This is a genomic window from Nocardiopsis endophytica (assembly GCF_027706725.1).
GTDB classification, from domain to species: domain Bacteria; phylum Actinomycetota; class Actinomycetes; order Streptosporangiales; family Streptosporangiaceae; genus Nocardiopsis_A; species Nocardiopsis_A endophytica.
Map to the genome: position 1 here is coordinate 1 of NZ_JAQFWQ010000004.1, position 56,790 is coordinate 56,790.

Annotated in this window: 49 protein-coding genes (1 of these 49 only partly in view); 26 read left to right on the forward strand and 23 right to left on the reverse strand. The window is 71.5% G+C overall.

The window, feature by feature from the left end; translation table 11 throughout:
- Positions 1-535 precede the first annotated feature (535 nt).
- Entirely contained in the window at positions 536-1,720 is a 1,185-nt protein-coding gene (locus O4J56_RS02095; RefSeq protein WP_270683327.1) for a LacI family DNA-binding transcriptional regulator, read from the reverse strand.
- Positions 1,721-1,877: 157 nt separating this feature from the next.
- Here O4J56_RS02095 and O4J56_RS02100 point away from each other — a divergent pair, with 157 nt between their 5' ends.
- A complete protein-coding gene (locus O4J56_RS02100; RefSeq protein WP_270683328.1) occupies positions 1,878-3,212 on the forward strand; it encodes an MFS transporter in 1,335 nt (444 codons plus the stop codon).
- Between the two features lie 75 nt (positions 3,213-3,287).
- Positions 3,288-3,983, forward strand: a complete 696-nt coding sequence (locus tag O4J56_RS02105; RefSeq protein ID WP_270683329.1) for an alpha/beta fold hydrolase — start codon at positions 3,288-3,290, stop codon at positions 3,981-3,983.
- Positions 3,984-4,048: 65 nt separating this feature from the next.
- On the opposite strand, the gene O4J56_RS02110 is transcribed toward O4J56_RS02105, so the two are convergent.
- A complete protein-coding gene (locus O4J56_RS02110; protein WP_270683330.1) occupies positions 4,049-4,993 on the reverse strand; it encodes an FkbM family methyltransferase in 945 nt (314 codons plus the stop codon).
- Between the two features lie 274 nt (positions 4,994-5,267).
- Here O4J56_RS02110 and ychF point away from each other — a divergent pair, with 274 nt between their 5' ends.
- Complete coding sequence (gene ychF / locus O4J56_RS02115) at positions 5,268-6,362, forward strand: redox-regulated ATPase YchF (protein WP_270683331.1); 1,095 nt, start codon at positions 5,268-5,270, stop codon at positions 6,360-6,362.
- 100 nt (positions 6,363-6,462) lie between these two features.
- On the opposite strand, the gene O4J56_RS02120 is transcribed toward ychF, so the two are convergent.
- Positions 6,463-7,068 (reverse strand): TetR/AcrR family transcriptional regulator, encoded by a 606-nt coding sequence (locus O4J56_RS02120; RefSeq protein ID WP_270683332.1) that lies wholly within the window; start codon positions 7,066-7,068, stop codon positions 6,463-6,465.
- Between the two features lie 91 nt (positions 7,069-7,159).
- On the opposite strand from O4J56_RS02120, the gene O4J56_RS02125 reads away from it, so the two are divergent.
- Both O4J56_RS02125 and O4J56_RS02130 read left to right on the forward strand, forming a co-directional pair.
- The gene (locus tag O4J56_RS02125; RefSeq protein WP_270683333.1) at positions 7,160-8,113 is read left to right on the forward strand and encodes a quinone oxidoreductase family protein; all 954 of its coding nucleotides are present in this window, start codon (positions 7,160-7,162) and stop codon (positions 8,111-8,113) included.
- Between the two features lie 89 nt (positions 8,114-8,202).
- Positions 8,203-8,403 carry a hypothetical protein gene (locus O4J56_RS02130; RefSeq protein WP_270683334.1) on the forward strand — a complete coding sequence of 67 codons (201 nt, stop codon included), beginning with the start codon at positions 8,203-8,205 and terminating at the stop codon, positions 8,401-8,403.
- A gap of 18 nt (positions 8,404-8,421) precedes the next feature.
- Here O4J56_RS02130 and O4J56_RS02135 read toward each other — a convergent pair whose 3' ends face one another.
- Positions 8,422-9,087, reverse strand: a complete 666-nt coding sequence (locus O4J56_RS02135) for a hypothetical protein (RefSeq protein ID WP_270683335.1) — start codon at positions 9,085-9,087, stop codon at positions 8,422-8,424.
- Positions 9,088-9,320: 233 nt separating this feature from the next.
- On the opposite strand from O4J56_RS02135, the gene O4J56_RS02140 reads away from it, so the two are divergent.
- Positions 9,321-9,554 (forward strand): FitA-like ribbon-helix-helix domain-containing protein, encoded by a 234-nt coding sequence (locus O4J56_RS02140; protein ID WP_270675438.1) that lies wholly within the window; start codon positions 9,321-9,323, stop codon positions 9,552-9,554.
- Entirely contained in the window at positions 9,551-9,976 is a 426-nt protein-coding gene (locus O4J56_RS02145; protein WP_270683336.1) for a type II toxin-antitoxin system VapC family toxin, read from the forward strand. The genes O4J56_RS02140 and O4J56_RS02145 overlap by 4 nt, the downstream gene beginning before the upstream one ends.
- A 74-nt stretch (positions 9,977-10,050) precedes the next feature.
- Here O4J56_RS02145 and O4J56_RS02150 read toward each other — a convergent pair whose 3' ends face one another.
- The 11 genes from O4J56_RS02150 to O4J56_RS02200 form a co-directional block, all read right to left on the reverse strand.
- The gene (locus tag O4J56_RS02150) at positions 10,051-10,839 is read right to left on the reverse strand and encodes an ABC transporter ATP-binding protein (RefSeq protein WP_270683337.1); all 789 of its coding nucleotides are present in this window, start codon (positions 10,837-10,839) and stop codon (positions 10,051-10,053) included.
- 31 nt (positions 10,840-10,870) lie between these two features.
- The gene (locus O4J56_RS02155) at positions 10,871-11,971 is read right to left on the reverse strand and encodes a FecCD family ABC transporter permease (protein ID WP_270683338.1); all 1,101 of its coding nucleotides are present in this window, start codon (positions 11,969-11,971) and stop codon (positions 10,871-10,873) included.
- Entirely contained in the window at positions 11,968-13,008 is a 1,041-nt protein-coding gene (locus O4J56_RS02160; protein WP_270683339.1) for an ABC transporter substrate-binding protein, read from the reverse strand. The genes O4J56_RS02155 and O4J56_RS02160 overlap by 4 nt, the downstream gene beginning before the upstream one ends.
- 275 nt (positions 13,009-13,283) lie before the next feature.
- Entirely contained in the window at positions 13,284-13,559 is a 276-nt protein-coding gene (locus O4J56_RS02165) for a Rieske (2Fe-2S) protein (protein ID WP_270683340.1), read from the reverse strand.
- Positions 13,556-14,512: an iron-containing redox enzyme family protein gene (locus O4J56_RS02170; protein ID WP_270683341.1), complete on the reverse strand. Its 957-nt coding sequence runs from the start codon at positions 14,510-14,512 to the stop codon at positions 13,556-13,558. The genes O4J56_RS02165 and O4J56_RS02170 overlap by 4 nt, the downstream gene beginning before the upstream one ends.
- Entirely contained in the window at positions 14,509-15,294 is a 786-nt protein-coding gene (locus tag O4J56_RS02175) for a dihydrodipicolinate synthase family protein (protein ID WP_270683342.1), read from the reverse strand. The genes O4J56_RS02170 and O4J56_RS02175 overlap by 4 nt, the downstream gene beginning before the upstream one ends.
- A gap of 29 nt (positions 15,295-15,323) precedes the next feature.
- The gene (locus O4J56_RS02180) at positions 15,324-15,827 is read right to left on the reverse strand and encodes a DUF6190 family protein (RefSeq protein WP_270683343.1); all 504 of its coding nucleotides are present in this window, start codon (positions 15,825-15,827) and stop codon (positions 15,324-15,326) included.
- Positions 15,817-17,043, reverse strand: a complete 1,227-nt coding sequence (locus O4J56_RS02185) for an aminotransferase class I/II-fold pyridoxal phosphate-dependent enzyme (protein WP_270683344.1) — start codon at positions 17,041-17,043, stop codon at positions 15,817-15,819. The genes O4J56_RS02180 and O4J56_RS02185 overlap by 11 nt, the downstream gene beginning before the upstream one ends.
- A gap of 636 nt (positions 17,044-17,679) precedes the next feature.
- A complete protein-coding gene (locus O4J56_RS02190) occupies positions 17,680-18,372 on the reverse strand; it encodes a DsbA family oxidoreductase (RefSeq protein WP_270683345.1) in 693 nt (230 codons plus the stop codon).
- A 114-nt stretch (positions 18,373-18,486) separates the two neighbouring features.
- Entirely contained in the window at positions 18,487-19,269 is a 783-nt protein-coding gene (locus O4J56_RS02195; RefSeq protein ID WP_270683346.1) for an oxygen-binding di-iron domain-containing protein, read from the reverse strand.
- Between the two features lie 14 nt (positions 19,270-19,283).
- Positions 19,284-20,261: a DMT family transporter gene (locus tag O4J56_RS02200; RefSeq protein WP_270683347.1), complete on the reverse strand. Its 978-nt coding sequence runs from the start codon at positions 20,259-20,261 to the stop codon at positions 19,284-19,286.
- Positions 20,262-20,366: 105 nt separating this feature from the next.
- On the opposite strand from O4J56_RS02200, the gene O4J56_RS02205 reads away from it, so the two are divergent.
- The 4 genes from O4J56_RS02205 to O4J56_RS02220 all read left to right on the forward strand — a co-directional run bounded on the left by O4J56_RS02205 (position 20,367) and on the right by O4J56_RS02220 (position 28,367).
- Entirely contained in the window at positions 20,367-21,002 is a 636-nt protein-coding gene (locus O4J56_RS02205; protein WP_270683348.1) for a TetR/AcrR family transcriptional regulator, read from the forward strand.
- Positions 21,003-21,306: 304 nt separating this feature from the next.
- The gene (locus tag O4J56_RS02210) at positions 21,307-22,278 is read left to right on the forward strand and encodes a conjugal transfer protein (protein ID WP_270683349.1); all 972 of its coding nucleotides are present in this window, start codon (positions 21,307-21,309) and stop codon (positions 22,276-22,278) included.
- An 80-nt stretch (positions 22,279-22,358) separates the two neighbouring features.
- On the forward strand, positions 22,359-22,676 hold the full coding sequence (locus O4J56_RS02215) for a hypothetical protein (protein WP_270683350.1): 318 nt from the start codon (positions 22,359-22,361) through the stop codon (positions 22,674-22,676).
- Positions 22,677-22,688: 12 nt separating this feature from the next.
- On the forward strand, positions 22,689-28,367 hold the full coding sequence (locus O4J56_RS02220) for a TcpE family conjugal transfer membrane protein (protein ID WP_270683351.1): 5,679 nt from the start codon (positions 22,689-22,691) through the stop codon (positions 28,365-28,367).
- A gap of 98 nt (positions 28,368-28,465) precedes the next feature.
- Here O4J56_RS02220 and O4J56_RS02225 read toward each other — a convergent pair whose 3' ends face one another.
- Positions 28,466-29,467, reverse strand: a complete 1,002-nt coding sequence (locus O4J56_RS02225; RefSeq protein WP_270683352.1) for a hypothetical protein — start codon at positions 29,465-29,467, stop codon at positions 28,466-28,468.
- 290 nt (positions 29,468-29,757) lie between these two features.
- Between O4J56_RS02225 and O4J56_RS02230 the strand changes: the two genes are divergently transcribed.
- The 5 genes from O4J56_RS02230 (at position 29,758) to O4J56_RS02250 (ending at position 37,478) form a co-directional block, all read left to right on the forward strand.
- Complete coding sequence (locus O4J56_RS02230; RefSeq protein ID WP_270683353.1) at positions 29,758-32,316, forward strand: ATP-binding protein; 2,559 nt, start codon at positions 29,758-29,760, stop codon at positions 32,314-32,316.
- Between the two features lie 134 nt (positions 32,317-32,450).
- Positions 32,451-34,751: a type IV secretion system protein gene (locus O4J56_RS02235; RefSeq protein ID WP_270683354.1), complete on the forward strand. Its 2,301-nt coding sequence runs from the start codon at positions 32,451-32,453 to the stop codon at positions 34,749-34,751.
- 61 nt (positions 34,752-34,812) lie between these two features.
- Positions 34,813-35,472, forward strand: a complete 660-nt coding sequence (locus tag O4J56_RS02240) for a hypothetical protein (RefSeq protein ID WP_270683355.1) — start codon at positions 34,813-34,815, stop codon at positions 35,470-35,472.
- Between the two features lie 54 nt (positions 35,473-35,526).
- Positions 35,527-36,696, forward strand: coding sequence for a C40 family peptidase (locus tag O4J56_RS02245; protein ID WP_270683356.1), 1,170 nt, complete (start codon positions 35,527-35,529; stop codon positions 36,694-36,696).
- A 14-nt stretch (positions 36,697-36,710) separates the two neighbouring features.
- Entirely contained in the window at positions 36,711-37,478 is a 768-nt protein-coding gene (locus tag O4J56_RS02250; RefSeq protein WP_270683357.1) for a hypothetical protein, read from the forward strand.
- On the opposite strand, the gene O4J56_RS02255 is transcribed toward O4J56_RS02250, so the two are convergent.
- The gene (locus O4J56_RS02255; RefSeq protein WP_270683358.1) at positions 37,461-37,679 is read right to left on the reverse strand and encodes a DUF397 domain-containing protein; all 219 of its coding nucleotides are present in this window, start codon (positions 37,677-37,679) and stop codon (positions 37,461-37,463) included. The genes O4J56_RS02250 and O4J56_RS02255 overlap by 18 nt on opposite strands.
- Positions 37,676-38,554 (reverse strand): helix-turn-helix domain-containing protein, encoded by an 879-nt coding sequence (locus tag O4J56_RS02260; RefSeq protein WP_270683359.1) that lies wholly within the window; start codon positions 38,552-38,554, stop codon positions 37,676-37,678. The genes O4J56_RS02255 and O4J56_RS02260 overlap by 4 nt, the downstream gene beginning before the upstream one ends.
- Positions 38,555-38,725: 171 nt before the next feature.
- Here O4J56_RS02260 and O4J56_RS02265 point away from each other — a divergent pair, with 171 nt between their 5' ends.
- The 4 genes from O4J56_RS02265 to O4J56_RS02280 all read left to right on the forward strand — a co-directional run bounded on the left by O4J56_RS02265 (position 38,726) and on the right by O4J56_RS02280 (position 42,966).
- Positions 38,726-39,100, forward strand: a complete 375-nt coding sequence (locus O4J56_RS02265; RefSeq protein WP_270683360.1) for a hypothetical protein — start codon at positions 38,726-38,728, stop codon at positions 39,098-39,100.
- A gap of 1,015 nt (positions 39,101-40,115) precedes the next feature.
- Positions 40,116-41,435 (forward strand): AAA family ATPase, encoded by a 1,320-nt coding sequence (locus O4J56_RS02270; protein WP_270683361.1) that lies wholly within the window; start codon positions 40,116-40,118, stop codon positions 41,433-41,435.
- Positions 41,432-42,235, forward strand: coding sequence for an RloB family protein (locus O4J56_RS02275; RefSeq protein WP_270683362.1), 804 nt, complete (start codon positions 41,432-41,434; stop codon positions 42,233-42,235). The genes O4J56_RS02270 and O4J56_RS02275 overlap by 4 nt, the downstream gene beginning before the upstream one ends.
- 164 nt (positions 42,236-42,399) lie before the next feature.
- A complete protein-coding gene (locus O4J56_RS02280) occupies positions 42,400-42,966 on the forward strand; it encodes a cupin domain-containing protein (RefSeq protein WP_270683363.1) in 567 nt (188 codons plus the stop codon).
- Positions 42,967-43,101: 135 nt separating this feature from the next.
- On the opposite strand, the gene O4J56_RS02285 is transcribed toward O4J56_RS02280, so the two are convergent.
- On the reverse strand, positions 43,102-43,485 hold the full coding sequence (locus tag O4J56_RS02285; protein WP_270683364.1) for a hypothetical protein: 384 nt from the start codon (positions 43,483-43,485) through the stop codon (positions 43,102-43,104).
- An 825-nt stretch (positions 43,486-44,310) separates the two neighbouring features.
- Between O4J56_RS02285 and O4J56_RS02290 the strand changes: the two genes are divergently transcribed.
- Positions 44,311-44,505, forward strand: coding sequence for a hypothetical protein (locus tag O4J56_RS02290; protein ID WP_051061699.1), 195 nt, complete (start codon positions 44,311-44,313; stop codon positions 44,503-44,505).
- A gap of 267 nt (positions 44,506-44,772) precedes the next feature.
- Here the strand turns inward: O4J56_RS02290 and O4J56_RS02295 are convergent, their stop codons facing one another.
- On the reverse strand, positions 44,773-45,429 hold the full coding sequence (locus O4J56_RS02295; RefSeq protein ID WP_270683365.1) for an ArsR/SmtB family transcription factor: 657 nt from the start codon (positions 45,427-45,429) through the stop codon (positions 44,773-44,775).
- A gap of 157 nt (positions 45,430-45,586) precedes the next feature.
- Here O4J56_RS02295 and O4J56_RS02300 point away from each other — a divergent pair, with 157 nt between their 5' ends.
- Both O4J56_RS02300 and O4J56_RS02305 read left to right on the forward strand, forming a co-directional pair.
- Positions 45,587-47,077 carry an alpha/beta hydrolase family protein gene (locus tag O4J56_RS02300; protein WP_270683366.1) on the forward strand — a complete coding sequence of 497 codons (1,491 nt, stop codon included), beginning with the start codon at positions 45,587-45,589 and terminating at the stop codon, positions 47,075-47,077.
- Positions 47,078-47,149: 72 nt separating this feature from the next.
- Positions 47,150-48,412, forward strand: coding sequence for an ankyrin repeat domain-containing protein (locus O4J56_RS02305; protein WP_270683367.1), 1,263 nt, complete (start codon positions 47,150-47,152; stop codon positions 48,410-48,412).
- A gap of 75 nt (positions 48,413-48,487) precedes the next feature.
- Here the strand turns inward: O4J56_RS02305 and O4J56_RS02310 are convergent, their stop codons facing one another.
- On the reverse strand, positions 48,488-49,147 hold the full coding sequence (locus O4J56_RS02310) for a formylglycine-generating enzyme family protein (RefSeq protein WP_270683435.1): 660 nt from the start codon (positions 49,145-49,147) through the stop codon (positions 48,488-48,490).
- Positions 49,148-49,392: 245 nt separating this feature from the next.
- On the opposite strand from O4J56_RS02310, the gene O4J56_RS02315 reads away from it, so the two are divergent.
- The gene (locus tag O4J56_RS02315) at positions 49,393-52,530 is read left to right on the forward strand and encodes a DEAD/DEAH box helicase (RefSeq protein WP_270683368.1); all 3,138 of its coding nucleotides are present in this window, start codon (positions 49,393-49,395) and stop codon (positions 52,528-52,530) included.
- Positions 52,527-53,330, forward strand: a complete 804-nt coding sequence (locus O4J56_RS02320) for an SWIM zinc finger family protein (RefSeq protein WP_270683369.1) — start codon at positions 52,527-52,529, stop codon at positions 53,328-53,330. Before O4J56_RS02315 ends, O4J56_RS02320 begins: the two co-directional genes overlap by 4 nt.
- A gap of 57 nt (positions 53,331-53,387) precedes the next feature.
- On the opposite strand, the gene O4J56_RS02325 is transcribed toward O4J56_RS02320, so the two are convergent.
- Positions 53,388-54,758 carry a hypothetical protein gene (locus O4J56_RS02325; RefSeq protein WP_270683370.1) on the reverse strand — a complete coding sequence of 457 codons (1,371 nt, stop codon included), beginning with the start codon at positions 54,756-54,758 and terminating at the stop codon, positions 53,388-53,390.
- An 82-nt stretch (positions 54,759-54,840) separates the two neighbouring features.
- Between O4J56_RS02325 and O4J56_RS02330 the strand changes: the two genes are divergently transcribed.
- Positions 54,841-55,416: a TetR/AcrR family transcriptional regulator gene (locus O4J56_RS02330; RefSeq protein WP_270683371.1), complete on the forward strand. Its 576-nt coding sequence runs from the start codon at positions 54,841-54,843 to the stop codon at positions 55,414-55,416.
- 98 nt (positions 55,417-55,514) lie between these two features.
- Here O4J56_RS02330 and O4J56_RS02335 read toward each other — a convergent pair whose 3' ends face one another.
- Positions 55,515-56,790, reverse strand: the 3' portion of a protein-coding gene (locus tag O4J56_RS02335; RefSeq protein ID WP_270683436.1) for a PQQ-binding-like beta-propeller repeat protein. It continues 635 nt past the right edge of the window; 1,276 of the gene's 1,911 nt are visible here — the last part of the coding sequence; the start codon falls outside the window, past its right edge; it ends in the stop codon at positions 55,515-55,517.

The following is a 56,790-nucleotide window of genomic DNA, read 5'->3' on the forward strand; positions in this document are numbered from 1 at the left end:
ACGAAGGTGCTGTCATTCCGGCGGTTTTGACAGCACTCCTGTCGAGATCATCGCCAGAAAGGGGGCGCTGGCGCGGCGGCCGCCACGAACACGGGCGACCGCGCACCCTGCCCGCCGCGCCGCCCACCCGGACCGCGTAGGGCCTTGCGCCCGGCAGGCGGGGCCGGGGAACCGCCCGGCTTCTGCCGTCGCTGCCAACCACGCCGACCATGCACACGCGCTGTGGCCGACAGCGCTGCCTTGAGGGCCGCGGACCTGTCCTCGTTGCCGCCCTCAACGTTGCACTCTGTTGGCCCTGCGTCCGGCCGGGGCCCGTGAGCGGGGTACCTGCCCAGCCGCCCACCCGGACCGCGTAGGGCCTTGCGCCCGGGAGGCGGGGCCGGGGGACCGCCCGGCTTCTGCCGTCGCCGCCATCCACGCCCACTGACCACATGCCCGCCGTTAGACAGCTTCGACTGCGCTGCAGTAGGGGCGTCTGCCCTCGTCATCATCCGGCAGGGGTGCCGTGACCCGAGTGCGCGAGGTGGACGTGACGCTACGACGACTCCCGGACGTGCAGCTCCGGGGTCCACAGGCGGAGGGGCTCCTTTGCTCCCTCCGCGCCCGCGATGAGGGAGACCAGCCGGTCCGCCGCCTCGGCGGGCGCGTACTCGGCCCGCAGCGCCACCGACGACAGCCGGGGCCGCAGCATCCCGCACAGCGGAAGGTCGTCGGCGCCCACCAGCCGCACCCGCCCGGGTACATCCACCCCGGCGTCGGTCAGGGCCGACAGCAGCAGTCCCGCGTGCTCGTCGTTGTAGCCGAACACCCCGTCGGGCAGCCCGTCGCGGACCCACTCGCGTACGATTCGCCCGGCGTCCTCGGGGGTCTCTTCCATCGGCGTGAGCCGCACGGTCGCAGCGCCTGTGCCCGCGCCGTTCGGCCCGTCTCCGCCGTCGTCCCGGCCCTCGCCGTCCCTCCGGGTCCCGGCGGCCTCGCGGCTCCCGTCGTCCTCGCGGTCCCTGGCGGCCTCGCGGCTCCCGCTGCCCTTCCGGCCCCCGGCGTCCCCCCGGCCCCCGCCGTCCTCCCGGCTCCCGGCCGCCTCGCGGAGGCCGTCTTCTACGCCCTGCGCGCGTGCTTCGCCTATGTCCCTCAGGGCCGGCTCGGTCGGCACCACTGCCACCACGTCCCGGCACCCGCGCGCGCCCAGGTGGCGCCCGGCCGTCGCGCCCATGGCCCGGTGGTCCATGACCAGCGTCGGCAGGTCGGGGTCGGGCACGCCGCCGGTGGCCACCAGCACCGTCCCCGACCGCCGCATCAGGTCCTTGGCTGCGTCGGTGATCCGATGCCCCTCGGCGATCACGGCGGCCGGGCGCAGCCGTGCCCACCGCCGGGCCGCCCGCACCCCGCGCGAGGCGCCGTCGCCGTGCAGGACCAGGGTGAAGCCCCGGTTCTGCAGCTCGTCGGCGAACCCCGCCAGGAACCGCGCCGCCAGCGGGCCGAGCGTGACCGCGGGCATCGCGTACACCACCAGGTCGCTGCGGCCCGTGCGCAGCGAGCGCGCGCTGGCGTGCGGGACATAGCCCAGTTCGTCGGCGGCGTCGGTGACCTTGCGCCGCGTCGCCTCGGGGATGCGCGTCCCCGGGGTGTCGTTCAGGACATAGGACACGGTCGCCGTGGACACCCCGGCCTGCCGGGCGATGTCGGTGATGGTCGGGGGACGGGATCGGGTCGCGCTCATCGCCCCTATTGTGCCGCGCCCTCCCCGCCGGCGTCGGCCGCGCTCGTTACCCCCGTTGACGCGGCGGACCCGGTCGCTTAGGTTAAACGTCTAATCAGCGCACGACCTGGAGGAATGCACCGACCGTTCACGCCGTTGCCGCGCGAAGGAGCCCCCCGTGTCCGACACCTCCCCCCTGCCCCCGCCCCCACCCTCCGCCGGACCCTCCGGAATGCCCGGTTCCCCCGGCACCCCCGGCGCCGCCTCCCCGGCGGCCGACCGCTGGGGGCGCCGCGGCCTGTCCCGGTTCCTCGCCGTCTACGGCGTCGGGAACCTCGCCCTGTACGCCATGTACCTCGGCGTGGTCAGCATCCTGCTGCCCGTCCAGGTCGAGGCCTTCGACCCGGCCTCCAAAGAGATCAACCTCGCCGTGGTCACCGGCGTCAGCGCCGTCTTCGCCACCCTGTTCAACCCCATCGGCGGCATGCTCTCCGACCGCTCCCGCACGCGGTGGGGGCGGCGCAACCCGTGGATGCTCGGCGGCGCGCTCGGCGCCGTGGTCTTCCTCGCCGTCATGGGGATGTCCCCGGCCCTGTGGCTGCTGGCGGTGGGCTGGTGCATCGCCCAGGCGATGGGCAACGTCTACCAGGCCGCCATCACCGCCACCGTGCCCGACCGCGTCCCGGCCGAGCGGCGCGGCAGCGCCTCGGCCGTCATGGGCATCGCCCAGTCGCTCGGCATGGTCGCCGGGAGCCTGGTCGCCGCCCGCTTCGTCGGCCGGCTCGAACTCGGGTACATCCTCCTCGGCGCCGCCCTCGTCGTGGTCGCCGTGCTCTTCACCGCGCTGACCCACGACCCGCGCGGGGACGAGCTCCCGCCCCGCACCACCGGCGGCCCCAACCCGCTGGTGCAGCAGCTCAAGGGGTTCGGCTCCGCTCTGCGCAGCCCCGACTTCACCTGGGCGTTCACCAGCCGGGCCCTGATGATGATGGGCTTCTTCGCGATCCTGGGCTACCAGGTCTACATCCTGTCCGACTACATCGCCCTGCCCGAGGGCCTGTCCCCGACCGACGCGGTCCCCGTCCTCACCATCGCCAACACCGTGCTCACCGTGGCCTGCACCGCCGTGATCGGGCCGGTGTCGGACCGGATCGGACGGCGCCGCCCGTTCGTGCTCATCGCGGGGCTGATCGCGGCCTCGGCCACCGTGGTGCCCGTCCTCGTGCCCACCTTCACCGGAATCCTCGTCTGGGCGACCATCGCGGGGGCGGCGTTCGGGGTGTTCATGGCGGCCGACCACGCCATCGTCACCCTCGTGCTGCCCGCGGGCGGGGACGCCGCCCGCGACCTGGGCGTGCTCAACATCGCCAACGCCGGTCCGCAGATCATCGCCCCGTTCGTGGCGGGCGGCATCGTCGTGCTGTTCGGGGGCTACCAGTACCTGTTCATCGTCGGCGCGGTCCTGTCCCTGCTCGGGGCGCTGGCCATCACCCGTGTCAAGGGCGTCGCCTGACCGGCGACACCGGTCTTCGGTGCCGGCCCGGCACCGCCCCCCGGCACCGACCATCGACGGAAAGGGTCCACCACCATGCGACTCAACGTGCACACCGGCGGCGACGGCGAACGGACCGCGCTGCTCGTCCACGGCGCCATGTCCGACCACCGGACCTGGCACGCGGTCGAGGCCGCGCTCATCGAACGCGGCTACCGGGTCGTCGCCCCGGACATGCGCGGCCACGGCTTGAGCCCGCGCGGCGCGTACACCCCCGAGCTGCTCGCCGACGACCTGGCCGAGAGCCTGCCCGAGGGGGCCGACCTGGCCGTCGGCCACTCCATGGGCGGGCTGGCGCTGTCCCTGGCCGTCGAGTGCCTGCGCCCGCGGCGGGCGGTCTACTACGACCCGGCGTGGCAGTTCTCCGCCGTGCGCCCGGGCGACTTGGCGGCCATGCGCGCGATGGTCGCCGCCGCCTCCCCGGCCGCCATCGCCGAGGCCAACCCGCGCTGGAGCGAGGCCGACGTGCAAGCCGAGGCGGCGGGGTTCTCCCTGTTCGACCCGGAGTTCTTCGGCATGGTCGAGGCCTGTGCCGGGAGCGAGTACATCCCCGAGCGGCCGGTGGTCCCGTCCCTTGTGCAACTGGCGGACCCGAGCTTCACCATCTCCCCTGAGGGGGTCGACCGGCTGAAGGAGCGCGGGTTCGAGGTGCGCGTGGTCGCCGGGACAGGGCACTGCAGCCACCGGGACGACTTCGCGGCCTATATGGAGAGCCTCCAAGGCTGGATCTAGAGAGAGTGGCCCGGGCCGTCATCGGCAGCTGTCAATCGTCATCGCCAGGCGTCAGCCGTGAGGCGTCATCGGCAGTCGTCGATGGCGGTCCGCCATGCCTCGGCGCTCGCCCACAGGCCTTCGGGGGCGGGCGTCGGGGAGAAGAGCCACATGCCGCCGCGCCGGGAGGCCCCTTCGGAGATCGACGGCTGCGGCGAGTACGGGGGTCTGCCGGAGACCCGGTACCAGTGGTAGTCCAAGGGCTCCAGCAGGGCGGTGAGCCGCTGGCCGATGCCGTACCCGGGGCCCACATCGCACAGCACCCAAGGGCGGAAGCGCCGCAGCACCTCCAGGCTGCCCGAGACCACGTCCGGCTCCGAGGCGCACGTGGAGATCTTCACCACCGACGGCAGCACCCCGGCCTCCTCGCGCCAGTGCGACAGCGGCCGCACGGGCACGGTCACCCGGCCCGCCGCGGGGCCCGCGCCGGGCAGCAGGGAGTTGGAGGCGTCGTCGGGGGAGAGGCGCAGCAGGCCGCTCCCGCTGTGGTTGCTCAGCGCCAGCTCCACGACGTCCATGTTCAGCCCGTTGTCGGCCGCGATGGCCCGTGCCGCGCGCGCGGCACGCGGGGCGGGCTCGAACGCGAACACCCTGCGCCGGGTGCGTGCGGCGGCCAGGGCGGCGTACACGCCCACGTTGGCGCCCACGTCGAGGACGGCGCCGGGGCGGGCGTGCTCCAGGACCGCCAGGAAGCAGGCCAGCGCGTCGGGCCGGTAGCCGGGCAGCCCGCGTGCGTGCAGGCGGCCGGGGGTCCACAGGTCGCCCGGGGCGCGCACGCTCAGCGTGTCGGGGCCGGTGCGCGGGGCGCCGGCGCGCCGGGGGAGCGGCAGGTCGAAGCGGCGCACCCGGGGCGGGACCCGCTGGGGGTCGATGCCGCCGAGGCTGAGGGGGAGCCGGATGCGGATCCTGCGGGTGGCGTGGCGCACCGCCGGGTGGCGTTGGACGAACGCTCGGACCTGCCCGGCAACCATGCTCGATCCCCCCAGTCGATACGGTCGGTGCACGCGCACCCGTGACCCGGGGGCATACGTGCGGCAGGACACGAACGTACTGCGCGCTGTCCCGGCGTGCAGGGCATTTCATCCGAAGATCGACGATCTGTAACCGAAAAGTCCACGATCGCCTCCGCAGGGCGCCGCTGGGCCGCGACGGCGCGCGCGAGGGGGCGCCCGAGTCGCACGTTCGGAGCGGTCCGGATGTGCGGACGGCGAGGCCACGGCCCGGGCGCAACTAGACTCGGGGGCTGTGAGTCTGTCTATCGGGATCGTCGGGCTGCCCAACGTCGGCAAGTCCACCCTCTTCAACGCGCTGACCAAGAACGACGCTCTGGCCGCGAACTACCCGTTCGCGACCATCGAGCCCAACGTCGGTGTCGTGGGTGTGCCCGACCCACGCCTCGACAAGCTCGCCGAGATCTTCGAATCCGCGAAGACGATCCCGGCCACGGTCGACTTCGTCGACATCGCCGGCATCGTGCGCGGCGCCTCGGAGGGGGAGGGGCTGGGCAACCAGTTCCTCGCCAACATCCGCGAGAGCGACGCCATCTGCCAGGTGATCCGCGTCTTCAACGACCCGGACGTCACCCACGTCGACGGCGGAATCGAGCCCTCGCGCGACATCGACACGATCAACACCGAGCTGATCCTGGCCGACATGCAGACGCTGGAGAAGGCGCTGCCGCGGCTGGAGAAGGACGCCAAGCGCAACGCCAAGGACAAGGGCGCCCAGGCCGCCCTGGAGTCGGCGCGCGCGGCGCTGGCGGTGCTGGAGTCCGGCAAGGGCCTGTCGGTGGGCGCCGCCGAGGGGGGCGTGGACCTGGCGGCCGTCCGCGAGCTGAACCTGCTGACGGTCAAGCCGTTCCTGTACGTGTTCAACCTGGACAGCGACGAGCTGGCCGACGAGGCCCTGCGCGCGAAGCTGTCGGAGCTGGTGGCGCCGTCCGAGGCCATCTTCCTCGACGCCAAGATCGAGGCGGAGCTGGCCGAGCTCGACGACGACGAGGCCGCCGAGCTGCTGGAGTCCATGGGCCAGTCCGAGGCGGGCCTGTCGCAGCTGGCCCGGGTCGGCTTCTCGACCCTGGGGCTGCAGACCTACCTGACCGCGGGCCCGAAGGAGTCCCGCGCCTGGACCATCAAGAAGGGCGCGACGGCCCCGGAGGCGGCGGGCGTCATCCACACCGACTTCCAGCGCGGGTTCATCAAGGCCGAGGTGGTCTCCTTCGACGACCTGGTCGAGGCCGGCACCATGCAGGCCGCAAGGTCGGCCGGCAAGGTCCGCATGGAGGGCAAGGACTACGTAATGTCCGACGGCGACGTGGTGGAGTTCCGCTTCAACGTGTGAGCAGGCGGGGCCGTGTCCCGGCGGGGCGGACGAGCGCCGGTTCTCGCCGGGCACGGGCCCGCTCCGCTCCTCGGCGGGGCGAGGGTGGGCAGACGCCCGGTCAGCGTCGTAGGAGCGGGAGCCAGATCTCGTCGATGATCTCGGCGAGGGCGTGGTCGGGGACTGCTCCGCCCTTCAACAGCATGTCCTGGCGCAGCAGGTCGAGCGGGAGTTCGAGGACGCGGTCGTTCCGGGGCGCCGCTGCGATCTCCCCCCGTTCGACCGCGCGCTCGACCAGCGCGTGGAACGGGCGTTCGCGGTGCGCCGCCCCGATGATCTCCCTGAGGTCCTCCAGTGTGTTGCCGGACTCGCGGTAGTAGTCGGCGAGGTCCTGGATGAGAACGGTCATCAGCGTCCCGCGCGCGGCGGCGATGGACCGGAGCAGCTCGATCGCGTCCTCGCGGAGGCTGCCGGTGTCCGGGAGGGGCACCGGGACCCAGGCCTTCCGCAGAGCCTCCTCGACGAGCAGGTGCCGCTGCGGCCACCGGCGGTAGAGCACCGCACGGCTGGTCTGCGCGCGTGCGGCGATCGCGTCGTAGGTGAACCCGGAGTACCCCTTCTCGACGAGAATGTCCCACGCGGCGCTCAGCAGCGCGGCGTGGAGCTCGGCGCCCCGTCGTCTCGTCGCCTTCGTGCCCAGCCGCCCGCCGTCCGGTCCCGTGGCCATTCCCGCCCCTTCAAGAGTCACTTGTGTATCTTACGCGAAGGGGCTAGTGTCGGCGATATTAGATACACGCTTGTATCTTCGGGGGGAGATCATGTCCACTGTCCATGCCGCGGTCGTCGAAGCGTTCGGCGAACCGCCCCGGTACACCACCGTCCCGGCCCCTGTCGCCGACGAGGGGAGGGAGATCGTCGACGTGCTGGCCGTAGGAATCCACCCGGCCACACGCGGGTTCGCCTCCGGCAAGCACTACACCAACACGACCAGGCCCCCGATCATCGCCGGGATCGACGCGGTCGTGCGGCGCCGTGACGGGCGCCTCGCCATGGTGATGGCGCCGGCCACGGGAACGCTCGCCGAGCGGATCGCGGTCGATCCTGCCACGCTCATCCCCGTCCCCGACGACGCCGATCCGGCGGTCGTCGCGGCCACGATGAACCCCGCGATGTCCTCATGGACCGCGCTCCACGCACGCGTCGGTTTCCGCCCGGGTCAGTCCCTGCTGGTCATCGGTGCGACCGGCAACGCCGGGTCGATGGCGGTGAGGATCGGCAAGGCCGTGGGCGCCGCCAGGGTCGTCGCCGCGGGGCGCAACCGCGACCGGCTGGAGCAGCTGCTCACCGAGGGGGCGGACGACATCGTCGCCATCACCCCGGACGAGGAGGAGACGGCCGCCGCCTTCGCCGCCGCCGCTGCGGACGTGGACACCGTCCTCGACTACGTGTGGGGGCCGGGGACCGAACGCGCGATGGAGGCCATCAGCCGAGCGCGGACCGACCACGTCAGGGTCCTCGACTGGGTCCAGGTCGGCGGGATGGGCGGGCTCGAGATCACGCTCGGCGGGCACCTCTTCCGCCAGAACGCGCTGCGGATCAGCGGCAGCGGATTCGGGTCGGTCGATCTCGAACGCGCCGACTTGGCCGGTCTGGCGGCCCTCATCGCGAAGGGGGAGGTGGCCGTGAGCCCGCGCGTCGTCCCGTTGAGCGACGTCACTTCGGCGTGGGCCCACGAGGACGCCAGGGGCGAGCGGACCGTGATCGTTCCCTGAGGGGGCAGGACGATCGGCCGGGGGCCGCCACCTCCGGCCGATCCACCGTACGGGCGCGGTGGTTTCTGTGGATCGGCACAATGTGCGTCATGGATGAGCGCCCAGTGGTGCCGACCGATCCCGATGCGGAGGCCGCCCAGGGGCGTGTCGCGCTGTGGCTGGACCCGGATGACCTGCGGTGGCTCAGGCATCGGTGCGACTGCGACGATGACACCCCTGAAGACGAACGCGACCGGTGTGCGCGGGTGAGGTTCCGGGCGAGCGCTGCGCTGCACAAGGCGGGCCTGTGACCCAGGAGGCCCCACCGGCTACGTCACCTTGAGGACGGGGCGCGGGGCATCGGGGGTGAGGCCGCCCTCAGCGGCGACGCGCAGTGCCGGGGCCGGGTCCTCCACACCGCACGCCCGCATGAAGGCCTCCAGCGCCGACGGTGCGAGCGCTCCGGCGGCTGCGGCCTCCAGGATTTCGGTCACCGACTCCAGGGAGGGGTCCCCGACGCACCCGTACCTCTGCAGGCGTTCCGGGGTGCCCATGCCGTCCACCGTGCACAGTCCGTCGTCGCGGATGCCTTCCGGATACTCCGTGCGGCCCCAGGCGCCGTCGATCCACCAGTAGAGGAAACTGGGCTCCCACTCTTCTGCCGTGGTGACGCGGAGCATGTCGCCGAGCCATCCGATCGGCAGGCGGTCAGGGGCCCCGGCCAGCTTGTCGACGAGGCCCCGGTCCTCCGTGCATTCGTAGCCCAGCGGCTCGTTTCCGGTGAGGACCGCGGTGTCTTCGGCGAACCAGGTCAGACGCCACCAGGTGCCGTCTTCATGGTCCGACAGCAGTCCTTCGTCGTCCAGTGAGTAGAGGTGCAGCGCCTCCCTCGGAGCAGCCGCGGCACTCGCCGCCCCCAGGACCCCGTGCGCCCACAGCATCGGTGCCGGAGACAGATCCTCGGGGCGGCCGGGGTGGTGGATCTCGAAGGCCATGCTGCGCTCCCTCGCTTCGTTGGCATGCCTTCGATGCGAGGGAGAGGGGAACGGTTGCGTCCGGCCCGGGATATGGAGGACCGACCGCGGGGTGTCGGGGGTGAGGCCGTGCTCGATGGCCACCCGCAGGACGGGGGCCGTGTCCTCCACGCCGTACATTCTCAGGAAGAACTCAAGCGCCGCCTCCGCTGGAGTGCTATCGTTGTTGATAGCAACTGAGGGGGTGGTCTCTGATGGGTTCCATCATCGTTCGCGGCCTCGATGAGTCGGTCAAGCGGCAGCTCGCCGCGCAGGCGAAGGAGCACGGGCGCTCCATGGAGGCAGAGGTCCGAGACATCCTCACGAAGGCTGCACGCAGGCCGCACATCGGCTTGGCGCTCTTGCAGGCTGCGCAGGATGTGGGAGGTGTCGAGGACCTTCCGGTTCCGGAGCGGAGCGACGTTGCGCGAGCGGTGGACTTCGAGTGATCGTCCTCGACACCAACGTCATTTCAGAGATCTTCCGGCCGCAGCCCGACGCGGGCGTCGTCGCGTGGCTCGAGTCGCTTACTGGTGACGTCGCCATCACCGCCGTGACACTCGGGGAGCTGCTGGCCGGGGCGCGCCGCCTCCCTGATGGCAGGCGCAAGAAGGCGCTGACTACGCGAATCGAGGTCGCGCTCGAGCCTTACCGGGACAGTCGTTCCGTGCTGTCGTTCGATGACGCGGCCGCCGAGCGCTACGCGGACATCCTCGTCGCGCGGAAGGCGGCCGGATCGCCGATCAGCACACCCGATGCGCAGATCGCGGCGATCTGCCTGGTGCACAACGCCACGTGCGCGACTCGGAATACCAAGGACTTCGCACACACCGGTGTCGAACTGCTCGATCCGTGGGAACAGCGGCTGTGACCAGGCCGAAGATCGAGGGCGTCAGCGCGACGCGCTGATCCGCCGCGCGGGCCGCCCCCGGCGGCCCGGAGTGCTTACCTCGCCGCCTTGCTCGGTACTCGTCCCGGGGTGAAGCCGATCTCCGGGCGGCCCGTCTCGGGGTTGGTCCTGACCGTGGCGTTGACCTCGTAGACCTCCGCGATCAGCTCCGGCGTCAGGACGTCGGCCGGTGCGCCTCCGGCGACGGCTCGGCCCTCCTTGAGGACGAGGACGGAGTCGCAGAACATCGCCGCCAGGTTCAGGTCGTGGAGGGCCACCACCGTCGTGACCGGCAGTTCGGCCACGAGCTGGAGCAGGTCCAACTGGTAGCGGATGTCCAGGTGGTTCGTCGGCTCGTCCAGAAGGAGCTCCCTGGGCTCCTGTGCCAGCGCGCGGGCGATGTGGACGCGCTGGCGTTCTCCTCCCGACAGGCGGTGCCACAGCTCGTCGGCCTTGTCGGTGAGACCGGTCCTCGCGAGCGCGTCGGAGACGGCCCGGGCATCGGCCCGCCTGTCGCCGCCGAACGTGCCGCGGTGGGGGATGCGGCCGAGGGCCACGATGTCGCGGACCGTGATGTCCACGACGGTGTCGGCGTGCTGCGTCACGGTGGCGATCGCTCGCGCCGCGTCCTTCCGGGACAGCTCCGCCAGCGACGCGTCGTCCAGCGTGACCGCCCCGGACGTGGGCCGCACCGACCCCGACAGCAGCCTGATGAGGGAGGACTTGCCCGAACCGTTGGGGCCGAGCAGCCCGACCGTCTCCCCGGCCCGCGGCTCCAGGGTCACCCCGTCGACGACGAGCCGGCCGCCGCGGTTCCAGCCGACCTCCCGGGTCCGCAGAGTCACACCGGCCTCCTCTTCAGTCGGAACCCAGGGGTCACAGCGGCCTCCTCCGGCGGAACATGATGGCGATGAACACCGGGACGCCGACCAGCGCGGTCCCCACCCCGACGGGCAGCGGCGAGGGGGAGAAGGCGACGCGCGCCGCCGCGTCCACCCACACCATGAAGACGGCCCCGACCAGCGCCGTCACCGGGACCAGGCGGGAGTGCACCGGCCCGGTCAGGAACCGTGCGGCGTGCGGCAGCACCAGGCCGACGAACCCGATCGCCCCGGCCACGCTCACCATCGTCGCCGTGAGCAGCGCGGTCACGGTCATCAGGCCGATCCTGGCCCGCCGCACCGACACCCCCAGCGAGGAGGCGACCTCGTCACCGAACGCGAACGCGTCCAGCACCGGCGCCCGCAGCAGGCAGAAGACCACACCGGCGAGCACGACGGCACCGCACAGGGCCACATCGTCCCACCGCACCCCTTCGAGGGAGCCCAGCAGCCAGAACATCACCCCGCGCGCCTCGTCCGAATCGGCGAAGGCGAAGATGACGAACGAGGTCAGCGCGGAGAACAGCTGCGTCACCGCGATCCCCGCCAGGATGACCTTGTCATTGGTGCCGCCCGCCAGGCGTGAGATCAGCAGCACCACGGCGAACGCCGCGACCGAGCCGGCGAACGCTCCGCCGGACACCCCCAGCGCGAACCCGCCGACGCCCACGATCCCCACCAGGACCGCTCCGGTCGAGGCGCCCGAGGAGATCCCGAGGACATAGGGGTCGGCGAGCGGGTTGCGCAGCAGCGACTGCAGGATCACACCGCACAGTCCCAGACCGGCCCCGCACGCCGCGGCCACCAGCGCCCGGGGCAGGCGGTCGTCCCACACGATGGCGTCCTCGGAGACCCGCACCGGGATGTCGGTGAACCCCAGGTGGTTGAGAACGATGTCGCGCACGTTGACCAGGGAGACGTCCGCCGGCCCCAGGGTGATCGCCACCCCGATCGACGCCACGAGCAGTGCCAGCGCCCCCGTGCCCACGCCGAGGAACCGCAGGGACGAGCCCCCGGTGGGTCCGGCCGACGGCGCCGGGGCGGACGCGGTCCGCGACCCGGCGGGCGACCCGTCGGGCGGAGCGTCGAGCGTCACCGCGCCTCCTCGACGGAGGCGAGTCCTTCGCTGAGGGCCTCCAGCCCGTCGACGGTCCGGATCGAGGGGTTCATCTCGGCCCCGTGCAGGGCGATGAACCGCTCCTCCTCGACCGCGTCCATGTCCTTGGTGAGGGGGTCGCTCTCCAGGAAGTCGATCTTCTCCTGGAGCTTGTCGCCCGGCGCCCGCTCACGGCTGAGGTCTCCGAGCACGATCACGTCGGGGTCCCGGTCGACGAAGGCCTCCCACGTCGTGGCCGGCCAGTCGTCCTCCTCGTCGGCGAACACGTTCTCGGCGCCGACCTCGTCGGCCAGCAGGTTCGCCGACCCCCGCCCGCCCGCGACGTAGGGCGTCTTCAGGTCCGCGAACCAGAAGGCGATGGTGACGTCGGAGGCGTCGACGCCCTCCAGGGCCGCTCGGCGCCGCTGTTCGAGCTCGTCCACCAGGTCCTCGCCCCTGCTGGGGACGTCGAAGATCTCGGCCAGCTCGCGGATCTCCTGGTACAGCGAATCGAGGGTGAGCGGGGCGGTCCGGGTGCCGCCGCCGTTGATGCTCGTGCCGCCGTCGCAGTCGGTGGGGGAGAGGTAGGTCGGGATGCCGGTCTCCTCGAAGCGGCTCCGCTCGGCCACCCCTCCCTGGGCGAAGTGGCGCCCGAACGAGGCCGTCACCAGGTCGGGGTCGGTGTCCAGGGCCACCTCCCACGAGGGCGCCTCGTCCGCCAGCCGGGGGACCTCCTCGTTGGCCTCGGCGAGGTTCTCCCGCACCGGGTCGGTCCACGACGCGGTGCCGACCATGCGGTCCTCCAGCCCCAGCGACAGGAGGATCTCCGTGGACCCCTGGTCGAGGGAGACGGCCCGCTGGGGCGCGTGCTCGATCGTCACCTCCCGGCCGCAGTTCTCCACGACCAGGGGGTACTCGGTCGCGCCCTCCCCGGCGGCGGCCTTTTGCTCCGGAACGGGTTCGGACTCCCCGCAGCCGGCCGTGGCCAGCAGGAGGAGGACGGACGCCCCGACGGCGAGAGATGCGCGTACCACCATGACCACCGCTCAACAGATCCGGTTCGGGACCATGCGCCCGAAATGCCCACTACGGCGATGGTTACCTTAGCCTAGCCTTACCGGTGTCCGCGTCACGGGGAGGCGTGACGTCGGAACCCGCCGGACGGTGGGGCGCCTCCGGCCCGACGGAACCCGTCGACGTGCACGCGGCGCCGGAGCGCGGCGGGACGAGCGGCCGCCTGAAGCGAAGCGGAGGGGCCCACACGCTCCCTTGGGTGTGGGCCCCGTTCTTCTCGCTGGAAGGCTCTGGAGGGCTACTGCTCCACGGGCTCTCCCGACAGGTCGGAGATGATCCGCAGGGCCCTGCATGATGGGCCCGCGCTCACCGAACCGTCCCTCAGGTCGAACACCGAGTGGTGCAGCGGGCACCGCACCTTCAGCACCGTGCCGTCCACGTGGCCGAACCGCAGCAGGCCGCCCCTATGCGGGCAGTGCGCCTCGGCCAGCAGCCTGCGGCCCCCTGCCTCGATCAGCACCATGTCCTCGGTGACGGGGCGTACGGACGCCTTGGACGCCTCGCCGCCGCTCATGACGGCGCTCCTGTCGCCTGCGCCGCACCCGACGGGCCCGCCGCCCGCGCGCGCTCCACGGCGGCCTCGAAGGCCGCCCCGGCGACCGCGCCGGTCAGCTCCACGCCCGCCCAGACCTTGGCCGTGTCCAGGCCACGCTCGGTGTCCAGCGACTTGAGCGCCGCCCGCATCTGCCGGCTGTGGTAGCCGTCGATGTACAGGTGCTCCGTGTAGTACGCGTGCTCCGACAGCCCCAGCCGCTCGGCCGCCCGCCGGTAGCACTGGAACGCGTACAGCACGCTCGACTCGAAGTAGGCGTACCCGCCGAGGAAGTACTCCGGCTCCGGCGCCCGCGACGCCAGCCAGTGGAACAGGTTGACGTAGGCCAGCGACTCCGGCGCCGCCCTGCGCACGTAGTACTCCAGGTCCAGCGTCATCCCGACCCCGGTCAGCAGGTCCCGGTACAGCCGCGAGTGCGCCTTCTCCTCGCTTCCGCACCCCAGCTCGTCGATGAGCACCCGGAACACCGCCAGCCCCGACGCGAACGGCAGCCGCGCCACGACCGGCAGCAGCGTCTCGGACTCGGTCAGCCCGTCCACCGCGAACTCGGACGCGATCACCTTGAGCTGCTCCAGGCTCGCCTCCTCGGCCACGAAGCGCGCGGCCTCGTCCTCCGCCGCCTCCTCGGCCGCCAACCGTCCGCGCAGCGCGCGCAGCAGCGCCGCCCGGTCCGGCAGGTCCGGCGCCCCGGCCTCGAACCGCGCCGCCATCGGCCCGATCCACCGCTCCTCCAGCGCCAGCGTCTCCGCGTACTCCACGGCCGTGGGCACCGTCCTGTACAGGCGGTACAGCCGCAGCTGGTCGCTGTCGGCCGCCCTCGCGCGCGCCATGGCGGTGTCGGGCGCGAGCGGCATCCCCCTCGGTGCCCCGCCGGGTGTCCCGCTCGGCATCCCCGACGCCGTGCTCGTCGTCATGATCCGTCCTCCTGTCCACCTGGGGGCGCGCATTCGTCCTCGATCACGCCCCTGCGCGCGAGCTCCCGTTTCACGCGCAGGTACCAGTCGTCGCGGAACAGCCCGAACAGTTCGCACACCGCGTCCACGATCCGCTGCAGCGGCTCACCGGGGTCGGCCAGGAGCGCGTTGCACATCCCCGGTTCGAGGTTGGCCAGCGGCCCGACCAGCCCGTCCACGCCGGGCGTCGACGCCACCTTGTCCTCCCACCCCTGCAGCACCGGGACCCCCGTCCCGGCCGCCGCCAGCGCGCGCGTCAGCTCGGGGACACCGCTGGACTCCTTGACGGCGGCGATCCCGGGCAGGCCGCAGATCCGCAGCAGCGTCACCAGCGACGCCCGGTTCCGCGACACCGGCTCCTCGTTGTAGACGACGATCGGCAGCCGGGTGCCGCCGCGCAGCGCCCGGTAGTGCGCCACCATCTCGTCCTGCCCGACGCCCGCCCCGAACGGCGTGGTGGCGGCGACCATGTCCGCCCCCAGCGCTTCGGCCGTGCGGGCCCGGTGCAGCACGGAGGGCGTGTCGGCCGCCTGCACCCCCGCGATCACCGGGAGCCCGTGCGAGTGCGCGACGGTGAAGGCCACCATGTCGCTCCACTGCTGGTCGGTGAGGCGCCACCCCTCGCCCGAACTGAGCACCGGCATCAGCGCCGACACGTCCGCGTGCACGTACTCGATGAGGGAGGCCGTGCTCTTCTCCGAGACGCGGCCGTGCTCGTCGTAGGGGGTGATGAGCGGGACCACGGTCCCAGAGATTCCAGAGATCCCGGAGGTCACAGCTCGTCCCTCCCCACGCGCAGCGCGAGCGAGATGCGGTAGAACGGCTCCAGCCCGCCCGGGAACCGGGGCTCGTCCCCGAGCGCCTCCGCGGGCTCCACCGGCAGGCCGGGCCGCGCCAGCAGCCGCGCCGACGCGGTGTGCAGGGTGCCGCCGCGCTCCATCACCTGGCCCAGCAGCAGCCGTTCGTGGTCGGGCAGCCCGTCCAGGGCCGGGTCCTCCCATGCGCGCCGGGTGTCCTTCTCCGCGTACCCGGTCCGGTCGATGCGCAGGTCGGTGTGGAGCCGGTCCATGAAGGGGTAGTAGGCGTCCTGCTCGCCCCTGGGGCGCCTCCACACCAGGGCGTCGCACAGGCCCACCTGCTCCAGACTCATGTGCACCGGCGCCGTGGGCCGCCCCAGCGCGCGGGCGAAGAACGCCTTGCACCCGCGGCGCACGCGCTCGTCCTCGTGGTGCATCCCCATGAAGAGCGCGGCGTCCACGAACACCTCACCGCTCATGGCGCATCAGCACCTTCCGCATGCGGTCCATGGCCAGGCGGAACATCTCCGGCTCCCGGGCCAGCGCCACCCGGACGAACCGCTCACCGCGCTCGGGGGCGCTCCAGTAGAAGTAGGTGCCGGGCAGCACGTACACCTCGTCGGCCAGCAGCTCCTCCTGCAGCCGCGACGCGGTCAGGTGCCCGGGGCGGATGCGGAACCAGGCGACGCTGGTCTCCACCATCGGCTCCTGGTACTCCAGCACCGGCCCGTGCAGGGCGTTGCGCGCCGTGGCGGCGTTCTCCCGCACGATCCGCCGCACCGACCCCATGCCGTCCTCGATGGAGTCCTCCACGTACCGTGCGACCACGTTGAGGACGAACGGCGAGACGTTCAGCAGCACGCTGGTGTGCAGGTCGTAGATCTCCCTCTGGAGGGAGCCGCCGGCGGTGAGCAGCGCGCACTTGGCGTCCTGCAGCGGCCACGTCTTGCCGGTGTCCTCGATGGCCAGGTAGTCGATGCCGGACTCCTCCAGCAGCGCGTACACGTCCGCCCGGGTGCCCTCGGCCGCCAGGGCGAACGAGGCGAAGCAGAAGTCGAGGACGAGCAGCCGCCCGTGGTCGGCGCAGAACCGCACCACCTCGCGCAGCCCCTCCATGCCGCCGGAGGCCAGGGTGAACCCGGTCGGGTTGTTCGGGTCGACCAGGTAGACGGCGTCGGCGGTGCATTCCTCGGCCAGCCGGTCGTAGGCCCGCGCCGGGTCGGCCAGCGACTCCTCGGGCAGGGCCTCAAGGGGGACCTGCATGTTGCGCAGCAGGTCGGTCAGGTTGTCGAAGCAGGGCTCCACGAGCGCCACGGACATCCCGTGCCGCCGCAGGTACATGGCGGCCACCATGGTGGACACGCTGGCCGAGTACGACAGCAGCGCCCGGTCCATGCGCAGCGCCGTGGGCTGGCGGTGCAGCCGGAAGAAGGCCGACCGCAGCCGGTCCTCGAAGTAGGCCTGCGTGTGGTCCTCGGACTCGTGCCACAGCTCGGTGAGCCGGGCGACGATCTTCTCCTGCTCGGGCGACTGCCTCTGGTGGGTGTGCGCGTCCGCCAGGTTGTAGCGGGTCTTCAGCGCCTTGATCTCGTGCTGGGTCAGGTCGGTCGCACCCCGCCCTGCGGGGTCTCCCGCATTCTGCCGCGGGTTCAGAAAAGTGGACACGATGTCGTCGGTGATTCCGGCCTCGGTCACGTCTTCGCGCCTTTCTCGATTTCAGGGGGCGAGCACGGGTGATTCGATGCGGACATCCGTGATCACCTGCTCGAACGCCTTGAAGTCTATGAAGGCGGACGGCGCTTGAGGGGGTGTCGGCCTGACCTGAAACGGACGCCGGAGGTGCCCTGCGGAATGGCGGCGGCGCCGGTACACTCCCCGCCTTCCCCGCCAATGCGAAGATGAATGCGACGCATTTCCGTGTCCACTTCACATATGAATGGGGAAAACGGTGCGGAGGGGTCCGGAGGGCGGTGTTTCGGCGATTGGGAAAGTGGCCCCGGTCACGTCCGGATCATGGGGGCCCGGACACCCGGTCGGCCCTGCCGGGCCCGTGGCAGGAACCGGCAACCCGGCCGATGACCCGACCGGTGACCCGATCGTCGGCCCGGCCCCAGGCGCGTGCGCCGCACACGACGAGCCCGCCGGAGCCTTCCCAGGGCTCCGGCGGGCTCGCGATGCGCGTCGATGATCTCGGGAGAACGGACGCTACAACCGCGCCGGTAGCGTCGTTCCCCCCGAGATCAACGGGGGGCGGTGGTGCGGGGGTGCGCTGTTGTTGATCTCGGGGAAGCTGGGGTTATCGTGTCCGGTTTAACCCCGAGTTACCCGAGATCAACGAGGGTCGGCGGCGGCGCGGCGGACGATGGCGTCGTACACCGACGGGTCGTCGGAGGAGACCACGGGCCAGCCGACGCCGTAGTCCCCGGCCCATCCCACCTCGATGCCGGGATTGGCCACGTCCCCGCCGTCGGCGAAGAACAGGTGCGGGCTGCAGTCCACCCTGTCGGTGGCGGCCGTCTCCGCCTGGTCCGACAAGGTGCGCCGGGCCCGCCCGTCGTCCAGCGCCTCGGCGATGTGCGCCGCGTCCACGCCCGCCGCCTTGGCGCACTCCAGGATCACCGTGCGGTCGCCCACGCACCGCGACTCCGCCCAGAAGGCCTTGCGCAGCGCCAGGTCCAACCGCTCAGAGGCGTCGAGCCCCTGCGCCTTGGCGGCCTGCACCGCCTCCAGGGCGGGCAGCGTGGTCGTCGGGTACAGCCAGTCGGGCGACTGCCAGAGCTGCCACCCGGCGCCGGGCTCCATCGAGGCCATGCGCCCCACCTCGCTGTCGGTCCCCGAACGCGGGCTGGGGCCCTTGTTCAGCAGCTCCAGAGGGAAGGCGCGGTGGTCGAACCGCACCTGATCATCGAGCCGCGCGCGCGTGCGCGCCTCGTGCAGCCGGTGCACGGCGATGTGGGCGAAGGAGCACCAGATGTCGCTGTAGACGACGATCGTCCCCGGCGCCACGTCGATCGGGTCCTGCATGGGTCCATGTCCCTTCGGTCGTTCACATACGGTCACTCGGGTGGTGGCCGGTGACTCGGGTGGCCGCTCGGACGGCCTCTCAGGCGGCTCCTCAGACGGCCACTCAGGCGTCGCTCAGGGCGTTCCGGCGTCGAGCGCGCCCTCCAGGTCGGCTTCGGGCAGCCAGGGCGGCAGCAGGGGCAGTTCGGCCATGGCCGCGAACAACCGGTCCAGCTCCCCCTCCATCGGCGGGGCGTGGGCGCTCAGCATCCGTCGCGGGCGCAGCCCCCGCAGCCCCGCGACGGCGGTCTCGAACCGCTTCTGGTCGACCATCGCCGTCCACGGGGCGATGGCCCGGTTGAGGACCGAGAAGCCGGAGAAGAAGCACTCCTCGCCGTGGTCGAACGGGTGCTCGGCGGGCCCCGGCAGCACGCTGCCGAAGCTGTCCGAGGCGAACAGCGACCCCGTGGCCGAGTCGAGCACCGCGAGCGTCCCCGGGGAGTCGAACACCGGAGGCCGGTGGAACGACAGCACCCGGTCGGCGGTCTCCAGCCGTCCGCCCGGGTTGGCGGTGACGACCCGCCCCTCGGGCAGGGCGAACTCCTCGGTCAGCCGCACCGCCGACACCGGGCTGGTCACCAGCCGGGCCCGTGGCGCGGCCCGCAGGATGCGCATCAGCGCCCCGGTGTGGTCGCGGTCGTCGTGCGTGACGACCACCCACCGCAGGTCGTCGGGGTCCACGTGGGTCCACAGCATCGCCTCGAAGGCGACCGCGTCCACCGGCATGCCGGAGTCGACGAGCACCGGCTCGCGCCCGGCGGCCAGGTAGCCGTTGACCGGCTGCAGCCCCAGGTCGGGTATGGGCAGGTCGGAGGGCAGGGTGGTGATCCCCGGCCCGGCGCGGTAGGGCTCGCGCATGGGTCCTCATCCCCTCACAGCAACTGGATGGCGAGCGCACCGGCGGCGAGCAGGGCCAGGCCCCCGGCGCGCGGCGGCGTCACGGGCCGCTTCGGCAGGCGGAACAGCCCGTACTGGTCGACGGCGGCCGAGGTGAGCTGCAGCCCGGTGACGGTGAGCGCCACGGTCACGGCGGCCCCGATCTGCGGGATCAGCAGGAAGGTGCCGGTGACGTAGCCCGCCGCGCAGGCCCCGCCCAGCCACCCCCACCACGGCATGTGCCGCAGGGGAGCGAACCGCGGCCGCGGGGTGCGCCCGGTCGCCAGCAGCACCGCCAGCACCGCGGCGATGGCGAGCGTGGCCACCGTGAAGCTGACGACGGCCACCGCCAGCGGCTCGACGAGGGTGCCGCGCAGCAGCGCGTTCACCGCCCCCTGCACCGGGAGCACCGCGCCCGCCGCCAGGCCCAGGACGACCCACCCGGCGAGCGAGGGCGGCCGCCCGTCGCCGCCCGGAGGGGCCTTGACCGCCACGGCCCCGCCGCCGGAGGGGGCGGGCGCCGCCGCCCGCGTCTGGGACCGCACCACGAGGGTGATGCCGGCCAGCACCGCCACCGCTCCGGCCGCGGTCCCGACCGACAGGGGGCGCTGCTCGACCCCGAGCGCCCCCAGCAGGTCCAGCGCCACCGACGCGAGCATCTGCCCGGACACGAACAGGCCCACCGTGGTCACCGCCCCGAGGCGGGGGATCAGCAGGATCCCGCTGGTGATGTAGAAGGGGCTGGCCAACCCGCCCAGCAGGTGCCACCAGGGGGCCTCGGGCACCTGCCCGAGCGCGCCGAGCGACCCGGTGGCCAGGCCGAGGGCCAGCAGCAGCCCGGTGGCCACGCACAGCTGGACGGTCGAGGCGCCGTAGGGCGTGCCCACGGCCTTGTTGAGCTGGAGGTTCACCGACGCCTGGACCGCGAGCAGGCACCCGATCAGCAGGGCGGCGGCGAGCAGTGCGATGTGCATGGTCCTCTCCCGGTCAAATGGACATGCTGTCCGCTTGGAGTCTCCATCATGCATTCAAGCGGACACGGTGTCCACATATTCCGTCGAACCCGTTAGCATCGGGGCATGGAGAACGGAGCCGGACACCCCGAGGGCCTGCTGCTCGACGAACCGTCCGTGGGTGCGCCCGCCGGGCGCCGCCCCCGCGCCGACGCCGCTCGCAACCGCGCGCAGATCCTGGCCGCCGCCCGCCGCCTGTTCGCCGAGAAGGACCCGCGGGCCGTCACCATGGGCGACATCGCCAGTGCTGCCGGGGTCGGCCGCGCCACCCTCTACCGGCGCTTCCCCGACACCGCCTCGGTGGCCGTCGCGCTCCTGGACGAGCACGAGCGCGAACTGCAGGGCGCGATGATGACCGGCCCCCCGCCCCTGGGCCCCGGCGCGCCCCCCGACGAGCGCCTGGCGGCCTTCTACGCCGCCATGGTCGACCTCCTCGACCGCCACCTGCCGCTGCTGCTGGGGGCCGAGACCGGCGAGCGGCGCTACACCACCGGCGCCTACGCCTTCTGGCGCGCGCACCTGCGCGTGCTCCTGCGCGCGGCCGGGGCCCCCGACCCCGAGGCGCTCGTCGAGCCGCTGCTGGCCCCGCTCGCCCCCGAGGCCTTCGCCCACCAGCGCGACCGGGCCGGGCTGCCCCCCGAGCGCATCGCCGCCGCCCTGGCGTGGAGCGCGCGCCGGCTCCTCGGCGGACAAGTCCGCTGAACGTCACACTCCTGTTGCCGAACGGGCACACGGCCGTTTCCGGACGGACCGCAATTACCCCATTGACCTCGGAAATCCTCGTGGTTCGATGTGATTCGACCAGGTACGGGGGTATTGGCGGTTCGACATGCCGGGTACATCGTGCGGTTGGTGAAGAAACACCGACGATCATTGGCGACCGAGATCCTGAACAATGCCTCACCATAGGTATGGGGTAGACAGGGCTCGGGCGACATCCGGGTGCCGCCGTGCCCCCGGATCGTCAGTGCCCGTTCCGGTGTGAGGAGAGGTTGGGGGAGGCGTGATGGCTCGCAGGTCGACCGCGCGGAGCGGCGGTACCCCCGAAGCCGCCGACGCGGCCGACGACGTGCGCGGGGGAGCGGGGCGGCTGAGGCGGCCCCGTGCCGGGTCCGGCGGCCGCTGGTGGGTCTGGGTCGGCCGCGCCGTCCTGTGGGCCTTCATCATCGTGGTCCTGTTCAACGGCGTCTGGCACCCGCTGCGGGAGGGCATCGCCACCCCGTCCGACGACGGCGGCTCCCAGGAGGAGCCCCAGGAGGCGCAGTTCCCCGAGGCGGCGGCGGGCGCGTTCGCGGGCCGCTTCGCCGAGCACTACCTGAACGCCCCCGAGGACGGCGCCGAGGCCGACCGGGCCGCGGCGCTCGCCGCGTTCGTCCCCGAAGGCGACGCCGACGAGTTCAACGTCCCGGCCGGGTCGCTGACCGGGTCGGAGATCCAGGTCGTCACCGTCACCCCCGAGGACGACAACAACGCGGTGGTCACCCTCAGCGCGCAGGTCAACGGCGAGCCCATGAGCCTGGACGTGCCCGTCTACGCCGAGGACGCCACCTCCCTGGTGGTGTCCGGGCCGCCGGCCCTGCTGGCCGCGCCCGACAAGGCCGAGCTGCCCGAGGCCTCCGGGGTCGAGGCCGACTCCGATGCCCGCGAGGAGCTGGAACCGGTGCTGACCTCGTTCTTCGAGGCCTACGCCGAGACGCCGGAGCACCTGACGCGCTACGTGGAGAACGGGGCGTCCGTGGCCCGCCTGCCCCAGGGGAGCCTGGAGTTCGGACAACTCGACGACGTGGTGGTACCCGCGCGGACCGACGTGGGGGAGGATGATGTACGCCAGGCCACGGCGACCGTGGAGTGGCGGATCCCCGGAGGCGGCGGCGAGGCCGCGTCCCTCACGCAGAGCTACCGGATCACCGTCGTCCGTACCGACGGCGAGTGGTATGTGCGGGACCTCCAGGGGGCTCCGCAGTCCTTCGGCCGCTGAGCCGGCGCCACGGGGTCCCGAGACAAGGAGATCGAAGGCCATGCAGTTCAGACGTGAGGCACGGGAGGACGGCGACTGACATGCTCCCCCTGTTTTCCAGTGTCGTGCACGCGGTGTCGGACACGGTCGGGCCGATCGTGCTCGCCGCGGCCGACGCGCCCCCCGAGGACTCCCTGGACACCCAGGGGCTCGCGGAATGGCTCCGGGGATTCTTCGGGCCGCTGTTCCTGGTGATCGTCTCGGTGGTCGCGATCTTCTTCCTGTTCACACGAGAGATCACCCGATTTGTCCAATTTGTTCTTCTTGCGATCTTTATCGGGATCGTCTTCTACGTGCCCCAGATCATCGAGGTGACGGCGACCGCCCTCGCGCGCGCCGTGGGCGTTCCGGTCGAGTAGGAGGCCCAGCGGATGGACCTGCCCACGTACACCAACATCTGGCGTATCGAGAAGCGGCTGTACAAGCTGTACGACTTCCGGCTGCCGCAGCCCCTCTCGGTCGTCACGCTGGGTGTGTTCCTGGGCGTCCTCGCCGTGTGGACCCTCCTGATGAGCCTGCTGAACGTCCCGCTGAGGACGCCCTGGCACGTGCTGTGGATCGTGCCGCCCCTCATCATCACCTTCCTGGCCACCCGGCCGGTGATCGAGGGGAAGCGGCTCACCGAGCTGCTGCTGTCGCAGATCCGCTTCCTGGCCGAGGCCCGGGTCTACACCCGGCTCGCCCCCGAGCACGAGCCGGCCGAGGTCCGGGTCGAGGTGCGCGTGTGGCACCGCGACCCGGACCTCCCGCTGCCGGACGTCTCCAAGTCCCGCAAGGCGAAGGGCGCCGCGAAGCGGCGCGGAGGGCTGCGCGAACCGGCCGTCGGCGCCGCCGGGCCCGAGCCGCTGAGGCTGGCACCGGCCCCTGAGGAGGCCGAGGTCACCGGGCTCCCGGCCCAGACGGTGCAGGAGGAGGCGCCGGGCGAACGCGTGGCGGCGGTGGCCGCCCCGGAGAGGTCCCGGGGCAAACGCGCGCCCGAGCCGCTCAATCTCGACCGCGACAGGCCCGCCCCCGAGCCCCTCTCCTGGGCCGCCTCCGACGCCGTCCGTCCAACCGTTCGTCCGACCGCCCGTCCGCCGGAGCCCGAGGAGGAGCCGCAGGAGGCGCTGCACAAGGCACCGCACCAGGCGCCGCACGAGGCTCCTGTGCCGGAATCGGGCGAAGAGCCCGCCGAGGTTCCTACCGCCCGCGTGCCGGACCGCCCCAAGGGAAGGCCCGAGCGCGAGGCCGGAGCGGCGCGCGCCGCGGAGCCCGGCGTCGTCGACGAGGCCCCCGAGCCCGAACCGCTCCCCGAGGCGCCCGAGCCCGAGCCCCTGCCGGCCGAGCCGGTGCGCTCCCAGCCGCCGAGGCTCGCCTTCCCCGAGCCCGACCGCGTCGAGCCCGCCGCCGCCCCCGCCCGCACCCGTGACCGCGCCCGTGACCGCGCGACCGCCGCGAGCGCCGGACCGGCGCCGGCCCCCAAGCGCGGACTCGGCGTCAAGGTGCTGAACTACTTCGGGTTCGCGCTGAACAAGGCGCAGCCGCAGGAGCCCCGGGAGGCGTCCGAGGACGCCTTCGAGCAGGAGGCCGAGGGCTCGCTCACCCGGCCCACCTCCCTGGAGCGGGGGGAGGCGGCGGACCGCGCCCGCGAGCGCGACGAACTGCGCCGGGAGAACGAGGAGTGGCTCAACGCCTACCGCTCCTCGGGCGCTTCGGCGGCCGACCCGGAGGAGCAGTTCGACGAGGTCTATGACCCGGGCGGCAGGGAGAACGCCGCGGCCGCCGGGGAGGCCGGGAACAGGCCCGACAAGCAGGCCCGCCGCCGCGCCGAGGAGATGATGGCGGCACCGGCGCCTGAGGAGCCGCACGCCGCCCCGCCCGTGGACGAGGGCGTTCGCGTGATCGAGCCCGCCCCTGGGACGGCCGAAGAGGCGGTGTCGGCCGAAGGCGTGGCCGACCTCCCGGTCGAGCGCGACGAGAGCGCCCACCGGCGCCTGCGGGGCCGGATCCAGGGCAAGCAGGTGGAGCGCCGCCTCGCGCGTGAGCGTGAGCGCGTGGAGCCCCTGCTGCCCCGGCTGCAGGCGCAGGCGACCGGCGCCCCCGCGACGCCGGAGGAGGCCGCCCAGCAGGCGGTCGGCGAGACGGACGAGGAGCGCGGCCGCCGCCCGCACGCGGCGCCGTGGGAGCTGCCGGGGCACGGCGGCCAGAAGCGCGCTGAGGACCGTACCCGGGACGGCGCCGAGGCCGCCCCGCAGGCGGAATCGGCGGCGCAGGCCGAGGCGGCACCGCAGAAGGGGGAAGCGTCGCAGAAGGGGGCGGCGAGCGCCAAGAGCGCTCAGGAGGAGCGCCTGGAGGTGCTCGACCGCCACCTGGAGCGCCTGGAGGAACAGGAGCGTGCGGCGGACCCCGTTCCGCCGCAGCCCCGCTTCGCCGAGTCCGAGGACATCGAGCGCACCAAGCGCCGTCGTGAGGGCTGGTTCACCGAGGAGCGCGCGGAGCGCCCGGTTCAGGACGAGGTCCGCAAGGCCGAGGCGCCGACCGAGCCGGTTCCCGCCGAGCCGGTCTCCGAGGCCGCCGCCGCGGAGTCGGCTGAGTCGGCCCCTGCCGAGGCGGGAGTCCCGGAGGCACCGTCACCGGAGGCGGGCCCGAAGAAGTCGCACAAGCCCGGACTTCAGCTCGACCACGGCACGGGCGAGCACGAGAGCTTCACCGCGACGGCGGAGGGGCCGCGCGACGCGGAGGAGTCGGCGAAGCCGGTCCGCGACGCCGCGTCGGAGCCGGTCCCGAACGCCACGCCGAAGCCGGCCACCGAGCTCGACCACGGGACCGGTGAGCACGAGAGCTACGCCGCCACCGCCGGGGCCGACGACGCCTCGCCTGAGGCGGCCTTCGATGCCGCCCCCGAGGCGGCTGCGGCCGGTACCCGCGCCGAGGCTCCGTCCAAGCCCGGTACCGAGCTGGACCACGGCACGGGGGAGCACGAGAGCTACGCGGCCACCGCCGGGCCGTCCGTCGACGAGCATGGCGCCAAGGGGGCCCGGTCGTCCGATCGGTCGTCCGAGCCGCCCCGGCCTTCGGCGGAGGAGCACGCGCCCACGGACGCGGCGACGGACGCGGCCACCGAGCAGGAGCCGAAGGCCGCCTCCGAGGACGACGCCGACGCCCGCCCCGAGCAGGGGGAGGAAGCGGCGCCGGAGCCGTCGAAGCCCGTGATGCAGCTCGACCACGGCACCGGCGAACACGAGAGCTACGGCTACGCGGCGGCGCCCCCTTGGCCGGGCGTCGCGGACCGGTCCGAAGCCTCCGCCGCGCACGCGTCGGAGCACGGGCACGACAGTGTGGTGTTTGTGGACACCGGGTCGAGCGAAGCCGAAGCGGGTGCGCCCGAGGAGCGTGCCGCCTCCACGGCACCATCGACGCCGTCCGCATCCTCCGCGCCCTCAACACCGTCCGCGCAGTCCGAGGGACGGCCTTCCGATGAGTCCACGGCCCAGGAGGGCGTGGCCACGGCTTCCGAGGCGCCGGAGTCTTCGGACGGCCAGGCAGCGCAGGCCGCCGAAGGCGGTCGGTCCGGAGCCGGGGCCGGGGCAGCGGAGGCACCTGTCGGCGAAGCTGCGGTGTTCGAGGCGTCGGAGCGCGCCGAAAGCCCGGCTGCCCGGGCCGCGGAAAGCGGTCGGCCCGAGGCCGGGTCCGGGGCAACAGACGACAGGGTTCGGGACCTGCCGGAGTCGGCCGGTGGGCACGCGGCGGCGAACGCCCCAGCCGATGGGGCCGCAACTTCTCAGCCGTCGGAGTCTTCGGAGGGCCAGGCCGCACAGGCCGCCGAGGACGGTCAGTCCGGAGCGGAGTCCAAGGCAGGCTCCCCGGAGGAGGACAGCAAGGCGGGGGACCTGCCGGAGTCGGCCGCCGCCCGCCCGGTGGCGGACGCCTCCGTCGGCGGGGCCGCGGCTTCCGGGGCCTTGGATTCCGCCGATGGCTCAGACGCGCACGCTGCCGGTGCTGTCGGAGCCGGTACGCCCAGTGCCGAGCCCGAGGCACCCGGCACACCCAAGGCATCCGAGGAACAGGACGGCGAGGTTCGGAGCCTCGCGGAGTCGGCGGGTGCCCGCTCGGCGCCGGACGCCCGCGAAGCGGACGTTCCCGTCGACGAAGCCAACGCCGACGAAGCCACCGCAGACGAAGCCGCCGCCGAGGATCAGGCATCGTCGGCCGCCGACGCGACCGGCGAGTCGAACTCCGACGGCGCGGATGCGGCTCCGGCCGTTTCGCACGGTGCCGTCTCCGAAACAGCGACCGCCGTCGGCTCCGACAGAGCAGAACCGGCAGAGGCGGGCAAGAACGAGGACGGCGTAGCCGAGGCTCCGGCCCCGAAGGCCGCCGAGAGCCCCGAACCCGCGAAGCCGACCCCGGCCCCGTCCCCGGCCCCGCCCTCTCCGGCGCCCGTGAAGCCCGTCACCGAGCTGGACCACGGCACCGGCGAGCACGAGAGCTACGCCGCCACCGCCCGGCCGGACGAGGAACCGCACCGCGCCACCGACGACGACCTGACCGCCGCGGAGGAGGCCGCGCTCCGCGCGCGCCAGACGGCGTCCCGCCGCCCCGCTCAGGAGTCGGCCGCGCGCGCGGAGTCCTCCCCGTCCTCCCGGCGCTCCCCGTCCCCCGAGTCCAACGACATTCTTGAACGGTCGCGGCGGCTCTCGCGCTCCATGCGCAGCAACCCGACGGGCTCCCAGCGCGCGGTGCCCCACGAGCCCAAGCACACCTCCCGAGGCACCGACCGGGACACCGGCCGGAGCACCGACTCCCGGGCCGCCGACCCGGCGGAGAGCCCCGCCGAGCGCTCCGCTGAGCACTCCGCCGGGCGCTCCGCCGAGACCCGCCAGGCCCCTGAGTCAGGCACGGCACAGCCCGGCGACGGCGTCTTCAGCAAGGTCGCCGAGAACGCCCGCCGCCTCAACAACCTCTTCGGCCAGGACGGCGACCGCGGCAAGGGCGCCTCCGAGCCCGGAACCGGCTCCGGCGAGGTCGTCGAACTCGCCCCCGACGGCTCCGGGACCGGCACCGCCTCCGACCCCGACTCCGACGACAAGCCCGAGCTCCAGCTCGACCACGGCACCGGCGAGCAGCGGCGTCTCAGCCCCGCCGACCGGGCCCGCGCCGCCGCCGAGGCGGCCGGGACCGACACCGGCGCCACCCGTGGCTGGCGGCGCCTGGCCCGCGTCGTCACCGGCGGCTCCAACGCGCCCAAGCACGAGCTGCCCGCCGGGGACGTCGCCCGCCTCCGCATGGACATCGGCGGCCCGCGCAGCGTGGTCGTGCTCGGCTGCACCGGCGGCGCCGGGCAGACGATCACCTCGCTCATGCTCGGCCACACCCTGGCGTCCTACCGGGACGAGCGGATCGTCGCCGTCGACGTGAACCCGGGCGTCAACGGCCTGTCGCGCAGGATCAGCAGCGAGACCCCGGAGACGCTCACCTCCCTGCTCGCCAACGCCGAATCGGTCGACGGGTACGCGGACATGCGCCGGTACACCACCCAGACCGGCACCGGCCTGGAGGTCGTCTCCACCCTCGACGACCCCTACGTCCAGACCCTCGACGACCGCGACTACGCGGGCCTGGCCGAGCTGCTCTCGGCCCACTACGAGGTGGCCCTGCTCGACCCGGCCGCCACCGGGGTGGCGCGCGCGCTGCCCACCGCCGACGGGCTGGTCCTGGTGGCCCCGGCGAGCGCGGACGCCGCGCGCTCGGTCGCCATGACCTTCGAATGGCTGGACGGGCACGGGTACGCGGCGCTGCGGTCCCGCTCGGTCGTGGTCATCAACGGGGTCAGCAAGCGCAGCCTCGGCGACGTCGACGAGGCCGAGCAGGTGGCCCGCGGGCGCTGCCGCGCCATCGTGCGCGTCCCCTGGGACGACCACATCGCCCAGGGCAGGCTCGGGGACACCGGGAACCTGCGCTCCAGCACCCGGCGCGCCCACGCGGCGCTCGGCGGGGTGCTGATGCACGCCGTGTCCCCGGCGGGGCAGCAGCCGCCGAACAACCGCGCCCCGTCGGAGGCCCGCCGATGACCCGCGCAACGACCACCACCCCCCTCCTCGTTGATCTCGGGAAAAACGCCCCTAAAACCGCACTTGTAGCGTCGTTTCTCCCGAGATCAACATGGGGGTTAGTACGTGTAGGGGAGTCGGCGCTCAGCGGCACGGCGGGGTGGCGAGGCGCTCCCAGCCGCCTCGCGAATATGGCGCAGGCGTTCAGCGGTCTCGCGTTGGAGGCGCGCCGCGTGCCGAGGGTGATGGTCGCTGACCACGGCCCCTCGGAGGCGCAGCTGGGTCTTCACGTCGGCTATCGCCGATGGCAGCACGGTGGGACGGGTCTTCGAGGTCACGATGTAGAGCCGGACGCCTTGGTCCCGGATGAGCTGCCAGCGCTCGACGTCCTCGTGTCTGCGTTCCTTGTGCACGTCGCCGTCGTATTCGATGGCCACGAGGGTTCTCCCTTCATCGAACGCGTAGCACAGGTCCAACCGCGCGCGTCGCGTCCCGCCCGTGCCAATGGCGATCTCGTACTGCAGCTCCGGCACGGGGAGCCCCGCTCCGACCAGGTCCATCAGCAAGCGCGACTCCTCTGGCGAGTCCACTTCCGGGTGGGCGAACTCGGCAGCGGCGGCCGCCCTCCGAACGCCGCGCCAGCGGTAGAAACGTTCACGCGCGACATAGGCACGAAATTCCTCGGGGCTGAACGGCGCTCCGCGGGTCCGTCGTCCTTCCCGGCCGACCGAGAGCATGGCGTTCAGCGCCGCCACGTTCTCGCGCAGGTCACCGGGGCTGGGTTCCCACCGGTCGGGCGCTTTCAGTCTCGACAGATCGAAAGCGGTGCGCAGAGGTGCGGTTGCGGGGATACCGAATACCAGGGTGGTGTCCTCGCCAAGCAGCTCGGCGTGGGCGACCCTCACAGGAAGGTCGCGGATGCGGATCGGATGCACCTGGGCATCGCGGGGTGCGATTACGGCAACGGGGTCGCCGTCGCGCCGGTAGTCGGCACCGTGAAGCGCGGCGGCGGCAGAGCCTCCGACCACGGCGCCCGGAGGCAACACCAGCGCGAGTGCGCGAAGCGCTGTGCGCAGGGATTCCGGCTGAGTGGACGCATGTGTGTAGATGCCGCTTCCCATTCGCGTCCAGCAAGGGGAACGAAGGCGACGAGCGGTGATGAGCCCCCTGTCGATCGCTTCGCGTGCGCGGAAGGGGCCGTTGAGCAAGGCGGGAGGCGCGTCAGGGTGTCTGGGCATGTGAACACCCTCCGCCCTCTACGCTCCGCATGGGCGCTATCCACAGCCCCAACCACCCTCCTGCTCGTTGATCTCGGGAAAAACGACGCTACAAGCGCGGTTTTAGGGGCGTTTTTCCCGAGATCAACGAGGGAGGGCGTAGGCGTGACGACCAGCAACCGGGAGGGGCACCGATGAACGGCAGCAGGGGCGGCAGCCGCCTCGCGGTCCGGTACTTCGACGACCGCGTCCTGCTCAGCGACGCCGAGGCGTGGGCCTACTTCCGCCTCCCGACGGTCTCCTACGAGTTCACCACGCCGGAGGAGCGCGAGGCCCTCGCCAACAACATCACCATCGCCCTCGCCGCGATCCGGATGGACGACGCGGAGGTGCACCTGCGCATCGCGCACCGCACCTACCCCGCGGCCCAGTGGGCGACCCGCCTGGACGGCACCTCCGACTCCGGCGCCGGGTGGTACGAGTACCTCGACGAGATGTACCGCCACGTGTGGGCCAAGGACTTCTGGACCAAGGAGGTCTACCTGGGCGTGCGCCTGGGCCTGCGGGGCGGCGTCCGCGGCCAGCTCTCCCAGGGGATGTTCGCGCAGCTGGTCGGGGCCTACCAGCGCTCGGAGCAGGCGCTCGGCATCGAGGACCCGGCGATCGACGCCAAGGAGATCGCGCGCTGGACCGAGCAGTCCGAACGCCTGGGGCGCGCGCTGTCGGCCAGCTCCCTGCACGCCAAGCACGCGACCGCGAACCAGATCGCCTGGCTCTTCAGGCACGCCGTCACCGGGACCGTAGAGGAGCCCCGGCCGTCGGCGGCGGGGCGGCGCACGTGGGGGCGCGGCGAGATCGAGCAGCTGGTGGAGGGCGTCATCCACAACGGGCGCTCCATGCTGCGCCTGGAGCAGAACATCGGGGACACCTACGTCGCCTACCTGTCGTTCTCCCGGTTCCCCGACCTCATGCCCTTCCCGGAGGGCGAACCGTGGATGCACTACGCGGACGCGCTCCCGTTCCCGGTCGAGATCAGCTCCCGGATGAAGCTGATCCCGCCCGCCAAGGCGAGCAAGGACGTCAGCCGCAAGCTCGCCCACGCGCGCGACATGGACGCCCACATCCGCGAGGCGGGGGCGGACATGCCGATCGCCCTCGCCGAGCAGATCGACGCCGCCCGGATGCTGGAGCACGGCATCACCAAGGAGCGGCTGCCGTTCGTGTACGGGTGGCACCGGCTGATGGTGTCGGCGCCGACCGAGGAGCTGCTGGTGCAGCGCATCGAGGCGGTCGTCGAGCACTACCGGGACATCGGCATCGACGTGGTGAACTCGACCGGTGACCAGCTCTCGCTGTTCAACGAGTCGCTGCCGGGGGATCGGATCCGCCTCAGCGCCTACGCCCAGCGCCAGCCCCTGCGGACCATCGCCGGGGGCATGCCGACCGCCACCGTCGACCTGGGCGACCGCCGCGACCCCAGCCAGGGGGGCGGGGGATGGACCGGCCCCTACATCGGCGAGACGCTGGGGCGGGCCCGGTCCATCGTGCACTTCGACCCGATGGTGGCGGCGGCGCGCAACCGGCCCACCGCCATCGCCATCACCGGCGAGCCGGGCGGCGGCAAGACGACGCTCGCGCTGCTTCTCATCTACCAGCTGGCGCTGCGCGGGGTGACCGTCGCGGCGATCGACCCCAAGGGCGACGCGGAGTCGCTGGTGCGGCTGCTCCAGCGGCGGGGGCGCAAGGCGCGCATCATGTCCCTGGAGTCGGCGCAGCCCGGGCTGCTGGACCCGTTCGCGTTCGGGGACGACCTGCCGGCCAAGAAGACCATGGCGACCGAGACGCTGAGGCTGCTGCTGCCCCGCATGAGCGAGGAGCGCGAGTCCGCCATGATCCAGGCGGTGGCCGCCGTCGCCAACCAGCCCGAGCCGAGCCTGGCGAAGGTCGTGCAGTACCTGGAGCGGTCGCACGACCCGGCGTCGCGCAACCTGGGCGCGGTGCTGCAGTCCATGTCGGAGATGCGGCTGGCGAACCTGTGCTTCTCGCCCCAGGGGGACGCGCAGGTGGACTCGGAGGGGTGGACGACGGTCTTCACCCTCGGGGGCCTGACGCTGCCCGACTCGACCATCCAGCGCGAGGACTACTCCTACGAGCAGCGGTTGAGCGTCGCGCTGCTGTACCTGGTGAGCCAGTTCGCCCGTGAGCTGATGAACGGGCTCGACCGGCACCTCCCCAAGGCGATCTTCCTGGACGAGGCGTGGGCGGTGACCTCCACCCCCGAGGGCGCCAAGCTGGTGCCCGAGGTGAGCCGCATGGGCCGCTCGCGCAACACCGCGCTGATCCTCGTCAGCCAGAACGCCGGCGACCTGCTGAACGAGCAGGTGACCAACTGTCTGTCCAGTGTGTTCGCGTTCCGTTCGAGTGAGCGGTACGAGGTGGAGAGCGTCATGTCGCTCCTCGGGGTGGAGTCCGAGGAGGAGCACATGGGGATGCTCAGGAACCTCGGCAACGGTGAATGCATCTTCCGCGACCTGGACGGACGGGCGGGGCGCATCGCCGTGGACCTGGTGTCGGAGGAGCTGCTGCGGTGGCTGGACACCAACCCGACACGGCAGCACCCGGACGAGGAGGACACCGAGGTCTTCGAGGGTGCGGAGGCCTTGGTGGGCACGGGTGGCATGGGCGGTACCGGCGGTATGGGTGGTACCGGCGGTATGGGCGGCACCGGCAGGGGCAACGGGCAGGAACGGTGAACATGCGGCTGGGGCGCGGACGACGGCATGGTCCAGGGATCGGTGAGCAGGAAGAGCGCGCGGAGGAGCCGATGAGGGGGGCGAGTGGAGCGGGAGGGGCGCGCGCACGTCCCGGGCTCCGCCGGTCGCTGTCGATGGCGCTGCTGGTGATGGCGTTCCTGCTGGTGCCGCTGGGGTCGGCGCAGGCGGCGCCTGTGTGTCCCGGAGAGCCGGCGCCTCAGCCGGAGGCCGCGGGGAGCGGATCGGACGGCCTCCTCGTTCCACCCCAGTCCCAGTCGTCGATCGTCGGCTCCGAGGACGGTCTTCCGCCGGACGCGAGCATCTACGGCCAGTACGGGACGGCGGGCCAGCAGTGGCACGTCATCCGCGAGTCGTGTGTGGACAAGATGTCGTCCAGCGCGATGGCGACGCTCAGCAACACGACATGGTCCCTGTCGAAGACCATCAACCAGTCGACGATCACGGTCTACCAGGCGGCGACGTCGGACGGTCTGCTCAACGACTTCAATGCCATGGTCACGGGTGTAATCACCCAGCTCCGCGAGGGGATCTGGCGCCCGCTCCTGCCCACGGTGATCATCCTCGGGGCGGTGTGGCTCGGCTGGTACGGCCTGGTCCGCAAGCGTGTGACCCTGACCGTCGAAAGTACGATCTGGATGGTCCTCGCGACCGCTCTGGGCCTTTGGATCCTGGTGCAGCCCCAGCAGATCCTCAACATGGCGAGCGGGGTTGTGAACTCGGGGACCCAACTCGTCAACTCGGCGGTCTCCAGGGTGTCCGTGGGGGCCGGGAGCACGGCGTGCCCCGCTGGTGCGGAACCCGTGCAGCAGGCCGAGTGGGAGTCGGACAGTGATTTCGCGGTCCGCCAGAACTCGAACATGCTGTGGAGCAGTCTGGTCTGCCAGCCGTGGATCGCTGGGACCTTCGGGAACGGCACTGTGGCTGAGGACGCGGCCGAGTTTTATGCGGTCGATGTTCTTGAATCTCAGGGAATCAGCCGAGTCGAGCAGCAGCAGATCGCCGATGGTGACGCCGACGCAGAGGAACTGATCGCCGATAAGGAGGCTCAGTACAAGGACATCGCTTCTCAGCTGCAGGAGTCCCATCCCGGCGTCTATCCGCTCTTCGCCGGTGATCAGCAGGGCGATCGACTCGGTGTGGCCGTGCTCGCCCTCTTCGCCGCGATCTTCGCCGGTGGACTGATCCTCGCCGGGTCGGTGGCGCTGATCGTGTTGAAGATCGGGTTCCTGCTCCTACTCCTGCTGGCGCCCGTGTTCCTCTTGATCGGTGTGCACCCGGGGTATGGGCGGACGGTCCTGCTCAGGTGGCTGGAAATGATGTTCGGCCTCCTCCTCAAGCAGATCTTCGTGGTGATGCTGATCGCGCTCCTGGTGATGTGCTACGGCATCATCATGGGCTCCGGCCTCGGCTGGGGGCTCCAGATGATCCTGCTGGCGCTCTTCACACTCGCGCTCTTCATTTACCGCAAGCCCTTCGCGCACCTGTTCGCCTCGGTCAACGCCAACACCTTCACGTCGCGGATGGTCAGCGACGCCATGCAGAGCCGCACGCTGAGCCAGAGCGCGAACGTGCTGCCGCCGGTGGCCTACATGCGTGCGCAGAAGTGGGGCCTCAAGCGTGCACCCCAGCTCGCCGCTGCCGCCGCTGCGGTTCCGGCAGCGGGCGCCGGTGCAGGCGGCGACCAACCGGACGCCGGCGGCCGGGGGACCGCACAGGGCACACCGGAACAGGCGGAAGGGGAAGGCAGCGCTGTGCGCGGCGAGGGCCGCCGGGTCCGCGGAAGCGCAGGCTACGGCCGTGCGCACGGCAAGTCGGGGCCGCCACCGCTCAAGCTCGGCCAGACGGCGGGCAAGGAGCCTTCGGCGTCGACACCGTCCGCGCCTCCGCCCAAGAGCGCCGACCAGGCGCCGAGCCTCGGCGGGGTCGCCGCGCACAGCGGGGGAGTGGGCTCCGGATCCGGGAGCCGGGAGAGCGGCTCCGGGCCGATCCCGCCCCGTCCGGCGGGCGGTTACCGGGGCACCGGCGACACGGGCTGGGCGTCCGTCTTCGGTACGGGGAGCGGTAGCGGCCAGCGTTCGGGGGCGGGAGGCGACTCCCGCGCGGCGGAGCCTCCGCCGAGGGGCGAGCCCTCGCCGACGAGCGGTTCCGGCATCTTCAAGGGGCGGGAGGCCACCCCGCCGCAGGGCAACGTGAACAGGGGCTCCCGCTGGGGCGGCCCCCGAGCCCGGAGGGAGCGCCCCGCGCCTCCGCGTCAGGCCGCGCCGCCCGCCTCGAACGGGTCGAAGGAAGGCGGGCACTGGTTCAAGTCCGGCGACCGGGACCCGGACCGGCCGATCAGCCCCTTCTGGACAGGCACAGGGGCGCAGCGGCGTCCGGACAAGGACGTCCCGTTCTGGCTGAAGGACGGTGACTGATGGCCGGGCGGACTCGCGCCGGAACCCCCCTCTCGAACGGTGACCAGAGGAAACCCCAGTCATGCCCAGGACACTGACCGATCGGCAGCAGCGAGTCGTCTTTGGCGCCCTCGTCGTCGTTTTGGTCGCCTTCGGTATCTATCTGAGCATCGGAGGCTTCGGCGGGGGCGACGAGCAGGACGCGGACGGCCAAGGGCCGCAGGCCGGGGGAGGCCAGGAGGACAGGGCGGATACGGGTGCACCTGCGACGGCGGCGCCCAGCCCGATTCCGACGACGGACGTGCAGGACGTTCAGGTCCTCGATCTGCTTCCGCTCGAAGAGGATGAGCTGAAGGCGGCCGCTGCGACCGCTCAGGGGTTCGCCGAGGCCTACGGGACCATCGACTACACCGGCACTCGCGAAGCGTACTTCGCCTCCCTGGAGGAACTGGCGGCTCCGGACTACGCCGAGACGCTGGCGCAGAGCTCCGGGGCTGGCGCTCTCTGGGACGAGATGGCGGAGAAGGAGACGACGGCGGAGGGACGCGCCGAAGTCGAGTCGATCCGGAGTTTCAGCGAGAACTCGGTCGTCTTCGTGGTGACGGCGCAGTCCATCGTTCAGAACTCGGACGGAGCGGACGAGAACCTCGGCGATTACGCAGTGACGGTGCAGAAGGAAGGCGGGCAGTGGGAGGTCTACGACCTCCAGCCCGCCGATGCGGGAAACCTGGGTGGGGGATGACCTCGCCCGACGTGACCTTGTCGCATGCGATGACCCCTCTCGGCAGGTGAGCGAATGATCTCCCTCTTCGTCGGATGGCCGCGGGACGATTCCGGGGCCGGCGCCACACGGCTGGCCATCGCCGTCGGGTTCCTGATGGCCGGGGCGCTGGTCATGGTCCTTGTCGTGCTTCCGCTGGCCATCCTTCAACCTGCGGGGTACATGGCGGTGCAAGGGCTCCAATGCTCGTCCGATCCCAATGCCCAGCAGGCTCAGAGCAGTGGGTACGCCGAGGACTCGATTCCTGAGAACTACCTGGAGCTCTATAAGGAGTGGGGAGAGAAGAAGGGGATTCCCTGGAACATCCTCGCGGGCATCGGCCAGGTGGAGAGTAAGCACGGACGCTGGGAGGGTCCCGGCATCACCGAGGGGCACAACGACTGGGGTGCCGCCGGGCCCATGCAGTTCGGCGCTCTGGACGGATCGGCCGCCGGTAACAGCTGGGGCGGTGAGCCGATCATGGACGCCGACGACCGTCCGGAGCAGGGCTATGGTCAGGACGGCAATGAGGACGGCGTGGTCAGCGTCTACGACCCTGAGGACGCGATCCCGGCGGCAGCCGATTATCTGATCGCCAATGGGATCAAGGACGACGTTCGGCAGGCGATCTACTCGTACAACCACGCCTGGTGGTACGTGGACGACGTCATGGGGTGGGCCGATCAGTACTCTGCTGGCGACTTCGACACCAGCGGGTCGATCGATACCGCGGTGAACTGCACGGTCGACGACCAGGGGGCGCCGATCGGACAGGCGCCGGACGAGGCTTCGCAGGCCGTGGTGGATTGGGCGTTGGCCCAGCGAGGGAAGCCGTATCTGTATGGGGGGACGGGGCCGGACGCGTTCGATTGCTCGGGGCTGCTGATGAAGGCGTACGAGAGCATCGGGGTGTCGATCCCCAGGATCTCGCAGGACCAGTGGAAGTTCGGTCCGAAGATCGAGCAGGGCGAAGAACAGCCCGGAGACCTCGTGTTCTTCGATGTGAGCCGTTCGAATGAGCCGCCCGGACCGGGGCACGTCGGCATGGTGATCGGGGACGGGCTGATGGTGGAGGCCTGGTGCACCGACTGCGGGCCGATCGCGACGCGTGAGTATGATGACCCGAGCCGTGCGGACATCCTCGGCTTTACACGGCCGCTGGAGCACCCGGACGTGAAGGCGCAGTTGGAGCAGCAGAACCCCTAGGCGAGGGTCAGACTATGGCCGAGAAGGCAACGGCGAGCAGGGCGGCGAAGAAGGGGCTCCACGGGTGGAAGGCGTTTCTCGTCGTCTTTGTCTCGGGGACCCTGGCCGCGTTCCTCGTGATGGGCGTCATCGTCGGGACCCTGCGCCTCTTCGTCTCCACCGTCACCGGCGGAGGGGAGGAGGAACCCCCATCGGCGGGTGGCGGCGCTGTCACTCAGCAGACAGGGGAGCCCATGCCCTCGATGCCTCCGGGGAAGCTCGACATCTGCAGCCGGACCCTTCCGAGTATCTCCGCAGTCGGCTTGGAGCGCCTGGACGGGGACGAGGATTTCCATGATGATGCGTTCGATGGCGGCGGAAGTGAACGCATCGTCCGAGACGAATGTGAATGGAAGCTCACGCCGGAGTACGCGTCCACAGATCGTTGGGACCTCACTTTCTCCTACGAGGCCATCTTGGCGTCCGGAAACGGCGAGAGCAGGGAAGAACGCGCAGATGCCCTGTACAACGACTGGCGTTCCGGCGCATCCGCAGAGGTCGGCGAAGTCCTGGAGGAGGGGGACGAAGACATCTCGGATAGTGCGTATGTCGTCTACGGGGAAGGTGAAGGGGACAGCACGGCTTTCGTTCTGGTGGGGCGCGTGCGCAGTGCCGTCTATCAGATGTCGCTGAAGGCGCCCACAGGGGGAGAGGGGGAAGTCCCCCGGGGGGCTTTCGAGAACGAGACGGAGAAGCTCGTTGAGAGGCTCGATGTTGCTTTCGGGCTAAGGATTCCCGAGTGAGCGGCACGCTTGTAGAAGCGCGACCCATTCGTCGGGGCGGAGTGAAAGGGTGCATCTCTCCCTGTTCACTGAGTCCCTGAAGTGAACGATGACGGGTCTCAGGTGTGCATCATTCGTCACGGTCGCGCTGGCTTCTAGGCACTCCTGTCCTTTGTCGCTGCTGTAGCTGCTCTTCTTCCACTGAGCATCGGGGAAGATCATTGTTCGACCTCTAGCGCCCTTTCGACATTCTTCTTTGCTGTGTTGACGAGGAACGCGTGTGCCTCGGTTCCTGTGAGGCAGCCGGACCACGTCAGCTCGAACACATCATTGTAGTCTCTGACTTCGTCCATCTCTTCGAGGAAGATTCCGTTGTGGGCGTTGTCGATGAAGACGGCGCTGTCGTCATGCGTGCCCGGGAAGTCCAGGATGACGAACTGGCCGGTCAGCGCAGCGTGAGCGCCGTGACTATCGGGGATGATCCCGATCTCGATCGCTCCGTCCTGCTGGAGTCGAGTCAAGTGGAGTGCCTGTTCGGCCATCATCTCTGGCGAGCCGATGCACTTGTTCAGTGCGGCTTGGTCGATGATGACCTGCACCTTTGGGCGATCACCGCGTTCAAGGAGTGCCTTCCGCGCCGATCGGGCCTCCAGGCGGCGTTGGATCTCGGCCTCGTCCTGGATACGCCCGACCCGCATGATCGCTTCCGAGTACGCGGGGGTCTGGAGGAGGCCGGGGACGAGCATCCCGCTGTAGAAGCGCAGTTGAGTGGCCTGTGCCTCCAGGCTCACATATGAGCCTGGACCGAGCACGTCCTTGTAGTGGGACCACCAGCCTCGTGCGCTGGCGACCTTGACCAAGGCGACCAGTGCGTCCACGTGGCGCCGGTCGGCGACACCGTAGTACTCGGCCAGGCTCCGGACATCCGCCTCGCGGAGGCGTTTCCATTCCCCGCGTTCGAGGCGGTGCACCTTGGTCCGGTGCCATCCCATGGCGTCCGCGGCCTCGTAGGAGGTCCTTCCGGCCTGCTCACGCATCTTCTTGAGCTCAGCCGAAACCCGGCGGTGCCGCACGGTCTGGGCAGACGGGTCACTCATGGTCGTCCTTCCGTGAACTGGGGCTAGGGAGATCATAGAGCCCCGGAGCGGAACAGAACTCCCTCATGACTTTGAAGAAGCGCTTGCAACTTGCTCATGAGTAAGTACTCTCTGAGTGAGAGGCCGACTACACGACGCACAGTCGGCCCCTGCACCTCAGGTGGTGACCTCATGCCCGTATCCGTCTACACCGGCTCGCCCCTCCACCCGCTCTTCGCTCTCGCCAAGGAGCTCGAAGCGCGCGGTCTCGGCGCGGCCGTCGACACCTCCATCTCCGTCGTCGACGCCTACGTCCTCGACCCCGACGGCGGTGACTCCGCCCGGCTCCGCGGCTGCCCGTTCGCCTTCCGGCGAGCGGTCCTCCGCGCCGATGCCCACTCCGCTCGCCCGTGGTGGTGGCTCCTCTGGCCCGGCCAGCGCTTCGAGCGCGAGATCGCCGAGCCCGAGATGACCCGCCTCCTCCCCGTCGAGGAGTACGCCGACCTCGCCCGTCGTATCGCCTCCATCCTCGCGGCCACCCCCACCCCGCCCCCGCGGGACGACTGACCGCCCCGGACGCGCTCCGCCCGGACGGAGGGGGCCGGGCGGAGCGCCCCACACGCCATCGCCGCCACCCCTCACGGCCCCCTCCAGGGTCCGCCCCCAGACGGCCACATCCGCTCCCCAGCACGTCGACGGTCGCCCACGTCGGCGCTCCCCCTGATCGCTCCACTCGGAGGCCCCCATGAACAACGACAACCCGGCCACCCCCACCCCACCGCTAGCATCCCTGTCGGCGCCCACCCCACCGACGACCGCCCCACCGCCCGCCGCCAGCCGAGTCCGCCTGGTCCTCTCCCGGGGCCACGGGCAGCGCTTCAGCCACGCCCGGTCGGCCCCATCCCCGACGCCCGAGCCACCGCCCCGGCCCCAGCCCCGAATCGATGGGCCGCCCCTGCTCCGCTCGCCCCACGCCCGTGCGAGCCACGACGTCCCAGAGGCCGAACTCCCGCCCTGGCTCCTCGAAACCGCCCGCCAGCTCAGCCCGGAGGCCCGCGCGACCGCCCCGACCCTCGGCGACGTCCGTACCACCCACGCCGACAGACGCGCCCGCAGAGCCGAATCCGGCGCCCTGGACCTGCGCCACCTCCCGGCGTCCGGAAGGCCGACCGCGCGGCCTGAACAACCCGCGCCGCCCCCACCACCCACGCCGCCCGCACCGTCCCGTCCACCCGGCACCTCGCGCCCACCCGGCCGCCCCCGCCCGGTCGGCGCACCACCGGCCCGCACCGCGAAGGCGGACCGTCGGCGTTGGCGCCGGCGCGCTCCCGCCCCCTACCCGCCCCACCGCACCAGCGGCGAATGGATGCTGTTCTCCGCCTGGGAGGCCCTGCCCTACTCCTGCACGGTCGTCGCCGTCGTCCTCCTCGCCCGCCTCCTCGGCCTCTTCGGCTGAAGGCCCGGGGTTTTTCGTCACGTGGTTGTTGGTGACGTAAAGTTGTCAAAGGCGCTCTCGTGCAGCTCGTCTGTATGAGAACGCGCCTGACGCAGGCTCATCGGGCGTCGAAGGAGGAGGTGGGGCATGCTGCTCCGATTCCGGACCGCCAACCATCGCTCGATCCGTGACGAGCAGACGCTGTCCCTCGTCGGAACCGAGTTCAACGAAGGGACGGCCAGGCCGACACCCCTTCGCTCGAAGGGCAGGCCGGTCAGCGCGCTTCCGGTCGTGGGCCTCTTCGGAGCCAACGCCTCGGGCAAGTCGAATGTGGTCAGCGCTCTGACCTTCATGCAGCAGGCCGTGACAGGCTCATTCGCGGATTGGGCCCGGCACCCTGACCGCGTCCCCCGCTGGCCGTTCAAACTCGATCGCGAGTCCCGAGAGCAGACGTCACTCTTCGAAATCGACTTGCTGCTCGGGGAGCCTGGCACGAGGTACACATACGGCTTCGAGGTCTCCGACGAGCGCATCGAGGCCGAGTGGCTGCACGCCTATCCCCACGGCAAGCGCAATGTGTGGTTCGACCGGGACGCTGAGCGTGGAGAAGACGGCGGCGACGAGTACGTCTTCCGTGGGGCGGGCTTCAAGGGCAAACGCGATGCGATCGTGGACATGACCCGGCCCAACGCGCTGTTCCTCTCAACTGGCGCTGCGCTGAACGATCCCCAGCTCAGCCCCCTGCTCCGCTGGTTCACGGACAGGCTTGAGCAGATGCAGTCCGGGCTGCACGAAAACATCTTGGGAGGCGGGCCCACCGTAAGGATGTTGGCTGATGGAGGTAAATCCCGGCGAGAAGAGATCGAACGCCTGCTCGCCGTCGCCGACCTCGGTATCACCGGGGTCAAGCTGGAGCCTTGGTTCCCCACCCTAGAAGGGGAAGAGGGAGGGCCGCAGCGCGTCGCCCATGGACTGGCGAGGGTCAGATTCCAGCACAAGGGAGCCGACGGGGACGTGTCACTGCACTACCGTCGCGAGGAGTCGCAGGGCACGCGCATCTGGTTCGACTTCCTCGGGCCGATGCTTCAAGCCTTGGACGAGGGGAACGTGCTCCTCGTCGATGAACTCGACTCCAGCCTCCACCCGACGCTCGCCGCCGAGGTCGTCCGCATCTTCCAGGACCCGGACTCCAACCCCCATGGTGCGCAGCTCATCTTCACCACGCACGACGTGTCGCTCCTGGGCAGTGCCGTGGTCGACCGGCCTCTCGACCGCGACCAGGTGTGGATCACTAGGAAGGGGGAGGACGGGGCCACCGAGCTCTACCCGGTCACCGACGCGAAGCCGCGCAAGGAGGAGAGCCTTGAACGTGGCTACCTGCGGGGGCGGTACGGGGGCGTGCCCCGGCTGACACCCGGCGAGATCGCGCGGGAGATCGCGCAGTCGGGGATGAGGCCGAGCGCGTGAGCAAGCGGGACAGGCGGCGCCGTCGGCGCAGCTCCATCGATGACGAGATCCCGCTCGGGCCTTCGGCGGCGTCCCGCGATCGCCAGGTCCGGGTGCTCTACGTCGCCGTCGAAGGGGCGGCGACCGAGCCGGACTACCTCATCCACCTCAACCACACGTTCGGCGACGGTGGTGACCGTGGTGACGGTCGTCGCCCCTTCCAGATCCACCCCATCAGCGACAGGAACGGCCTGCTGCCGAAGCAGGCCGTGGCCAAGGCGGCCGAGAAGGCGCGTGAGGGCGAGGAGGCATGGGTCCTGTTCGACAAGGACGGTGCCGATCGGGACGGCGACATCAGGGAGGCTCTGGCCGCGGCCTCCGATGTGCAGGTCGACGTCTGCCTCTCCCATCCTTCGTTCGACCTGTGGCTGCTCCTGCACTTCCAGCCCTTCTCAGGGGCGCAGAGCGGCAGCAGCAGGCACGTCGTTGACAAGCTGCGCGCGGCCAGAGGAGCCGAGGCCTTCAAGGATTACGACAAGCGCAACGACAAGAGCATCAAGGGGCGGAGGAGAGACGCCCTCCGTGGCCGCGAAGCCGCCGCCGTGGCCAATGCACGCGCGCTCGTGAATGCCTGTGAGCACGGCGGCTGCAAGGCCGGGAAGGCGCAGACCGGCCAGGTCGACCGCCGGCCGTCCGGCGAGCCAACGGCGAAGCGGGGGCGATGGGCGGCCCGCACCGGGCACGCGCCCGAGTGCGACCCGGTCAAGCGCGACCCGTCGACGGACGTCTGGAGGCTCTTGGTCTCGCTCGGCATCGTGTGATCGGCGCAGGGCGCGGAAAAACCGCTTCCCGTCTGTCACATCCGTGCCGGAGGATCCGTCAGTGAAGCGGAGCCGGGCGGGTAGCCGGGGGAGCGGCATCCTGCCGTGCCCTCGGGCCCAGGGCCCGACTCGGCGACGGACGTACGACCAGAGAGAAGCAGACCATGTCCTTTCCCGCTCCCGACTACCCCGGCGTCCTCCACGACAGCGACACGTGGGAGGTCAGCGCCACCTTCCGCCCGGCGGACACCCCTCCGGACCACACGTCGCCCGGCGGCGGGGAGTTCCACTACCTCTCCACGCGGCTGAGCACCGACGGCCTGTTCGGCCTCTACCAGAACCGGATGGGGCCGGCCATCGGCGGGACCAAGCCGCACTTCCACAAGACGATGTCGGAGGCGTTCTACATACTGTCCGGCGAGATCCACGTCTTCGACGGCGAGCGCTGGATGGATGCGGCCAAGGGCGACTACCTCTACATCCCGCCCGGCGGCATGCACTCGTTCGGCAACATCTCCGGCGAACCCACCGAGTTCCTGATGCTGTTCGCCCCCGGGGCGGGGCGGGAGGAGTACTTCGAGAAGCTCGGCGAGATCGGGAGCATGAGCGACGAGGAGCGGCGCCGCTTCCTCATCCGCCACGACAGCTGGTTCCCCGAGATGCCCGAGGGGCCCGGCAGGGATTCGTGGGAGAAGCGGGCCTCGCTGCGGAAGTCCTTCAAGACCCGCTGATCCGCCGGTGGACGGCGGCCGGAGGCCGCGGGAACGCGGGAAAGCGGCGCGGGGGCGTGCCTTTCCCGCGCACCACTGAGACCCGGGCGGGCTTCCCTGCGGGGACGGGGGAGCCCACCCGGGTTCGGCTTTCGATCACCGCCGTCGCCGCATCCAGAAGAAGATGCCGACGGCGGCGAGCCATACCGAGATGGCGGCGGCGGCCACGGCCGCGGCGGGCGCCTTCGTCAGGACGAGAAGGACGCCGATCCCCGCCGGCGGAATCGCGGTGGCCACCATGGTGACGAGCGTGGCCCCGGCCGCCTCCATGGGAGAGCCGGGGCCCGCCTCCCCTGAGATCGCTCCCCGTGCCGGTCCGACGCCGGCCTCCAGGGAGAAGCGGCAGGGGGTCCTGTCGAAGACGACGTCGGCGCGCGTGTTGGGGGAGTCGTCCGCGAGGCTGCGTTCCTCGATTTCGTCGGCCGGGTCCTCCTGGGCCTCATCAATGCGCTGTGGTGACTGCCCCCGGGGTTCACCCATAGGCGATGACCTCCAGAACCTGGTGGTGTGTATCGAGTTGTCAACGCGCATCCGGCGGCCGCTCGGTGCCGTTCGAGCCGCTCGGGCGCTCATGACGCATCAGCGCCGGGTATCCACGGCCGTCACGATAGCAGAAGAGAATCGTATAACAAGCGTCTGTCGCATGCGCATCTGATGCATGGTCAGCGCGAAAGGGAATGGATGACCGAAAAGCGGAGGAATCGCCGATCTTGGGTGGAAGGCGTCGCGCGGGCGCGCGGAGCGTCCTCCTGGGGAGCGGCGCGCAGCGGGAAAGGCGCAGGTTGAAAGCTTTCGCGAGAGCGAGGGTGATGGCTCGGCCCGGACCGGTGCCGCATGCCGACCGCGCACGTCAGTGCTGGGAGCCTTGACAATCGCCCGCCGGACAGGCATCCTCAATGAGTACGATCGATGCATGGATATAGGGGGTGGGATGCATCGCATGGCGATCTTCAGGTGGGACCTCGACTTACCCGTCGGCGCGCTCCAGCGCCGGTGCCCCGATCCCTTCCCGCGTGCGTCCGGTCCTGCCCGTCGACGCCGGCCGCGCCTCCAGGTCAGACCTGTCGCGTCGGCGTCACCTGTGCCGCATGCCCGGCCGAAGCCCACCCGTTCACCCGTGGCGCCTGAACGCCGTGCGCCGTCGCCGTGCCCGAACGGGCCGATGAACGGGCCGATGAACGGGCCGATCAAGATTGAGGTCGCGTGATGCCGCCCAACATCTCAAGTGCCGAATCGACAGACCTGTCCGGACAGCAGCAGAGCCGCGGTGGGGGATCCCGTCGTTCGGGGTCCGGATCCGCCCGTGTGACGGTGAACCTGACGGCCCGGTCGACCCAGGCCCTCGACACGACCGTCGCCGCGACGGGGGACACCCAGACCGACGTCATCAACCGCGCCATCCAGGTGTACGCCTACTTGGAGCAGGCGATGGCCCGCGGCGAGCTGATCTACCTGGAGGACCCCGAGAAGCAGATGCGCGAGCGACTGCGCTTCTTCTGAGCGTCCTTTGGGCCTTCTCTGAGCGCGGACGGATCCGCGTGGGAGGGCGATCCTCCGGTCGATTTCAGCGGTGGTGAGCGTATCGGGTATCCACAACCTCTGATGGCCATCGAAGCGGAATCGCCATCTCCATGAAAGCGCGGCACGGCCCCCCGCCGAACAGGGGCGGGAGGGGCGCGCCGACGAATCGATCGGGAGATGGTGCGGAGGAACACCGTGCGGCCTTGGGAGGGGTCACTCCCAAGGCCGCACGCGGCTTGAACAGGGCTAGTGCCCCTCGGAGCCGACTTCGCCTCCGCCCTCGGGCCCGTCTCTGTCCCCGCTCCCGTCCCCGCCCCCGTCTGCCTCCGGTCGCGCCGGAGCGGGGTACCCCAGGAAGTGCGTGAGGATGACGCGGGCCTCCGCCGGGGCCTCTTCCGGGGGCCGCTGGTACCGCTTGAGCAGGTCGATGTACTCCTCGAAGAACCGGGCCAGCTCCTCCGGGGTCACTGTGATCGCTCCCCGTGAGAAGGGGAAGGCGTCGGCCCAGGGGTCGGAGGGGTCCATGGCCCGCGACGCCTCCTGGAAGGCGGCGATGTCGCGGGAGAGCGTGTAGCCCGTCATCTCGTCCATGACGGCCCGGGTGGCGGGGTCCTGCTCGCTGCGCAGCGGGAACCGGAGGTCGTTGCGGGGGGCGCCCCACCACCGCTCCCGCCCGTGCGCCCCCTCGACGGAGACCTCCTCGACGAAGCCGTGGCGCGCGAGCTCGCGCAGGTGGTAGCTGGTCGCCCCCGTGTTCAGGTCCAGGGCGCGCGCCAGCATGGCCGAGGTCGCCGGCCCCTGCTCCGTCAGGTGCTGGATGATGTGCTGGCGCCTGGGGTGGGCGAAGGCCTTCAGGGCCGCGAGGTCGGTGATCTTGCGCGGAGCCGACGCGTCGTCATCCATGCGGCCACCGTAGTTGTGCACAGATGCCTGTGCAATGCGTGGCAGGCGGACGCTGCCGACCGGCCACCGTCGGCCAGTGTGCACAAATCTCCTTGCACAAGTTTCTGTGTACGAGTATCCCTGGAGGCGGAAGCCCCCCAGCCGAAGGGCCCGACCGATGCCTCGTGCCGCCCGCCGCTCCGCGACCCTGACCGCGCTCGTCCTGCTCCTCCTCGCAACGCTCCCCGCCCCCGCCACCGCCGCCGTCCCCTCCGCCGCCTCCGCAGGCCGCGGCCCGGGCGCGGCCGACGGGCCGTCCCGCTCCGGGGAGCTCGTCACCGAGGACGTCGTCTTCGAAGGCGGGGACCGGACCATGGGCGGGACCGTCATCGCGCCGGCCGGGGGCGGCACGGGCCTGCCCGCGATCGTGCTCGTGGCCGGGGCGGGCGAAGGGCTGCCGCGCGAGGTCTACCGGCCGCAGGCCGAGGCGTTCGCGCGCGCCGGGATCGTGACCCTGATCTACGACAAGCGCGGCCCGGACGACGGCTACTCCATGTTCGAGGCCTCCATCGCCGACCTGGCCGACGACGCGATCGCAGGCGTCCACCTGCTGGAAGAGCGCCCCGAGGTGGACCCGGACCGGGTCGGGGTGCACGGGCACAGCGAAGGCGGCTGGACGGTGGTCGAGGCCGCGGACCGCTCCCCGGCGGTGGACTTCGTGATCGCCGCGAACTCCAGCGCCCTGACACCGGAGCGCACCCAGGTGTGGATGAACCGGATGCAGCTCCGGCACGCCGGGGTGTCGGAGCCCCTGCGGACGCGGCTGGGGGAGACGCTGACCCGCCACATCGTGGCCGCCGACATGTTCCGACTGCACGGCCACGACCCCCGGCCCGCGCTTGAGCGGCTAGACCGGCCGTTCCTGGGGGTGGCCGCCGCCCTCGATTGGTCGACCCCGCCGGGGGAGACCCTCCGCATCTACGCGGACGCCCTCGCGCGCGGCGGCGACCCCCGCTCCACGCTGCGCGTCATCGACGGCGTGGGGCACAGCATGGAGCCCAGCGACGACGGATACGTCGAGGCGGAGGGCGACCCTGCCGCCTCCTTCCGCGACCTCTCACCCGAGTACGTCCGGACGGTCACCGAATGGGTGCACGGTCTGTCCGGCACCGCCGCCGCAGGAAGGGGGGACCCGCCTCCGGAGCAGGAGGAGGAAAGCGAATCGCTCGCGCCGCTGGCCGCGTACGAGTCGTCCGGCGTCCAGATCGCCGCGTTCGCCGTGCTCATGGCCGCGTTCGGGGGGTCCCTCCTCGTCGGCGCCTACTCCCGCCTGCGCGACCGGCCCCGGCTGCGCCCCGGCCGCCGGACCGCCGCGGCGCTGGGTCTGGTGGGCCTGGCCGTTCCCCCGCTCACCATCGGCTACCTCGGAATGATCATGATCAACGCCGGGACGACGCCGGGCCCGGTCGTCGCCGGGCACCCGCTGCCGTGGCTGGCACTGCAGCTGGCGACCCTGGGGGCCGCAGCGGGGGCGCTGACCTTGGTCGTCCGATGCCACCGAGCGCGCGCGTCCCTCGACACCCCCGCGAAGGTCCGCCTGGGCGCACTGCTCGCCGGGACCGCCGTCCTACTGCCCTGGGCCGCGTACTGGGGCCTGTTCACGGTCTGACGCCAGTGCGAGGAAGGGACAGACCGGGACGGCGACCAGGGGGCTGTCACACGGGGCTGGCAGGGTCGGGCCATGGATCAGACAGAGATCGTGCGGATGCTCGCCGACGCGGACGCGGGGCGGGTGACGGGGCCGGTCGGGCCGAACAGGTACGCCGTGGTCGCCTATGACCTCGACGCCGAATATGACGGCGAAGACGAGGACTTCCTCGACTACGACGAGGACCTCGAATGCCTCTCGGTCTGGGGTCTCAGGCCCACTGCGGCCGAGGCCTTCGACCTGCTCGGCGACAAGCTGGCCGACCGGCTCGACGGCGCCGTCGACGAGTATATCGAGCACGCCCTCGGACCCGGGGTCGAGGTGGACGACTTCGACGCGTGGTTCGAGGGGGACGCGGACACCCTCGCCCTGCTGAAGGCCAAGCCCACCCCCGGCCGGAAGATGCTGGTATTCCTCCTGCAGGGCTACCACGCGCCGATGGACCACCTGGACGAGAAGGACCAGCCGTACGACGCGTACCTGGGCCCCGCCGCCAAGCTGTTCCACGGGGCCAGGGCCCTCTACGGCGCCAGCGCCGCCCCGCCCTACCACGACGAAGCCATGGCCGTCTTCGAACTCCAGCCGACCGACCGGGAGGACGGGCCGAACTCCCTGGACGACAGGGGGATGTCGCCCCTGCACCACGCCGTCGCCCGCGGCGACCTGGCGGAGGTCACCGCCCTACTGGAGGAGGGGGCCGATCCGAACCTCCAGGCCGAGTACGGGAACTCGCCCCTGTTCGCCGCCGTCGACGTCAACGGGCAGGTCTCCTCGGTGCTGGAGACGATCGACGGCGACCGCTGGGCGCTCATTCGGACCCTGCTCGACCACGGGGCCCAGATCAACGCCAGGAACCGCGTGGGCCGGACCCTCGTCGACCTCGCCGTCGCGACCCTGCCCTATCCGGCCGAGATCATCGGTGAACTGCGGACGGCCGGGGGCAGGAGCTTCAGGTACGGGCCCGACGCGCTCGAGAAGATGCTGGAACGGTCGCTCCCCCGTGAAGAGAAGGCGTTTCAGGTCCGTCTCGGCGAGATCCGGTACCTGCTCGAAAGCGGGGCGGATCGGCACGGCCTGCTGCACCGGGTCTTCAGGCGCACGGGGTACAGCGACGGCGAGCTGCCGGAGCATCGCCTCGTGGCGCTGGTGGAACTCCTGCTCGCCCAGAGCGTGCGCGATGAGGTGATCGACGGGACGACCGCCGCCGACCTCGCCCGAAGGTGGGTCGACCACGGCCTCGACCACTACCGGGCGGCCGTCGACCTCCTCGAAAGGCACTCGGCGCAGGCGCCGTGACGGCGGCCGCCCGGTGCCCGCGCCGGGCGGCCGCTCGGCGCGGGCGTTCACGAGCGGGCGTTCGCGAGTGGGCGGTTACGAGCGGGCCACGCGGAAGCCCACGTCGTCGATCCGGAAGGTGGGGTGGCTGCGGCGGCGCACCGAGGCGCGGCAGCTCCAGTGCTCGTCGGACCAGCCGCCGCCGCGCAGCACCCGGTAGGAGCCGTAGACGTCGGGGTCGTAGAGGTCCCAGCACCAGTCCCAGGCGTTGCCGAGCATGTCGTACAGGCCCCAGGCGTTGGGGGCCTTGCCGCCCACGGGGTGGATGCGGTCGGAGGCGTTGCCCGAATACCAGGCGATGTCGTCGAGGCGGCCGTAGCGGGGGCCGACGGTGCGGGCGCGGCAGGCGTGCTCCCACTCGGCCTCGGTGGGCAGGCGGTAGCCGTCGGCGGAGGTGTCCCACTCGGCGGTGTGGTCGTCGGGGTTCGGAGTGTAGGCGGGGGTCAGGCCCTCGCGGCGGGACAGGGCGTTGCAGAAGCGGACGGCGTCCAGCCAGGAGACGCTGGTGACGGGGAGGTCCGCGCCGTCGGGGCCGCTCGGCTGCTCGCCGGTGACTTCGGCGTAGAGGCCCCGGGTGACCGGGACGACCGAGAGACGGAAGGCTTCGACCTGCGTCGTCCACCGGGTCTGCGTCCACCGGTCCGAGAGGGTCACCGGGCCGGGCGGGACGAGGGCCGTTTCCAACGCCGTATCCATGGTCACAGAGCGACATTACCGGCGCCGGCGGGGCGCCCCCGGTCGGGCCTCCCAGCAGGCGCGGAGCAGGCCCAGACCCTTTGCATCCCGAACGTGCCCGACCGGTTGGCGTAGGGGACCACACTGGGAGAGTGCGCGTTTTAGAAGCCTTCTGGTCCGACCGGGCCCTGTGGGTCTGGGGGATGGACTCCGAACTCCCCGCGGTGACCAGGTCCCGGGGGGAACCACGCCCCCACCCGTACGCCATGGGGCCGAGGGAGCTGGCCGAAGAGGTGGTCCACCTCCTGTACCGGGCTCCGGAGAACCGCGAGGCGGTGATCCGGGCCCTCGCGCAGGGGTACGCCTACGCCCCCGCCCCGGGGCTCCCCGCCCCCGGGACCGCGGTACTGAGACTGCCCGGCGGCCCCACCCACCCCTTCACGCCCCCATCGCTGGGGGTGCGCCTCGACGCTCCCAAGAGCGCCGCCTCCCGCGCGGGGCTGCGCGACTGGGAGGCCCCGGCGCTCGTCCTGCACCCCGCCGACGCCGCGGCGCTCCTGCGCGCCTACCGGTCCTCGGCGGCGGGGTCGGGGAGTGCCTCCCTGCCGCACCTGGAAGTCCTGCTTCAGGCGGCCGAATCCTTCGCCGCCGCCCGCCGGGTCGTCCCGCAATGGGTCGAGGAGGCCGAAGCGGACCTCGGCACCAATGCATCCGCCCCTCGGGCGCGGTGGCGGCCCGTGCTCGACCCGCAGGTGATGTCCTGGCTGCGCTCCTACGCCACGGCGGTCCCCCCGGTGCTGCGCGCCCACCACGGCCCGGATGCCGACAATGACCCCCGTGAGGCGGGCTCGGCCGTGGTCGTCGACGCCTTGGAGGCGCTGTGCGTGTTCACCGACCTCGCGGTGCGCGAGCGGCTGGACGGCCGGGAGTTCCGGCTGCCCGCCGGGCCGCGGCTGTACGCGTACTGGCTGCACGGGCTGCTCGCCGACGACGGTGAGGTCCCCGGATACGCCTGGGGGCGCGATCAGAGCGTACTGGCCGAGCGGCTGTCGGAGTGGTTCGGTGCGGTGCACCGGCGGACGGCGGCGGTGCGGCTGGCATTGCGGCTCGTGGAGCCCGACCTCGAGCCCGACCTCGGTCCCGGCCCCGATGACGACCACTTCCCCGAAGTGGGGAAGGACGAGGTCGGCGAGGACGACGAGCACCACGGGACAGGCGGAGCGCGCTCGCCGGAGCCGCTCATCCTGGACGAGGGCGTCTCGTGGGGGCTGGAGGCGTGGATCCAGTCGGCGGACGAGCCCTCCCTCATGATCCCCCTGAAGGACGCGCGCGCCGACGACGCCGCCGACTGGCTTCCCCGCGACCGCGGCGCGGCCATCGAGGCCGCACTCGGGCGGGCGGCCGACATGTACCCGCTCCTGAACCGCGAGGACGTGCGCGAACACGGCACCTGCACCCTGGACACGGTCCAGGCCTGCGAATTCCTCACCCGGTTCGCACCCGCCCTGAGCGAGGCCGGTGTCGGCCTGCTGCTGCCCCCGTGGGCGGGCACGCGGGAGACCACGGTGGCACTGCGCCTGGAGGAGCAGGGGGCGCCGGCCGCGGGCGACGGCATCGCCGGGCGCCTGGTGGAGTTCGACTACCGCGCCGCGCTCGGCGACGTCGAACTCAGCGCCGAGCGGCTCCAGGAGCTGGCCCAGCTCAAGGCCCCGCTGCTGCGCATGCGCGGGGAGTGGGTCCACCTGGACCCGGAGCGCCTCAAGGCCGCGGCGGACGCCATCGCCAAGCGCGGGACGGGAACCGTGACCGAGGCCGAAGCGCTGCGCATGGCGCTGGAGCCCACCGTCGGCGGCCTGGAGGTGTCCTCCGTCGAAGCCGGAGGGGACCTCGGGGCCCTGTTGGAGGGCCGGGCCGAGCAGGCCTTCGCGCCCATGGAGGACCCGCCTGGACTGGAGGCGCGGCTGCGCCCCTACCAACGGCGCGGCGCCGCCTGGCTGCGTTACCTCGGCCGCCTGGGCCTGGGGGCGGTGCTCGCCGACGACATGGGGCTGGGCAAGACGCTGCAGGTGCTCGCGGTGCTCGCCGAAGAGCGCGCGGACGCCGGACCGTGCGCGCCGACGCTGGTCGTCTGCCCGACGTCGGTGATCGGCAACTGGCACAAGGAGGCCGAACGCTTCCTGCCCGAGCTGCGTGTGCACGTCCAGCACGGGGCCGGGCGCCCGCGGGGAGCCGGCCTCAAGGAGGCCTGCGCCGGCGCAGACCTGGTCCTCACCACCTATGGCACCCTGCGCCGTGACGCCGAGGAGCTGGCGGGCCTGGACTGGGCGCGGACCGTCTGCGACGAGGCACAGCACATCAAGAACCCCCGCACCGCCACATGGAAGGCCGTGCGGGCGGTACCGGCGGCGGCCAGGGTTGCGCTCACCGGGACGCCGGTGGAGAACCGGCTGGGCGAGTTCTGGTCGATCATGGAGTTCGCCAACCCCGGCCTGCTGGGGGAGCGGGAAGCATTCGAGAAGCGGACGGCCGCGGCGATCGAACGCGGCCCCTCCCAGGAGGAGGGCGCGGCGGCCGCGACCCGGCTGCGGCGCGCCACCGCCCCGTTCGTGCTGCGCCGCGTCAAGACCGACCGCGACGTCATCGCCGACCTGCCCGACAAGCAGGAGATGAAGACGTGGTGCACGCTCACGGCGGAGCAGGCGTCGCTCTACAAGGCGGCGGTGAACGAGATGGTGGAGGCCCTTGAGGACGCCACCGGCATCCGCCGCAAGGGGCTGATCCTGGCGACCATGACCCGGCTCAAGCAGATCTGCAACCACCCCGCCCACGCGCTCGGGGACGGGTCACGCCTCCACGGGCGCTCGGGCAAGCTCGCGCGCTTGGAGGAGATGCTGGAGGAGATGGCCGCCGACGGGGACAAGGCGCTCTGCTTCACCCAGTACACCGAGTTCGGCGACATGCTCGCCCCGCACCTGGAGAAGCGCCTGGGCGTGCCGGTCCTGTGGCTGCACGGCGGGGTGCCGCGCAAGAAGCGCGACGCGATGGTGGAGCGGTTCCAGGGGGTCGATGGGCCCGCGGTGTTCCTGCTGTCACTCAAGGCGGGCGGGACCGGGCTGAACCTGACCGCCGCAAACCAGGTCGTGCACGTCGACCGGTGGTGGAACCCGGCCGTGGAGCAGCAGGCCACCGACCGGGCGTACCGCATCGGGCAGACCCGCACCGTGCAGGTGCGCAAGATGATCTGCATGGGCACGCTGGAGGAGCGCGTGGACGAGATGATCGAACGCAAGAAGGCGCTGGCGGACGCCGTGCTCGGCGGGTCGGGGGAGGAATGGCTGAGCGAGCTCAGCGTCGACGAGCTGCGCGAGGTCGTGCGGCTGGCGCCTGAGGCGGTGTCCGGGTGAGGGCGCGGGGACCGATCGGGGAGAACTGGTGGGCGCGGCGCTTCGTCGACGAGGTCGAGTCCGGCGGCGACACGGGGAGGCTGTCCCGGGGACGCTCGTACGCGCGCGGCGGCGCGGTGGAGAGGATCCTGGTCGAGAGCGGGCGGGTGAGCGGCGAGGTGGCGGGGAGTGCGAGGTACGACTACCGCTCCGCCTTCCACACGGCCCCGCTGAGCGAGGCGCGTGCGGAGCAGGTCATCGACCGGCTGGCGGGGGCCGAAGCCGAGGAGACCGGGAACGCGCTGGAGGATGGAATGATGCCCCCGGGCGCAGAGGACGCCCTCCGGGCCGTCGGGGCGGAGATGTTCCCGCCGCTGCGGAAGATGCGGCCGGTGTGCTCCTGCCCGGACAACGGGTTTCCGTGCAAGCACGTGGCGGCGCTGCTGTACGTGTTCGCCGACGCGATCGACGAGGATCCGCTCCTGCTCCTGGGGTGGCACGGGGTTTCACCGGCGCTGCTGCTGGAGCGCCTGGAGGAGGCCGGGGGTGGTGTGCGTCCGCCGAACGAGTTGGACGTGCAGGTGGAACCTTTGCCGGAGGGGGCGGAGGAGTTCTGGGCCGCGTCCGAGCCGCTGCCCTTGCCCGGACCCCAGCGGCCCTTGAACCCGCTCGCCTACTGGGATGCGCCGATACCCCTGGTGGCGGAAGCGCTGGAGCCGATCTACGAGGCGTTGGCCGAGGCCGATGCGGGAAGCGCTGACCGAGGAGTTGGCGTGGGCGCTGACGATGGCGGTGGCGGTCCGGGGGACGGGCACGGATAGGCGTCGCCCGCGATCAGGTCCCGCCCGCGATCAGGCCCCCCGCGATCGACGCGGGCCTCAACGCGGCGCGCGCTTCCCCCGGAGCGCGAACCACCCGGCCGCGAGCACGGCCAGGAGCATGACGGCGTTGTGCGTGTACTTCGGCAGCGGGGCGACGTCGCCCAGGAGCGGGAAGTAGGTGAACGCCATAAGGCCGCGCGCCAGGAGGAAGGCGAGGGCCGCGGCGGCGCTGTGGCGGATCGTCCAGTCCCGGGTCTTCGCAGCGGCCAGCAGGGCGACCGCGAAGGCGCTGATGGCGGCCAGGCTCAGCAGCACACCGCCCCACGACTGGGGGCTGAGGTCGAGGGCGAAGGCGACGAGCAGCGCGGCGGCGAAGACCGGCCACAGCGGCAGCCGTCGTGTGGGCCGCGGCGGTCGCCCCGCCTCCGCCGGCCCCGCCGTCGCCCGTCGGCCGATCAGCACGGCGGCTACGACGAACGCGGCGACGATGCCTGCCGCGACCGTGAGCTGTAGGGGCGAACCGGAGCGCGATTCCGGGTCGGACACGATGAGCGCCGCGGCCCCTGCATAGGCGAGCGCGGCGACGACCGTCCCGACCCGCCCGAGCCACGGTTCCCGCGCGCGCTGGGGAGCCCAGGCTTCGGCGAGCGCGACCGGGGCGGCGAAGCTGTAGACGATGTGGCCGACGATGAAGCTGAAGGCGTTGTAGGCGCTGATGCCCAGCGGCGGGATGAGGGTGGCCTCCCGGATCTCCTCCCAGCCCTCGTAGCCCTGGTAGTCGGCGCTGAACAGAGATTGGTCGATCAGGCAGGCCTGCGCCGTGCCCAGGGCGGCGTACAGGAGCAGCAGGCTGGGCCAGGCCCAGCCGCGCCGGCGGACGAGTTCGCGGGCGAGGAGGGCGGGGGCGCCGTAGAGGGCGGCGAAGAAGACCACGGCGAAGGCGACGCCGCCGGGGTCGCCGGTGTTGTCGCTGTAGGCGGCGAGGAGTTCGGCGCCGATGGCGGAGAGGCAGAGCAGCGCGGTGATCTGGAGCGGCCGGGTCCAGTCGCGGCGTGGGCCGTCGGTGTCCCGTGGCGGCCTGACCACCTGCCGTATGCCCGCGTAGGCGGCGACGGCCAGCGCGGCGAACTGCAGGACGCGGATCCCGATGGCGACCGCGGTGAGGCCGTCTTCCGCCTGGGGGGCGAGGGCCGTGACCGCGGCCGCGACCGCGAGGACGACCGCCGCCAGGCCGACGCCGGCGCCGATCCGGCCGGGGAGTATGCGCGCGGCGACGGCGGCGGCGAGCAGCAGCGGCACCGTCAGAGGGAAGGAGACCGGGCCGTCGGGCGGGGGCCCGAACACGACCAGTGCGCCGCTCGCGAGCGCGGCGGTCGCCAGGGCCGCCGGGAGCGTCCATGGGCCTCGTACGCCGGTGTTGCTACTCATGCGAAGCATTGTGACACATGGATGTCGCAAAAAATGACCTGCGGGTCCGGCTCTGCGGCTGCGGAGGCCTAGAATCGCCCCCATGCACCGCAGCACAACCGACCTGTCGCCGACCGCACGCCGGACCCGGAGGCTGATCGTCGAGGCCGCCATCGAGACGCTGGCGGGGGACACGTCGGCCACCCTCGCGGAGATCGCGAAGGCGGGCGACGTGAGTAGGTCGACGCTCCACCGGCACTTCACCGACCGGGGGGACCTGCTGGCGGCCGTCGACGAGGAGTGCCGGGTGCGGTTCGCCCGCGCGGACGAGGCGGCGCGGTTGGACGGGGAAGGGGCGCTGAACTCGCTGGACCGCCTGGCGCAGGAGTACCTGGGGCTGGGGTCGGTGCTGGGGTTGGTGTTCGCCGACAACGCCTTGGTGGACCCGGACGCCTGGGAGGAGGGGGAGCAGCGGGTTCAGGCGCTGCTGGCCGTGATCGTGCAGGGCCAGGAGGCCGGCGAGATCGACGCAGAGCTGACGCCGGACTGGGTGCTCACGACGTTCTGGGTGATGCTGTTCGGAGCGTGGCTGTCCTTGAAGACAGGAACGAGCCGGCGGGATGTGGGAGTGCAACTGTCCCGCACCCTACGCAGGGCGGTGGGGGCTGGGGCGTCGTGACGGTGGCCCACCCGTCGGCTGCGTCAGGCGGCGGATCATCTGGCCATGGCCATCCCGAGACCTGCTGCGCGACCTCCTGATGAGGGAGCTGGCCTGTGTCAGCCCACCAGTCCGTGCACGACCATCGGCTCGGTGTCCTTGACATAGGCGACCACCGCGCCCGGAACTGGGACGACCTGTGCCCGGTCTCGCCACGCATCTCGCATGCCGTCGGGTCCGGCGTCCGACTGGATCTCGGTGAGATCGATCCAATCGATCTCGTTCACGTCGGAGCCGAAAGGCAGGGTTGCAAAGGAGAGGGAGTATGAATCCGGGCCGCCGGATCGGGACATGAATGCGATCGAGTCGCCGAGTGCAGTCGACGTAAGCAGCTCTTCGTCGGACAGCATGTCCCCTGGGATGCGTAGGGTGTCCGTGCTGCCATCGATGTGTGAAACCATTCGAAATGTCGCAGGGTTCAGTCTTTCAGAGTCGCCGCTCACTTGGACGATGCTGGTATCGGTGTCGGAGTACAACAACCGCTTGAAGTTCGACTGGTCACTGTCCTTGAGGTTCACCAGCTCCTCAGGTGAGTCATTGATGGGCGAGCCGTCGGTCGGGTCCAGTAGCAGCGGCGGGTCATCCCCCGAGGAGTCAAGGGCGATTACGGGATCGGCCTCCCTGTCAGGAGGATGATTCGGAGAGGCAATGCTGGAGAAGGTTTCCACTGGGCCCTCCCAAGTGCGCTCCCATGCCGTCTTTCCGGTGTCCGCGTTCTTGGCGACGATATTCAGGATGGGCGGATTATCCGGGTCGTCGTTCGGCACCCAGGGGTCGGTATGCCAGGAAGGGGTGCCGGTGTTCTTGTCCACACATGCGTAAAGGAAGAGGACTCTGTTCTCGACTACAAGGAAGTTCCTGCCGGAGGTCCAAGGGCCGTCCTGGACGCAGGCTCGGCCTTCTTCCTCCGGCACGGTGAACGACCACACCTCCTCGCCAGTGTCCGCTGAGCGAGCGCTCCAGCGGGCCGACTTGCCGTCTACGCTGCCGAAGAACAGCCGCGTGTGCGGTGTCCGACCGAAGAACTCGAATCCGGCGTCTTCGAGGGCGGCGTCAGCGATCCACGAGTCCAGCACCGATTCCCGGGCGATCTTCCCCGACCTGGTCGCGATCTCCGTGACGGTCTGGTCGCCGGACGGCTGCCCCTTCGGAAGGCTCGCTACGACGGCCGTGGCCCCGTCGTCGGTTACCGACACCTCCACGACGTCTCTGTAGGGCTCCCGGTAGTGCCACAACTCTTGCCCGGTCGTGCCGTCCAGGGCGACCACACCGTCCTCGAAAAGGAGCAGGGGACCGAACAGTCCAGGACGCACAGCCTCCAGCCGGGCGTCCGCG

Coding starts and splice junctions, on each gene's coding strand:
- O4J56_RS02225 (WP_270683352.1), bottom strand. CDS start 29,467: ATGGGAAGCGGCATCTACACACATGCGTCCACTCAGCCGGAATCCCTG.
- O4J56_RS02105 (WP_270683329.1), top strand. CDS start 3,288: ATGCGACTCAACGTGCACACCGGCGGCGACGGCGAACGGACCGCGCTG.
- O4J56_RS02315 (WP_270683368.1), top strand. CDS start 49,393: ATGGGGCCGAGGGAGCTGGCCGAAGAGGTGGTCCACCTCCTGTACCGG.
- O4J56_RS02265 (WP_270683360.1), top strand. CDS start 38,726: ATGCCCGTATCCGTCTACACCGGCTCGCCCCTCCACCCGCTCTTCGCT.
- O4J56_RS02285 (WP_270683364.1), bottom strand. CDS start 43,485: ATGGGTGAACCCCGGGGGCAGTCACCACAGCGCATTGATGAGGCCCAG.
- O4J56_RS02210 (WP_270683349.1), top strand. CDS start 21,307: ATGGCTCGCAGGTCGACCGCGCGGAGCGGCGGTACCCCCGAAGCCGCC.
- O4J56_RS02200 (WP_270683347.1), bottom strand. CDS start 20,261: ATGCACATCGCACTGCTCGCCGCCGCCCTGCTGATCGGGTGCCTGCTC.
- O4J56_RS02160 (WP_270683339.1), bottom strand. CDS start 13,008: ATGGTGGTACGCGCATCTCTCGCCGTCGGGGCGTCCGTCCTCCTCCTG.
- O4J56_RS02270 (WP_270683361.1), top strand. CDS start 40,116: ATGCTGCTCCGATTCCGGACCGCCAACCATCGCTCGATCCGTGACGAG.
- O4J56_RS02125 (WP_270683333.1), top strand. CDS start 7,160: ATGTCCACTGTCCATGCCGCGGTCGTCGAAGCGTTCGGCGAACCGCCC.
- O4J56_RS02120 (WP_270683332.1), bottom strand. CDS start 7,068: ATGGCCACGGGACCGGACGGCGGGCGGCTGGGCACGAAGGCGACGAGA.
- O4J56_RS02280 (WP_270683363.1), top strand. CDS start 42,400: ATGTCCTTTCCCGCTCCCGACTACCCCGGCGTCCTCCACGACAGCGAC.
- O4J56_RS02180 (WP_270683343.1), bottom strand. CDS start 15,827: ATGAGCGGTGAGGTGTTCGTGGACGCCGCGCTCTTCATGGGGATGCAC.
- O4J56_RS02325 (WP_270683370.1), bottom strand. CDS start 54,758: ATGAGTAGCAACACCGGCGTACGAGGCCCATGGACGCTCCCGGCGGCC.
- O4J56_RS02110 (WP_270683330.1), bottom strand. CDS start 4,993: ATGGTTGCCGGGCAGGTCCGAGCGTTCGTCCAACGCCACCCGGCGGTG.
- O4J56_RS02170 (WP_270683341.1), bottom strand. CDS start 14,512: ATGACGACGAGCACGGCGTCGGGGATGCCGAGCGGGACACCCGGCGGG.
- O4J56_RS02190 (WP_270683345.1), bottom strand. CDS start 18,372: ATGCAGGACCCGATCGACGTGGCGCCGGGGACGATCGTCGTCTACAGC.
- O4J56_RS02260 (WP_270683359.1), bottom strand. CDS start 38,554: ATGAGTGACCCGTCTGCCCAGACCGTGCGGCACCGCCGGGTTTCGGCT.
- O4J56_RS02165 (WP_270683340.1), bottom strand. CDS start 13,559: ATGAGCGGCGGCGAGGCGTCCAAGGCGTCCGTACGCCCCGTCACCGAG.
- O4J56_RS02220 (WP_270683351.1), top strand. CDS start 22,689: ATGGACCTGCCCACGTACACCAACATCTGGCGTATCGAGAAGCGGCTG.
- O4J56_RS02310 (WP_270683435.1), bottom strand. CDS start 49,147: ATGGATACGGCGTTGGAAACGGCCCTCGTCCCGCCCGGCCCGGTGACC.
- O4J56_RS02195 (WP_270683346.1), bottom strand. CDS start 19,269: ATGCGCGAGCCCTACCGCGCCGGGCCGGGGATCACCACCCTGCCCTCC.
- O4J56_RS02135 (WP_270683335.1), bottom strand. CDS start 9,087: ATGGCCTTCGAGATCCACCACCCCGGCCGCCCCGAGGATCTGTCTCCG.
- O4J56_RS02230 (WP_270683353.1), top strand. CDS start 29,758: ATGAACGGCAGCAGGGGCGGCAGCCGCCTCGCGGTCCGGTACTTCGAC.
- O4J56_RS02305 (WP_270683367.1), top strand. CDS start 47,150: ATGGATCAGACAGAGATCGTGCGGATGCTCGCCGACGCGGACGCGGGG.
- O4J56_RS02215 (WP_270683350.1), top strand. CDS start 22,359: ATGCTCCCCCTGTTTTCCAGTGTCGTGCACGCGGTGTCGGACACGGTC.
- O4J56_RS02240 (WP_270683355.1), top strand. CDS start 34,813: ATGCCCAGGACACTGACCGATCGGCAGCAGCGAGTCGTCTTTGGCGCC.
- O4J56_RS02130 (WP_270683334.1), top strand. CDS start 8,203: ATGGATGAGCGCCCAGTGGTGCCGACCGATCCCGATGCGGAGGCCGCC.
- O4J56_RS02255 (WP_270683358.1), bottom strand. CDS start 37,679: ATGATCTTCCCCGATGCTCAGTGGAAGAAGAGCAGCTACAGCAGCGAC.
- O4J56_RS02140 (WP_270675438.1), top strand. CDS start 9,321: ATGGGTTCCATCATCGTTCGCGGCCTCGATGAGTCGGTCAAGCGGCAG.
- O4J56_RS02245 (WP_270683356.1), top strand. CDS start 35,527: ATGATCTCCCTCTTCGTCGGATGGCCGCGGGACGATTCCGGGGCCGGC.
- O4J56_RS02095 (WP_270683327.1), bottom strand. CDS start 1,720: ATGAGCGCGACCCGATCCCGTCCCCCGACCATCACCGACATCGCCCGG.
- O4J56_RS02330 (WP_270683371.1), top strand. CDS start 54,841: ATGCACCGCAGCACAACCGACCTGTCGCCGACCGCACGCCGGACCCGG.
- O4J56_RS02205 (WP_270683348.1), top strand. CDS start 20,367: ATGGAGAACGGAGCCGGACACCCCGAGGGCCTGCTGCTCGACGAACCG.
- O4J56_RS02250 (WP_270683357.1), top strand. CDS start 36,711: ATGGCCGAGAAGGCAACGGCGAGCAGGGCGGCGAAGAAGGGGCTCCAC.
- O4J56_RS02295 (WP_270683365.1), bottom strand. CDS start 45,429: ATGGATGACGACGCGTCGGCTCCGCGCAAGATCACCGACCTCGCGGCC.
- O4J56_RS02235 (WP_270683354.1), top strand. CDS start 32,451: ATGGCGCTGCTGGTGATGGCGTTCCTGCTGGTGCCGCTGGGGTCGGCG.
- O4J56_RS02300 (WP_270683366.1), top strand. CDS start 45,587: ATGCCTCGTGCCGCCCGCCGCTCCGCGACCCTGACCGCGCTCGTCCTG.